Origin of the sequence: Moraxella oblonga NBRC 102422 (genome assembly GCF_001598275.1) — a bacterium.
GTDB classification, from domain to species: domain Bacteria; phylum Pseudomonadota; class Gammaproteobacteria; order Pseudomonadales; family Moraxellaceae; genus Moraxella; species Moraxella oblonga.
This window is the reverse complement of record NZ_BCYQ01000018.1, coordinates 1-50,981: the sequence shown is the minus strand read 5'-3', so window position 1 is coordinate 50,981 and position 50,981 is coordinate 1. Positions and strand designations below refer to the sequence as shown.

The following is a 50,981-nucleotide window of genomic DNA, read 5'->3' as shown; positions in this document are numbered from 1 at the left end:
GATTTTATCATAAATCAACTTAATAACGAACGAAACTTTTACCCATTGCCCCAAATATAAGCAAAGACTTTGTTATGGACTTGTGGGGGTAAATGTAATTTGCCCAATTATTTGTCTAATTTACCAAACCTTACTGCCTTTTGTTTAATAGCCAAACCCCCACCCCAGCACTAATCACAATCGGCAACAGTGCCATGATAAATGGCGAAAATCCCGTTGCTAACGACACAAATCCCACCAAATCTGTCAAATAACTAAACAAAAGTCCAGTTAAAAGTGCCATGACAATACGCAATCCCAAGCCCTGTGAACGCAAAGACCCAAACACAAACGATGATGCCAACAGCACAAGCGACAACACCGAAAAAGGCGATAAAAGTTTTTGCCAAAAAGCGAGTTCATGACGCAGTGAGCGCGCACCTTGATGCGTCATCAAACGTTTGTGAGCATACAAATCACTCACCGACAAATCATCAGCATCCGTCGTCAAAAGATGAACATCAGTCGGTGCAATCGGTAAAGCCAATAGCTGATTTTCAATATGTTTTTGGGTAACACCTTGCACGGAGATATCCACGTGGTTGGTGTCGCTAAGTCGCCATAGGTATTGTTTGTCTTTTTGGTGTTGGTAAATACCATCTTTGGCACTTAGGGCATGAATGAGATTGGCGTTATTATCCAACGTGTAGCGTTTGACATCACCTAGCTTGCCTTGATTGTCAGCATAGCTGATGTAAACAATCTCTTGCGATCCATTTTCTTTTTGATTTAAGGTCCAATACCCACGCACCGCAATCACATTACTTTTGGTGGTTTGACTAGTAATGGCAGAGGCTTTTTGGTTGGTAATGGGTAAAACAAATTGATTTACCCCCAAAGAAACAAACACAAACAACAAGGCAGGTATCATGGCATAGCCAATAATCCGATAAATGCTTACCCCAGAGGCACGCATGACCACAAGCTCGCTATGGTTGGCAAGCATACCAAGTCCCACCACCGCCCCAAGCAATATCCCTGTGGGTAAGAATTGCACCAAAAAATAAGGCGAACGATACAAAATAAACCACCAAGCCTCTTTAAAGGTATAAGTGTCGTTTAAATTTTCAAGCTCAGACAAATAAGCAAAAATCATCTGCAACAGCCAAAGTCCAACCACCGCCCCAAGCATACTCACAAAGGCAAATCGCATGACATAGCGAGGCAAAATATAGGCTTTCATGATAACACCTCTATTTTATTTTGCTTGCTTAGGCAAAGTTTGGCAAACAGACGCTCATGATAATTAAGATATAAAGCAAAACCCACAAATACCGCTACCGCCACAGGATAAATCCACACGCTGATTTTACCTTTGGCGATACTTTCTTTTAAAGAAATCAAAATCAACACATTTGCCACAAAAATAAAAATGGCAGGAATCAGTTTAAGCCACCGCCCCTGTCGTGGTCGCACGGTGGATAATGGCGTAGCAAGCATGATGGCAATAATCATCAAAAATGGCAAGGACAGCCGATAGCCAAACTCTGCCATACTTGCCACTTTACCAAAATGAGCATAGGGACTGTTTTGTTCATTGAGGATTGCCAAAATTTGTGAAGTTGGCACGCCCTCTATCTTTAAGGAGCGAGCCTGTTTGTCGCTTTTGGTGGCAATGCTGATACGATAACGCCCAAAACCCACTTGATTATAGGCCTGACTGTTTGTATCCACCGCATAACGCCGACCTTCATGCAAATCTAGCACCAACACACCGTCCGCACTGGGAGCTTGGGTGGCAGATTTGGCAAAAATAATGGTGTCTTGTTGGCTAATGACGGCTTGGGGGATTTTTGTTTCGTCAAATTTGGGCAAATCGTTTGTGGTGTTTTTGCTTTCAATGATAATCACGTCTTTTAAAAACTCACGATTTGCCCCCACTTCGCCCACATACAGATGATAATTGCCACTACTGATGAACTTTTTGGGTTGTATCAAATCAAAAATTTCAACCACAGATTGTTCTTGCCAAAGATTGGTGGCACGCTCCACCCCCCAAGGTTTTGCCACCAATGTGATGAAAAATTGCCCCAAAAACAGCACAAGCACCAACGGAGCAAGCAGGCGTGAAATCTGCCCACGACTGACACCACCTGCGGTTAATACCGCCATTTCATTATCAGTATACATACGTCCAAACACAAGCATAAGTCCGATAAAAAACGACAGTGGTAAAATCAGCTCCAAAAAATAAGGCAGATTATAACCTATCAAATCAAACAAAACACCCACGTCCAACCCCCCTTCGGCAGCAATGCCAAAGTAACGAATGAGTCGCCCGCCCAAGAGCATTACCACCAAAAACCCGAGTACAAGGGTGGTAGTCATGGCAACTTGACGTATCATATAACGGCGTAAAATCATGAATGAAAAACAGGTACAAAAATGATTAATTATAGCAAAAAATTGGGGTTAATGGTTGATTTTCGTGCGTAAAATTTTGTATGTTTAACAGTCAATTTTCCCACCCAAACACCTTGTAAAAGCCCATAAATATGCTACACTAAACACAACTATTTTTTAAATTTTAGACATAGGAAATCACATGGCAACTTTACCATTTAGCCTAAGCGTATCACCCACGCTCACCCTCAAAAAACCCACCAAAACCAACCCTTTGCCACACATTGTGGTTTTTGCTGACAAAAATGGCAATCTTTTGGGTAATCTTGACAACAATAACATCAGCGAACGTGCCACCACACTCATCAAGCACGCCAATTTTAAGGGTGGTTTGTGCGAGGTGGTGAGTGATTTTGCCCTAGCAGGAGAAGCACCTGTACTAAGCGTCGTTGGTGTGGGCGGTCTTGATAAATTAGCCAACCAAATGGCAAAACTTGGCAAAACCGTTTATCAAACCACCAAAAATAGCAAAACTGCCGTCATTGCATGGGGTGATGTGATTTGTCAAAAGCATTTTGGACAATTTACCCTTGCCGTACTCAACGCCAGTTATCGTTTTGACGAGCATAAATCCAACAAGGCAAATAAAGACGCCATTACTCACATCAGTTTTATCAACAACAAAGCAGACAATGACTACACATCAGCACTTGCTCGTGTTGAGACCACCTTTATCGGTCAAAGCCTCGCCCGTGATGTCGCCAACCAAGCTCCCAACATCATGACTCCAACCGCCCTCGCCAAAGTCGCCAAACAACTGGGTAAAGATTATGACGATTTGGTCAATGTAACTGTACTTGACGAAAAAGACATGAAAAAACTGGGCATGGGTTGCTTTTTGGCGGTATCGCAAGGCTCTGACAACGAAGGCAAACTGGCGGTGATTGAATATTTTGGCAAATCAGGCAAATCCAAAAAAGCCAAGCTAGACAACCCCATCGCTCTGGTTGGTAAAGGCATTACTTTTGATACAGGTGGCATTTCGCTCAAACCTGCACAGGGCATGGACGAGATGAAGTTTGACATGGGTGGGGCTGCCTCCATGCTTGGCACGATTAAGGCAATTTGTGAAGCTCGCCTGCCACTTGATATTGTGGTGGTGCTTGCTTGTGCCGAAAACATGCCCTCAGGCAAAGCCACTCGCCCCGGCGACATCGTTACCGCCATGAATGGCATGAGTGTTGAAATCCTAAACACCGATGCCGAAGGTCGCCTTGTACTGTGTGATGCTTTATGTTATGTTCAAGAAAATTATCACCCAAAAGTCATTATTGACACCGCCACACTCACAGGGGCGTGCGTGATTGCACTGGGTGGCGTGCGTTCTGGATTGTACACCAATGACGAAGACACCCTATTTGCCTTAGAACAAGCTGGTGAGCTGACAGGCGATCATGTTTGGCAAATGCCCTTAGATGACGACTACGATGCCCAGCTCAAATCTCCCTTTGCCGATGTCCAAAACATCGGTGGACGTGAAGGTGGCTCTATCACGGCAGCGTGTTTCTTAAAACGTTTCATCAAAGAGGGTCAAGCATGGGCTCATCTTGACATCGCAGGCACAGCGTGGCTTGGCGGTGAAAATAAAGGAGCAACAGGTCGTCCTGTACCGACTTTGGTATCTTATCTGTATTCACAAGTCAAATAAGATTTACAAAAAAGACATGAAAAAGACGTACTCATGGTGCGTCTTTTTTATTTTATAGTCAATTAAACCCAAAATGCACCACATTAGGTTTTTTTTCGTTCGTGGTGAGCTTATCGAACCATGGTGGAAAACCGTTTCACCCAAAGGCTTAGCTCAGGGTGAACGGTTTTGGTGGTTTTTGAAGCTAAATCACTATAACTTCATACCGAAATGTGCATCACTGCCCACAAAAACACCGCCAAATACAAAAAACCCACCAAGTTCATCATAAAAGTAAGCCCCATCAAAACCCTGCGTTTGACCGATTTTTCACGCATGGCATCATAAAGCCAATACGCTGTAAAAGGCAATGCCAACCCAAACGCAATCGCCATCATGATTAGAAAAAAGAACATTTGCCACTCCTCACCCCAGTTAGTTTGATAAATTTTAGGCATACTTCTTGTTTAAATCATCAAAACAAGGTAATATTTGCCAAAACAAAATAAGTATTTGCATTAGGGCATGCCCATTATAACGCTATTTATATTTATCAATAAGTGAGATAAATGGTATTGTTACATTAGACTTCCTGCAATACTAGGTTTTTTTCACCCTAAGCCTGCCTACAAATGGCAAAAAAATCAGGTTTCCCAAACTACCACGAACGGTTTTCCTTGATTTTAGGGTTTTGCAGGAAGTTTATTAACTGATTTTAAAAATGGGGCTACCCAACCACTTAATCTGATAAATTAAGATTGGTCTTGATGTTGTCAGATTAAGTGGCTGGGTGTTTTTTGTCAAAAACTTGTCTGATAGAAAACTTACAGCCTGTATTTTTTAGAAAAACATGCGATTTGTCTCAATTTTTAATTGTCATGTAAAAGGTGGGTATGCTCTATTATAACATCATTTTATCTGATTTTTGGAGTTGTCATGCGTAATCTTGTGGACGCTTATTTGCGTGTGGGTTTAGTACCCTTGATTATCATTGCCCTTGTACTTGGGGCATTGATTGGCGGTGTCATGCCGTCTGTTGGATTGAGTTTGGGCATTTTAGGCTCGATTTTTGTGGGGGCGTTAAAGGCGGTTGCCCCCATTTTAGTATTCATCCTTGTGATGTCCGCCATTACTTCTCGCCAAGCTGGTAAACAGGTGTATATAAAACCTGTGCTACTGTTGTATTTGGTTGGGACGTTTATGGCAGCATTGACGGCGGTGGTGGCAAGTTTTGTTTTCCCCACCGAAATCATAGGCTTGACCGCCCAAACTGCCGTTGAGCAATCCGCCCCCGAAACGCTGACCCAAGTGTTAAAAAATCTACTCATGAATTTGGTCGCCAACCCCGTCAACGCCCTAACCAACGCCAACTACATGGGTATTTTGACGTGGGCGATTTTGATTGGTTTTGCCCTACGTCAAGCATCCGACAGCACCAAACACATGATTAGCGATTTGTCGGTTGCCATTACCCATGTCGTCAAATGGATTATCTCGGTCGCCCCTTTTGGTATTTTGGGTTTGGTGGCAAGCACCGTTGCCGAGACAGGTTTTGATACCCTAAAAAGCTACTCGCAACTTTTGGCGGTACTGGTAGGCTGTATGGCGTTCATTGCACTCGTGGCAAACCCTTTGATTGTGTTTGCCATGACCAAGAAAAACCCCTACCCACTCGTCATTCAATGCCTAAGAGAATCAGGCGTAACGGCATTTTTCACCCGTTCATCTGCCGCCAACATTCCTGTGAACATGAACCTAGCTCGCAAATTGGGGCTCAACGAAGACACCTATTCGGTCAGTATCCCACTTGGAGCAACCATCAACATGGCAGGGGCTGCCATCACCATCAACGTCATGACACTCGCCGCCGCTCATACGCTTGGTATTGATGTCAGTTTTGGCTCGGCATTACTGCTTGCCATCATCGGCTCGGTGAGTGCTTGCGGTGCGTCAGGCGTGGCAGGTGGCTCGCTCCTACTGATTCCGCTGGCGTGTAGTTTGTTCAACATTCCCAACGATGTCGCCATGCAAGTCGTTGCTATTGGCTTTATCATTGGCGTTGTCCAAGACTCAGCCGAAACCGCCCTAAACTCATCAACGGACGTACTTTTCACCGCCGCCGCCGACCCCAAATATCGTGCATGAGTATACTCAATTTACATCAAAACCATACAACAAAACCGTTCGCCCTGAGCTTGTCGAAGGGTAACGGTTTTCCTAGTGGTTCGACAAGCTCACTTTGAGCGGAAAACCTTTGTCTAATTTTGAATAGAATTAACTATATCGTGGTTGATTGATTTAAAAAAATACCCAACCAAATGGTTGGGTATTTTTATATAAAATAACTCATTCTAACTCTTCAAGCCACGCCATTTGAATGGCTTCCAAAATTGCTTCATTGGACTTGTCGGGCTCGCCCACAAAATCCTCAAGCTCACAGACATAACGGTGCAAATCGGTAAAACGGATATATTGCACATCAACATCAGGGTGCTTTTCGGCAAGGGCAATGGCAATGTCTAGGCTGTCGTGCCAGTTAAGTTTCATATAAAACCTGCTTTTAACAAAAATTTGGCAAATTTTAACAAATTTTTTAAATGAGTGCTATAATAATCGCCATTTAAATTTATCATTATTTACTTTATTATGACTGTACAAACTCACACACCAAACAAACCCAAAAAAGGCAAGCAAATCGCCAAAGCCGACCCCACCAACCCACACCTAACGCCGATTGACCGTGAGATTTTAACCCCACCCAATGGGCATAAAAAGGTGCTACTGCATTCGTGCTGTGCCCCCTGCTCTGGCGAGGTAATGGAGGCAATGCTAGCAAGTGGGATTGAATTTACCATTTATTTTTATAATCCCAACATTCACCCCAAAAAAGAATACGAAATCCGCAAAAACGAAAATATTGCCTTTGCCCAAAAGCACGGTATTCCCTTTATTGATGCTGATTATGATATGGATAATTGGTTTGCTCGTGCCAAGGGTATGGAACAAGACCCAGAGCGTGGCAGACGTTGCACGATGTGTTTTGATATGCGATTTGAACGCACCGCTCTGTATGCACACGAACACGGTTTTCCTGTAATGACAAGTTCGCTTGGCATTAGTCGCTGGAAAAATATGGCACAAATCAATGATTGTGGACACCGTGCGGTTGCCCCCTATGAAGGGCTTGATTATTGGGATTTTAACTGGCGTAAAGGCGGTGGTAGCAGTCGTATGATTGAAATCAGCAAACGAGAGCATTTTTATCAACAAGAATACTGTGGCTGTGCCTACTCTTTGCGTGATACCAATAATTTTCGCCGTAGTCAAGGAAGAGAGCCAATTAAAATCGGCGTCAAATATTATGGCGATGATGAAGAATAAGTTTTAAGCAAACTTAGAACAACCATAAACAAGAGCCAACATAATGTTTGACATCTTGTTTTAAGACATACTTAATTCACATCAAAATCATAAAAAACCGTTCACCCCAAGCTAAGCCTTCGGGTGAGGCGGTTTTTTGTTAGGTTTGACAAACTCGCCACGAACAAAAAACCTTTGTTTATTTTGAACCATAACATTAATACCAAATACATCATGAAGTTACAAATCGCCCTACCATTAATCCTATTTACCATCATCAACCACGCCCATGCCAAACTAAGCGAAAATTATCAGCAAAACACAACGGTCATCTATCAGCCCCACACCATACCAACGCCCCAACCCCCTGTGGCAATCAGCATATTTGTGGATAGACCTAGCGATGATTGGCAAGTACAGATTTTGCAAGCCATTGACCGCACCAATGCTCTGCGTGCCGAAGGTGGTATGCCCGCCTTGCGATATGATGAAAATCTGTCCGCCTATGCCCAGTTTAGGGCATATGAAATAGAACAAAAATTCAGCCACGAACGCCCAAATGGTCAAATGTACCGCACCAGCATGAACGTTGGGCGAGCAGTTGGCGAAAATATCGCAGGTGGCAAGGCAACTGCTGACGATGCCATATTGCAATTCAAAAACAGCCCAAAACATTATGCCACGCTCATGCATGCCAACTATACCAAAATCGGCATGGGTGTGGCACATCTCCCAAACAGCAAACACAAATACTATTGGGTACAAATTTTTGGTGCGGATAACACCAGCTCACCTGCCACTTTTAGATAGGGCGTGTTATAATAGAAAAAAATTTTTAAGGAAAAACCATGCTTACTTTGTCAGAATTTAATACGCTTGCCAAACAAGGCTATACTCATATTCCTTTGGTCAAAAAACGCCTAATGGACGATGCCACGCCTGTGTCAGTATTTGCCAATTTGCGTAAATTTTTTGCGTCCGCTTATTTGTTTGAATCGGTGGTTGGCGGTGAACGCTTTGCTCGCTATTCTATGATTGGTCTAGGTTCGGATATTGTGATTGAATATCACGATGGGCAAGTGGTTTTTAAGGATACGCACAAGGACGAAATTAGCACGCACGCTATCAATCCTTTTGAATTTATCCGTACATTTATGGCGAATTACAAAACACCCACACAGGACGAATTGCCCAATTTACCTGCTTTTAGCGGTGGCTTGGTGGGATATTTTGGCTATGATATGATACGCGTGATTGAACCAAGTGTTGGCATTAGCAATGCACCAAATCCCCTAAATTTGCCTGATATGTGGCTAACACTTTCTAATCAGGTGGTGGTGTTTGATAATTTGGAGCATACATTATCTATTGTTGTGTATGCTGATGTTGGCATTAAAGATGGCTACAAAAAAGCCCTAAAACAGCTTGATGTTATTGAAAATTTACTGACACACAAGCCTGATTTGGCAGTCAAAAAACAGCCTCTACCGCATTTTGTATCACAAACGGGGCAAAATAAATTTTGTACCGATGTTAATCGTATTAAAGAATATATTAAAGCAGGCGATGTTATGCAAGTTGTGCCTGCCCAAAGATTGTCTGGTGAATTTGAAGGTGATGCTTTGGCGGTTTATCGGGCATTGCGATATTTAAACCCTTCACCTTATTTGTTTTTGATTCAAGGTGAGCTTGTGGACGATACGCCGTTTCATATCGTGGGGGCATCGCCTGAAATTTTGTCTCGTATTGAGACGGTGGCAGGCAAACGCAAAGTAACCGTGCGTCCTTTGGCAGGTACAAGAAGGCGTGGTGTGGATATGGCAGAAGATTTGGCACTGGAAGCTGAATTGCTTGCCGACCAAAAGGAGATTGCCGAGCATTTGATGCTGATTGATTTGGGGCGTAATGATATTGGTAAAGTGTGCGATATTGGCACTGTGCAAGTAACCGATAAGATGTTTATTGAACGCTACTCGCAGGTAATGCATATTGCCAGCAATGTAGAAGGGGTGGTCTTGCAAGACAAAGATGCCTTAGATGTTTTTTGTGCCACTTTCCCAGCGGGCACGCTCTCAGGAGCACCCAAGATTCGGGCAATGCAGATTATTGATGAGGTTGAGCCTGTTCGCCGTAGTGTATTTGGTGGGGCGGTGGGTTATTTGGGCTGGTCTGGCAATATGGATACAGCGATTGCCATTCGTACGGCGGTGTTAAAAGATGGTCAAGTTCATATTCAAGCAGGGGCAGGCGTGGTGGCAGACTCTGACCCTGTTGCCGAATGGGACGAGACCAATAAAAAAGCCCTTGCCATTGTCAAGGCGGTGGAATTGGCGTGTGGTGGGCTTGAGATTTAACACTATCAAGACAAATTAAAGACATGTTTGGATATGCTTTTAATTTTGTCAAAAATAGGAATTTATACCTAATAAACTTAAAATCTGCTACGAATTGTAGGGGTAAATTGCAACTCACCCCTACCGCCAAAATAAAGTTATGGCACTTTTAAGATTATTTTAGTACAGCAAATCATTAAATATGGTGATTTAACTACAACAATCACCCCAACTGTTCGCTCTAAGCCTAGTTGAAGGGTAAAACTGTTTTTTTGCTATGGTCTAACTTTTCTTACCACAAACGAAAAATATCATGTGGTATATTTTGAATTTAATTGACCATAATTGCTTGGTTATTGCCATTTTTATAGAAATTACAAAAAAAATACAATTATACAAAAAAAAGAAATCGTTTTTTTTTTTGAATTGATAAACTTAAGTAGGTTGTGAATTTTTGTTGAATTTTTTAAGTTGTTTTTGGGTGATGTGATGTCAAAGCAGATTGCAGTGATTTTAGCGGGTGGTGTAGGTAGTCGTATGGGGCTAAATTATCCTAAGCAGTTTTCCAAGATTGCGGGAGCAACCGTTTTTGAGCATACTGTACGCATTTTTCAAAAACACGAACAGATTGATGAAATTATCGTCGTTGCCGAACGCCAGTCCTATCATAAGCTTGAAAATTTGGTTGCCAAAAATCACTTTTCCAAAGTCAGCAAAATTGTCTTTGGGGGTACAGAGCGGACAGATTCTACCCTATCAGCACTCAAGGCACTAGAAGACGAATCGCCTGATACTAAACTCATCATTCATGATGCGGTGCGCCCACTGCTTGCCACACACATCATCAGTGATTGTATCGCAAAACTAGACAGTTACAACGCTGTTGATGTTGCCATTCCTGCCACAGACACCATTGTTCATGTGGACACCCACACCCAAGAAATCATCAACATTCCAAAGCGTGCTGAATATTATCAAGGACAGACACCGCAAGCCTTTCGACTAGGCACGCTAAGACAAGCTTATGATGTTTATTTGCAAGGTGAGGTGCAAGGAACCTGTGATTGTGGCATTGTACTTAAAACCTTGCCAGACGAAAAAATCGCCATCGTGCAGGGGTCTGAAACCAACATCAAATTGACTCGCCCCGTAGATTTATTTATTGCTGACAAGTTGTTTCAAGGTCGCAGTCATTTTTCATTGCGTAACACCCCATCGCTACAGCATCTCACTCACCTTGATGGTTATGTGATGGTGATTATCGGTGGTAGTTATGGGATTGGCAAAGACATCATCGATATTGCCAACAAAATTAACATCAAAACCTACAATCTTAGTCGTTCTAACGGTGTTAATGTTGCTGATATTGAGGCATTACGATTTGCTTTTGAACAAATCTACCAAGAAGCAGGTCGGATAGATTTTGTAGTCAATAGTGCAGCAATTTTAACACATAAGGCGTTGGCACTCATGACTTATGAGGAGGTGATGGAGAGTATCAATGTTAATTATGTAGGCATGGTTAATTCAGCAATTGTAGCTTATCCTTATCTTCGAGAAACCAAAGGGTCGTTTTTGAGCTTTACGTCTAGCTCCTACACTCGAGGTCGCCCCTTTTACAGTCTGTACTCGTCAACCAAATCTGCCATTGTCAATTTTACCCAAGCTCTGTCAGAAGAATGGTTGCCAGACGGTATCCAAATTAATTGCATCAATCCAGAACGCACCAAAACCCCCATGCGAACACGTGCGTTTGGTATTGAGCCAGATGGTACACTACTCAACTCAAAAACCGTAGCATTGGCATCAATATTGACACTTATCAGTGGCGAAACTGGTAATGTGGTCGATGTAACTTTGCAAGACGAATCCTATGTTCATGGTTTGTTTGATGAGTTGGGTCTGAATGACTAAATCATTGGCTTATTTTATTTATCTGGACACCAAAATCGTTGGGGCGATTTTACAGTTGTGTGCGTTTTTTGAGCGCGGGGTATTTGCTAAAGATAATACCATTGTCCTTGTCAAAAAATACAAACATAAGTCTACTAGGCTTATTGCCCAAATATTAACCAAGCAGGGCATTGTCTATCGCTTTGTTAAAGAGAATGACCTAGATGAACTCACGGACGGTGTAATGTTTTATCCATTTAACGCCCAGTCCAACTGCCGTGCGGTCGCCAATCGTCATTTGACGCACATTTTTATTACACATGGCGAGAGCAACAAAGTATCATCCATCAAGCCTATCATTCGTATCTATGATTATGTGATTACTGCAGGGCAGGCAGGGATAGAGCGTTATCTGGCAAGTGGTATATTTTCACAGCATGACGTGGATACAGGGCGCATCATCATGCTTGGTGATACATTTATTGGGCGAACTGGGCTTACAGACAAAGGCATGGGGCAAGAAGTAGTATTTTACGCACCGACTTGGGAAGGGGGTATTGAACGAGAGAATTATTCAAGTCTGTCTTATGTAGATAAGGTGGCAAAAATCCTAACAAACACAGCCAAAACCCATCAAGTTGACACCATCGTCATCAAACCCCACCCAAATACAGGACATCGTCTAAGACAATACATTGACCATGTTTATGAACTGGCAAAAATACTTAGGAACGGTCAACTTAATGTGGTTATCTTTAAACCATATTTGCGATTGATGTGGTTGCAGTCATTTAAATACGAGCGTTTAGGGGTGATATTTGTTGATGATTTGACAACATATCATGCAAAGATTGGGTTTTGCGATATTTCAGCGGTGGAAACCCAGTTTTTAAATGAGGGGATTTTTTATTATTTGTTTTTAAATAGCATCGAAAATAAAGCTATGATAAAAAACATATGCTGTAAAAACCCCCATATTGTGAATTTGATGTCTTCACATGAGTTACCAGATTCTATCCCCATGTCCTTTTACCAAGAATTGAAAAATTACGTTATTTTTCAAGAAATGTCCATGTTACCAATCAATGAACGTATTGATTGCTTATTACATAAAATCATAGATAAATAGCTTTTTTGGAATTGATATGTCTTCTTATAAAAATCATGTAGATAACTCTATTTTGACATATGGCAATTTCTCAATTACTCATTCCAATAATCAAGATGATGTTTGGGTAAGTGTTATTGTACCTATGTACAATGTAGAAAATTTAATTGCCGAAACCATTCAATCTTTAAAAAATAATTTTTCATCAATTGAATTTTTGTTGATTGATGATGGGTCTAAAGATAATACCGTACTAAAAGCCAAAGAAGCGATTGGCGATGATAAGCGTTTTTGTATTATTGAAAAAGAAAATTCTGGTGTATCGGATACTCGTAACTTAGGTATTAAGCTAGCAAAAGGGACTTATCTTTTATTTTGCGACTCTGATGATTTAATGACTGATAATGCGATTGATAAATTATTATTATCTGCTATTAGTGAGAAAGCAGATTTGGTTTTGGGGGGTATAAAAAGATTTAATTCAAAAAAAATATGGACTATTCCTGCTCATGACAAACATAATTTATTTTCAAGAGGGCGTAAGAGTATCGGGAAAAATCCTGAATTGTTTTTGTCAATGGCTCCTTATGCTAAATTAATACATAAAAATATAATAAAAGAAAATTTTTTCCCTAGTAACATCCATTGTTCAGAAGACCAAGTGGTTACTTTTAATATCTTTATAAGGGCAAAAAATATATACTGTATTGGAGATTATATTTATTTATATCGAGAGCGTGATTTGGTGGATAATGAGCAGTCTATTACACAACAACGAGACCTAAAAGCATATGATTTTTTACAAGATATTTTTTCTGTAATGAGAATCAATTACGATAATATTATGGATGATAGTGGATATACTTTAATCCAAAAAAATAAAATTATTGTAGGATATTATGAAAGAGCTTTAACGTTTGATGTTTATCCTTTATTCATTAGAGTTTTGAAACATCAACCATATAATTCTGGTAAGGCATTTTTATTAATTCAAGAATTCTTTCAGTCTTTTGATGATGAATTTTTTAATCAAGTGGCTGGTTTTAGATATTTCTTTTTAAGAAATTTAATTGATAAATTGTATTTGGTTAAAACAAGATATTTTTTAAACTACTATTCGTTAGTAAAGACCACATTTTCCAAATTATCTGATAAAACCAAACTGGCTTGTGAAAAACATTGGGGTAAAAAATGGTTTGAAAATTTGGCTTTTGTACAAAAAAATACAGTTTCTGCATTTTTTTATTTTTTATATTTAAGAAATAAGAAGCAGATTTTTCAGTATCTCAATGTAAATGGTGAGAATATCATCAAAAAATATATTTTTCCAATATATAGATTATTGCCAATTGATGATAAAAAAATTGTCTTTGCCACATCAACCAAAGGTAAAATGTCTACCAATTTTACCTTTTTATTAAACGAAATTAAAAAAAGTGGTAGCTCATATGAGATAAAGAAATTTTTGGGTTATTCTAATAGTTTTTTGAGAAATATGTCTCGTTATTATCATCTAGCAACGGCAAAAAATATTATTTTGGAAAGTTATTACCGTCCTTTATATGGATTGACTTTAAAAAATAATACAAATTGTATCCAAATATGGCATGCTTGTGGTGCCTTTAAGAAGTTTGGTTTTAGTGCAATTGGTGCTGGCGATTCTAATTCAGAAGAGTTTGAGAGACTGGCTCATAATTTTTATACGCATGTGGTGGTCAGCTCTGAGTTGACAGGGCAGATTTATCATGAGGCATTTAATGTGTCAAAAGATAAAATTTATCCATTGGGTGTTCCAAGAACTGATGTATTTTTTAATCAATCAAAAATAACAAAAATCAAAAAGAAAATACTGGCAGATTACCCAGATTTAACAAGCACAATCAATGTCTTGTATGCTCCCACTTTTCGTGGCAGTCCATCTGAAAGAAAAAATTTCAGATTGCCATTTTCTTTTGAAATATTTGATGATATGCCAGAAAATTATCGGTTCATCATTAAATTGCATCCAGTTGTTGATATTACTAATATTAAAATCCCTACCAAATATCAGAAAAAAGTTTTTATTCTACCAAGTTCGCAAGATGTGAATGAGTGGATGATATTTTGTGATATTTTGATTACAGATTATTCATCATTGATTTTTGAATATGCTTTGCTTAACAAACCTATCATATTTTATCCTTATGATATGGACCAATATTTTGATGAGCGTGGTTTTTATTTTGATTATTATACTTATGTTTATGGTCAGGTAATCAAAAACCAAAATGAAATTATTTCTTCTATATTAAATGCAAAATTAATTATGGGTGATTTTCAGGAGCTAAAAAAGCTGTTTATTGATAGATTTATGGCTAATTGCTATGGAAAATCATCAGAAAAAATCATTGAAAATATTATCAATCATAGATGAGGCTGTTATGAATATGCAATCAATTGTACAATCACTAATAGGTATTTATCAACCAGCGTATAGCACATACAGAATATATAAGGAGCAATCTATTTATTATGAATTTTACTTTGCAGTCAATAAAATATTTGTGGTCAGTCTAAACTTAATAGATAATAGAATCTATGTTTATTTTAGGGATAAGCAACCTATTAATAACTTATCAGAAATAATCCCTAGCATCTCTTTCATTTCTAAAAATGGTGCTTATTTTTATGACTTAAAGGATTTGTCTGATGTAGAAAAATACATTTTAATGGCGAAAACTATTAGGTTTGTTGAGTTATATATTAATAATTTTGGATATGATAAAATTAAAAATGATGTTGCTGATTATACCAATAGCAAAATACCAATCACTGGAAACTATATTGATAGCAAAAACAATAGGATTACCGCCCCAAGTAACTTACATGACTGTTTTGTTCAATTTATAGGAGGTAATAACGAAATTATTATTGATGAAAATTCTAATTTAAAGAATTGTACGTTTGAAATGCGTGAAAATGGTAAAATCCTTATTAAGGAAAATATAAAATTTCGTGGAAATTTACGACTGGGTTACAGTAGCTATATGGAAATTGGTAGTGGAACAACAAGCACTAGTCCAGTATATGTGACAGTTGCAGAGAGTACTAAACTGATTATCGGCGATGATTGTATGTTTGCCACTAACAATCAGATTAGAACTGATGATGCACACCCTATTTATGATATTAATACTGGAAAACGTTTAAATCACTCTAAAGATATCATAATAGGTCATCATGTATGGGTTGGTTATGGAGCTGTGCTGTTTGGCGGTGCAAAAATTGGCGATGGTTCGGTTATTGGAGCATTTTCGGTTGTTAAAAAAGAGTTTCCAAATAACTGTATTGTGGCTGGCGTACCAGCAAAACTAATTAGGAAAGACATTTTTTGGGAAAGACCCTTATTATTAAACCAAGACCAGATGGGAGATTTCGACATTTCAGAGGTTGAATTAAAAGTTTATGCTAAGAAAACAATAGAGAACTCTAATAACAAATGAGCTGCTTATTAATAAAATTAAAAACAATGAGTTTCTTTGACCAGTTAAAAAGAATTTTATCAAACAACCCTTTGCGAGAAAATGTTCAAGAAGTGATTGTGCAGTAATTTATCTGAAGGTTAGATTGGATCAATTCTCTTAAGTTTTATCGGACACAGCAAAAAAAAACGCAAGTTGCTTTTGAAACTTGCGTTTTTTTGTAAAAATCTCAACCCGTTTGGGTTGTTCTTAAAATAATCACGTCAAAATGACGTACGCCTGTCGTGTTCCCTTCGTTGCCCCACAATTTTTTTTAAAAAAATAAAATTATAAAAATCAATCATTTATAAACTTATTTTAACTTTTTCAAAAAAAGTGCTTGCACGATTTTAAATATGTGTTATTATACGCACCACTTAGGAAACACCGCCGGCTTAGCTCAGTAGGTAGAGCAACTGACTTGTAATCAGTAGGTCGCCAGTTCGATTCCGGCAGCCGGCACCACTCCTAAGAAACCTAATCAGGTAAGCCCGATATGGGGCTTAATCTTTTAACAGACCATTAAAAGAATGCCTGTCCTAGTTGGTGGGGTTGGGGAGCGGTCAAACCCAACAGACTGTAACTCTGTCGCGAAAGCTTCGAAGGTTCGAATCCTTCCCCCACCACCATTATTTCCTACCAGATTACCCTTGCGGGTGTAGTTTAGTGGTAGAACCTCAGCCTTCCAAGCTGATGGTGCGGGTTCGATTCCCGCCACCCGCTCCATTATTTGATAGCAAATTTATTTTGCTCTTGTAGCTCAGGGGTAGAGCACTTCCTTGGTAAGGAAGAGGTCGCGGGTTCAATTCCCGCCAAGAGCTCCATATAATAAACCTTTGAAAGATATTTTTCAAAGGTTTTTTGCTTTTTGTCATTTTTAACCTTTGTGATAAAATAACCCCAATAACAACCACTAGGAATCATGATGACTGATTTTTACAAAACCCCTACCCATATCCGCCAAACACGCCTGCAACAAGTAAGAGACACCTTAACTGCACACGGCTTGTCTGCGTTGATTATTCCTTCTGCCGACCCACATATGTCTGAATACTTGCCCAAGCATTACCAAGGAAGGGCTTGGCTGTCAGGCTTTACAGGGTCATTTGGTACATTAGTTATCACCGCCAATTTTGCAGGAGTGTGGACGGATAGTCGTTATTGGGTACAAGCCCCCATTGAACTTGAAGGCACAGGCATAGAATTACAAAAAATGATGCAAGGCTATCCTACCTATGCCCAATTTCTAGCCGACAACCTACCAGCAGGCTCAAAAGTCGCCATAGATGGTAATGTCTTGTCAGTGGCAGAATATGATGAATTGACCGCCTTGTTTGACAAACATGACATCGGATTGGTTACCAATTTTGATATTTTAGCCAGCATTTGGCAAGATCGCCCAAGCCTGCCCAATGCCACTATCTATGTACATGATGATGAATTTGTGGACACAAATACCGCCGCCAAACTTGCCCAAGTTCGTGAAAAAATGACCAACAAGGGTGCAAATACCCACCTAATTAGCAGTCTTGATGACATTGCATGGCTGACCAATCTGCGTGGGGCTGATGTGGACTTTAACCCTGTATTTTTGGCACATTTGCTCATCACCCACGATACCGCCACATTGTTTGTACATGATGATAAATTAAATGAGCAAGCCAAAAATCTGCTCAATCAAGCAGGTATTGACATCGCTCACTATGATGATGTAACAGGCAGTTTGATATCTACCAAAAATCTACTCATTGACCCGCATAGGGTTGCGGTTGGAACGATTGCCAAATTGCCCAAAGATGCCACCCTCATCAAAACAATGAACCCTAGCACCATTTTAAAAGCCATCAAATCACAAAATGACATCAATCACATTCGTGAAGCCATGAGACAAGACGGTGTGGCATTATGTGAATTTTTTGCAACGCTAGAAAACAAACTGGCAAAAGGTGAGAGCGTGTCCGAGCTTGATGTTGATGAAATGCTCATCACTGCCAGAAGTCGCCAACCTTATTATGTCAGCCCAAGTTTTGACACCATTGCAGGTTTTAAAGCAAATGGAGCCATTGTCCATTATAGGGCAACAGACACACGCTTTAAATACCTAGAAGAAAATGGATTGTTACTCATTGATTCTGGTGCTCAATACAAAAACGGCACAACCGACATCACACGTATGTTTGGGGTTGGTAATATCAGCGATGATGAGAAACGTGATGTTACTTATGTATTAAAAGCCCACATCGCCCTTGCCACCGCCCATTTTCCCAAAAACATCCCCTCCATGCAACTTGATGTGTTGGCTCGCAACCAACTTTGGCGGTATGGGCTAGATTATGGGCATGGTACAGGGCATGGCGTGGGTTATTTTTTAAATGTCCACGAAGCTCCTCAATCCATCTCACGAAACGCCCCCATTAGCCCAGAGCGGATTATTAGTGAAGGCATGATAACCAGCAATGAGCCTGGACTATATCGTGAAGGCAAATGGGGGGTACGTCTAGAAAACCTCGTGGTAGCAGTTAAAGCCTGTGATGGTGAATTTGGTGAATTCTTAAAATTTGAGGACTTGACACTATGTCCGTTTGACACTCGGTTGTTGCTTGTGGAGTTGTTAAATAATGATGAAAAATCATGGCTCAACGCCTACCACCAACACGTTCACGATGAACTCATCAGTCGTTTGAGTGGTTCTGCCAAAGATTGGCTTGTCGCACGCACCCAGCCAATTTAAAACTTTACAAATATCTGCTATCTTTTAAAGATGCTTTTTTGATATAATATAAAGTCATTATGTTATAAGCCCGCTTTTTGGCGGATCATCATTCTTGATGTTATCAAGAATAGATACAGCTTGGCTGTACTTTTTATAGGAAACATTCTATGACCGTTATCGCACAAGATACCGTTGCAACTTTTCATTATACCTTGACCAACGAACAAGGCGAAGTGTTAGACAAATCTAACACCGAACCTTTGGCATACCTACACGGTCATGGCAATATCATACCCGGTCTTGAAGCCGAGCTTTTGGGCAAAAAAGTTGGCGACAAATTCACCGCTACCATCGCCCCAGAAGATGCTTATGGCGAATACATGGCAGAAGCTGTCCAAGAAGTGCCAAGAGTGAACTTTCAAGGTGTGGACAACATTCAAGTGGGCATGCAATTTCAAACTCAAACCGAAGATGGTCATGTCATGCTTGTTACTGTTAAAGATGTAACAGATGATGTTGTCATTGTGGATGCTAACCACCCACTTGCTGGTGTAACCCTAACTTTTGACGTTGAAATTATGGACGTACGCCCTGCCACTGACGAAGAGTTGGCACATGGTCATGCTCATGGTGCTGGCGGTCATCATCACCATTAATCAAAAACCCAAGTTCGCTTGGGTTTTTTTATAAATAACTCATTTTATGATTGGTTTTATAAATTGTTAACTAGTTTTTTTAAAGTTTTTCTAATTTAAAAAACCAAACAAAACCATCAAAATATTCTAATTTACTCAGTAAAAAAAATACTCTATAATCCCTTGCAACAAGTAGGCATTTGCCTTATATTCACAAATTTTTAAAAGCACGCAACTTTTGCCAGCTTAATCACAACGGAGCTATTTATGAGCGAAATCAAAGCAGGCTGCCCATTTCACGGTAGCGTAACCTCAGATCAACAAGGTCCTATGGCTTGGTGGCCAAAAGCCCTAAATCTTGATATTTTGCACCAACACGACAAAAAAGTAAATCCAATGGGCGAAGAGTTCAACTACCACGAAGAACTCAAAAAGTTGGATGTTGATGCTTTGAAAAAAGACATTGAAGCACTACTTCGCAACAGCCAAGACTGGTGGCCTGCTGACCACGGTTATTATGGTGGCTTAATGGCTCGTATGGCGTGGCACCAAGCAGGTTCTTACCGTGCTGCGGACGGTCGTGGTGGCGGTAACACAGGTAACCAACGCTTTGCACCATTAAACAGCTGGCCTGATAACGCAAACCTTGACAAAGCACGCCGTCTGCTATACCCAATCAAACAAAAATACGGTAACAAAATCTCTTGGGCTGACCTTATCCTATTTGCAGGTACAATCGGCTATGAAGCCGCTGGTCTAAAAACTTACGGTTTTGCCTTTGGTCGTGAAGACATCTGGCACCCAGAAAAAGACACCTATTGGGGTAGCGAGACTGAATGGCTTGCACCAACTGGCTCAAAAGGCAACCGTTGGTCTGGCGATCGTGAACTAGAAAACCCACTAGCAGCCGTAATGATGGGCTTGATCTATGTAAACCCAGAAGGTGTGGACGGCAACCCTGACCCAATCAAAACTGCCCGTGATATGAAAATCACTTTCAAGGCAATGGGTATGAATGATGAAGAGACTGTTGCTTTGACTGCTGGTGGACACACCATTGGTAAAATGCACGGCAATGGCAATGCAGCAGAAGTTGGTGCTGACCCAGAAGCAGCCGACATCGCCGAACAAGGTTTGGGTTGGTCTTATAAAGAGCCTGGTAAAGTAACCTCAGGTCTTGAAGGTGCTTGGACCACTCACCCTGACCGTTGGGACAACGAATTCTTTAAATTGCTATTTAAATACGAAGACAAATTTGTCAATGTCAAATCGCCTGCTGGTGCAAAACAATGGGAACCGTCTGAAATGGACGATGAAGATATGCCTGTTGATCAAAATGACCCAAGCATCAAACGCAAAATTGCGATGAGCGATGCGGATATGGCATTGATTAAAGATCCAGATTATCGCAAAATCTCTGAAAAATTCCTAAATGACCAAGCGGCTTTGGACGATGCCTTTGCTCGTGCGTGGTTTAAACTAACTCACCGTGATATGGGACCAAAATCTCGCTACTTTGGACCACTTATTCCTAGCGAAGACTTGATTTGGCAAGACCCAATTCCAGCACCAAAATATGTACCAACCGATGCTGAAATTGCAAGCCTAAAAGAAAAAATCTTGGCAAGTGGTTTGACTGTGTCTGAACTTGTGGCAACTGCTTGGGATTCTGCACGCACTTATCGTGGTTCTGACTATCGTGGTGGTGCAAATGGTGCACGTATCCGCCTAGCCCCACAAAAAGATTGGATTGGTAACGAGCCTGAGCGTTTGGCAAAAGTATTGGCAGTCTATGAAAAATTATCTGCTGAAACCAATGTATCTATTGCCGACTTAATCGTACTTGGTGGTACTGCCGCCGTTGAAAAAGCAATTAAAGATGCAGGCTACAATGTTCCAGTACAATTTAACGCAGGTCGTGGTGATGCTGTTCAAGAAATGACTGATGTTGAAAGTTTTGAATACTTAAAACCAATTCACGATGGTTTTAGAAACTTCCAAGAAGCACACTACGAACCAACACCAGAAGAGTTGCTACTTGACCGTGCACAATTGATGGGCTTAACTGCCGTTGAAATGACTGTACTTGTTGGTGGTCTTCGCGTGCTAGGTGCTAACCACGGCGGTAGCAAACACGGTGTATTCACTGACCGTGTGGGCGTATTGACGACTGATTTCTTCCGTAATTTGGTAGATATGGGTAACAAGTGGGAACCAACTGGTCGCAACAGCTACAACATCGTTGATCGCAAATCTGGCGAAACCAAATTTACCGCCACTCGTGCTGACCTTGTGTTTGGCTCTAACTCTATCCTTCGTGCTTACTCTGAGCTATATGCCCAAGATGACGCAGGTGAGAAGTTTGCTAAAGACTTCGCTAAAGCGTGGACTAAGGTAATGAACAATGACCGCTATGACCTTAAAAAATAATTTTTAGGTTAGGTTAAAACGGCACTCTGTAAAGAGTGTCGTTTTTTATCTTTTAATTTGTTTTTTTTTGCGATAATGATATAATTAAGGGGTTTATATTTTTTATTTTAAGGCTTTTTATGAAAAAAGTAGCACTTTCTGCGATTGTCCTATTAATGGTTGGTTGTGCCAGTACAGGTACAACAAGTATTAATGGCACAACCAAGGGCGAATATGGTAATTATTCTGGCAAAGGCGGAATGACAGCTTATAACATTGATGGCAATGCTTATAAATATCATTATGATAATGGCTTTACTGGCGTTGATGCGATGGGGTGGGACAGTAATTTGCAATATGCATGGTCAAGAACAGCAGGAGCAAAAACTTGTGGCATGACTGTGGACAGTAAAAAAATCATTTCACTTCTTACCAAAAAGTATGGATATGATGAATTGATTCATGAAATGAATGGCGTGGATTTTCATCTTCTCCAACAATCTAAGATTAAAGATTTTTGTAATGAACAACGAGTGACCAAACTCAAACAAATCATTCCTCAAATGACAAATGGACAGTTTGCGAAAAAATTTTAAGTTTGTTTAATAAAAATAACAATACCTATTATGGTTAGTTTTACGGCTACCAAGGTTAAAAAACAACACATCTCACAAGGGGTGTGTTGTTTTTTGTGATAGAATAACAACATCAACAAATCAATTCACCATTTAAACAACCAATAAAAATTGCACCACCCACCCTTTATGATTATAATAAAGCTTAAATTCCGCACCCATTTCGCCATGAAAAAACTGCTTTTTACCGCCTTGCTTTCCTTATGTACACTCGCCCACGCCGAAAACTGGCAATGGGTTTATGACACGCTGGCTGGCAAAAGCTATTATGCGGACGAATACACGCACGTTGAGCATTTTGCCGACACAGGCAAGCCATTTGTAACAACTTGGGAGCGTGGCGTATTTCACGAGCTGGCAGACGGCGTGGCTGAAATGCGAATGTTTTACTATTTTGATTGTGCCAAAGAACGCCTCGCCAACACCGCCTACGTGCTGTACGACCAAAATAACAACATTCTTTATGAAGAAGTCGAAGAAGCGATTACCACTTCTACCGACCAACGGTGGGAAAAACTTGACAGAGAAACCATCATCACGCCCTATTTTGACCATGTCTGCAAGGCGGTTGCTAAAAGACAGCATTAAAGCCCCATTAAAAAATCCGCTTAATATCACATTAAGCGGATTTTATTTTATCAATGATTATTTAAACTCCCCAAAAAACTCATCAATACACCCCATGGGCATATCATCAAGCGTATGTCGCCATTTTGGATTTTTGTCTTTATCAATAAGCAGTGCTCTTACACCCTCTTTAAAATCACCATGATTGACGCAATTAGTGGCAACCACCGTTTCTAAATCAAATATTTGTTTTAAAGAAAAATTCTTTTTTGTGGTTTTTAAATCATGATAGATTTTAAAAGTAATGGCTTTTGTCATGTCCGAACCATTTTTATAAATGTCAATGGCAGATTTGATAAATTCACTGTCACCTTGATAATTAAGTAATGCCTGATTAATGCTTGGCAATTCTCCATTCATTAATTGGTTAATTTTATCAAAATCATACATGATTTGACCATTTGGTAATATAGATTTGTCATGAAACTGATTTAAACAAACAGACAACAAATGATGATTGACTATATTGTCCTGAAAGTCAATTTGACAAATCATATCCAACACCTCATCAAATCTATCATGACTTATCGCAAAATCCGCCACACCAATTTCATAAGCATCTGCTCCATTAAACCTCGCCCCTGTCAGACCCAAAAATAATCCAATTTTACCCGCCACACGATTTAAAAAATAAGATGCCCCAGCATCAGGAAACAGTCCGATAGATACCTCTGGCATTGCCATGAGTGTGCTTTGGGTAACTACTTTATGACTAGATGATGCAAACAATCCCATGCCACCGCCCATGACGATACCATGTCCCCACACCAATATCGGCTTTGGATAGGTGTGCATGGCGTACATCAGACCGTATTCATGACTAAAAAACTCATGGGCAGTCATGCCATCGGTGTCGCCATACAACGCCTTGATGTCACCTCCTGCACACAGCCCTTTATCGCCCACCCCATGCACCACAATCATCGCCACACGCTCATCGCTTGCCCACACATCAAGAAGCTGATGGGTGTGCTTGACCATGTCTAAGTTTTGGGCATTGAGGGCTTTGGGGTTGTTTAGGGTAATCACCCCAATGGATTTGCCGTGTTTGGTAGGAATAGTTTGAGATAAAATTTTATCAGTCATGATAAATCCTTTTAGTAAAAAAATCTAAGTCTAGAATAACAGATTTAATTGAACGAATCAATATGTTGGTATGATAATTTTTAATTGAAATTTATCCTATTTGGTTTTATAATAAAATTTTTATAATTAGGAAAAGATATGTATTTATTATTATCTCCTGCCAAAAACTTAGATGAAAAAACCACCATTCCTTTTGATTTGACCGCTCATTTGAGTGAGCCTGCCTTAATAGAAAACTCTATTAACATTATGCAAACACTCAAACAAAAAGACAGTATTGATTTGCAAGAACTCATGAGTGTATCTGACAAAATCGCCCAATTAAACGTCCAACGCAACCAAAACTGGATTTATCCATTTGGCGACAACAAAAAACCTTCGGTTTATTTATTTGATGGTGATGCTTATAAAGGATTGGACGCTTATTCATTAACCCATGATGAGATTTTATATTTAAATCGTCATTTGGGTATTTTATCAGGTTTATATGGCATTTTAAAACCATTAGATAATATATTACCTTATCGTCTAGAAATGGGCACAAAATTAAAAACCCCTCATGCCGATGATTTATATGAGTATTGGGATGATATGATTACTGATGTTATCAATACACGAATTGCTGAAAGCGGTTCGGATATTTTGATAAATTTAGCATCTAATGAATATTTTGGAGCGGTTAAACCAAATAAAATCAATGCCCAAATCATTACCCCCAAATTTTTAGATTATAAAAATGGACAATATAAAGTCATCAGCTTTTATGCCAAACGAGCAAGGGGCATGATGGCAAGATTTGCTTGTGTCAATAATATCCAAAACCCTAACGAATTAAAGGATTTTGACATGGAAGGCTATTATTTTGACGAAAAATCTAGCAATCATGACGAATGGGTGTTTAGACGAGATGAGATTTTTTAATAGGGAGACCGCCACGCACTCACCCATTGCAACTTGGTTGGTAATTTTGTAGTTTTATGGTTTTATTGTTAATTTAAAATTAACAATTATTTATTGTAACAAAGTAAATTTTCACCCAAAAAAGTGCTAAAATAGGCAAGAATTAATGTAGATGAGCGTGATTTGGATGCACAAATGTAACCAAATCACATGAAAATGACGTACACTTATTGTAATCAAAGTTGTTTAGTAAAAGGTAAAATTTCATGGCAAAAGCACCCAAGAAAGACGAAAATGAAAGCGTAGAAGTTAATAAAGAGAAAGCCCTGCAAGTCGCCCTTGCCCAGATTGAAAAGGCATTTGGCAAAAATACAATTATGAATCTGGGTGATGATTCTGTAAAAGTAGATGTAGACGTGATTTCTACAGGCTCGCTAGGGCTTGACATCGCTCTTGGCATTGGTGGTTTGCCAAAGGGTCGTATTATTGAGATTTTTGGTCCTGAGAGTTCGGGCAAAACCACACTTACTCTACAAGCGATTGCTGAATGCCAAAAGCAGGGTGGCAAATGCGCCTTTATTGACGCAGAACATGCCCTAGACCCCATTTATGCCAAAAAATTGGGCGTGAATCTCAATGACCTTATGGTGTCTCAACCTGACAACGGTGAGCAAGCTCTAGAAATCGTGGATATGCTTGTGCGTTCTGGGGCGGTAGACTTGATTGTGGTGGATTCGGTCGCTGCCCTAACCCCCAAAGCCGAAATTGAAGGCGAAATGGGCGACAGCCACATGGGTCTACAAGCCCGCCTAATGAGCCAAGCCCTACGCAAAATCACAGGCAACGCCAAACGCTCCAACTGCATGGTGATTTTCATCAACCAAATCCGCATGAAAATCGGCGTGATGTTTGGTTCTCCTGAAACCACCACAGGCGGCAACGCACTAAAATTCTATGCTTCTGTACGCCTTGACATTCGCCGTATCGGCTCGGTCAAGGACAAAGAAGAGGTTATCGGCTCCGAAACTCGTGTCAAGGTCATCAAAAACAAAATGGCTCCTCCTTTTCGCCAAACCGAATTTGACATCATGTATGGCGAAGGCATTAACCGTTTGGGCGAGATTGTGGACTTGGGAGCAAGCCTTGATATTGTGGGCAAATCAGGAGCATGGTACAGCTACGAAGGTTCAAAAATCGGTCAGGGCAAGGCCAACGCCTGTCAATTTTTGGCAGACAATCCAGCCATTGCCCAAGAGATTGAAGCCAAAATCCGTGAAGCCAAACTTTCAGGCATTACTGTTGCCCACTCGGACGATGATGCTGATGATGTGCCAGAATATGTTGAAGGTATGGACGACTAAGCCTTTATGGATAAATCCATAAAAATCAAAACCTTAGATGAAATTTTAGCAGACATGGGAGAGCCTGTGTCTGCCAAAACAGCTGACATGACCGATAAAAACAATCATTCAACTCACTTAAAAGATACCAACCCCCCTCTTGCCAACAATAAAACCATTACAAATCAACCCAATTATTCTATTAAAAAACCAAAAACTCATTCAAGCACCCATGATGTTTTATCTGATTTACCTCAAAAACAACCACCCAAAAAACAACCACCCAACAAAAAATCATCTTTAAATCATCAAAACACCAAAACATCATCGGTGGATTTGTTGTTAAATGATGACAATCAAACTGTGCTTGATGATAATTTATTAAAATTATTAAGCAAAGTAGAAATCCAAAAATTATCAATCCCTGATAAACAGACTCGTTATATGCGGTGGCTTGCTTTTTATTATTTGTCCAAAAAAGAATTATCACGCTTTGAGTTAAAAAACAAATTACTTGCCAAAGACTGCGACAGCGTGGCGGTTGATGACCTGCTGACTGAATTTGCCGAAAAAGGCTACCAATCGGACGAACGCTGTGCCACCATGCTCGTGCGTGAATCGGTACGAAAAGGACGTGGCGTACAGCACCTTGCCAAAATGCTCAAAAAAGCAGGATTAAACGCCAAAGATTTTGGAGGCATGGATACACTCATCGCCATGAGCGATATAGATAGCGTGGCGGACGGTACAATTTTAGAAAATGATGATAAAAGTGATGAAATAGACTGGCTCAAATTGGCGGTTGAGGCTCGCTGTAAAAAATATGGCGACACCCCACCCAAAGACCCCAAAGAAAAAGCTCGCCAATTACGATTTTTACAATATCGGGGTTTTGATATGGACGTGTGTTTTAGGGCGTTAAAGATGACGCTTGATGATGTTGAAACTTGACTTAATTTAACTCGATTTGGCACGTTTTAATTTCATCATCAGCCAGATAAATATCACCACCCCTATCACCGCCACCACGCCTGCGATGATAGGTGCAAAAATCGCCAATGCCGACAACCCAACCGCCGTGCCAGTTTCTGCCAGTCCGATGGCAGGATTGGCAACACCTGCGGTGGTTGCGGTTGAGACAGCTCTTGTGGTGGCGGACGTAGCTTTGATGGCGGTTGCCGTGCCACCACCTGCCACGATTGCCAACGCCCATGTCATGGCAGGACTTAGGTCGGTCAAACTACCTGCCATGACGACTGTCCCCGCCAGCCCTGCCATTGGTACAGCAATCGTATCTAGCAGATTATCCACAAAAGGCACAAGATAAGACAAGGATTCGGCAATGCTCGCCACCGCCAAAATAACAATGGCGGTCGTACTACCAAGCCATGCCCAATTTTCACTAAGTGGTAAAATGCCAAAATAGCTTGCCAAAGACATACCAAACAATGGCACAAATACCCGAAATCCTGAGCTTGCTGACAATCCAATCCCCAAACAAATGCTTAATATCATCTCTGTGGTCATGATATTTTCCAAAAATAACTCTGATGAGTCATTATAGCAAAACCAAATGACAGATTGTGCATTTTTGCAAATTTATAAAAATAAGGGCAACATCATCGCCCTTATTTTTTAATTACAATCATGTATCACACAATCAGTCTCTTAAATAGATTAAAAATGACTCATTAGTAATAACCAAGCATTTTCCACCACACAAGACCCACACCAATCCACACAATCATATTAACAACACTCATAATAAAGCCCACTTTCCACCATTGCCCCAAAGAGACATATCCTGACCCAAATATGACAGGTGCTGTACCTGTAGCATAGTGAGTGAGCGTCATCATCAAGCTACTGGTTGCCGCCAAGACAAGGGCGTAGAGCATCGGTGGTGCTCCAAGAGCAAGTCCCACCCCATAAAACGCACCAAACATCGCCGTAATGTGAGCGGTGGTACTGGCAAAAAAGTAATGAGCATACAGATAAATGAGTGTCAAAATTGCTACCGCACCAACCCAACCAAGTCCCATACTACTGATGGCACTTTCAATTTGTGATGAAAACCAACCAATAAGACCCAGCTTGTTTAGATAGGTTGCCATCATAATCAGCACGCCAAACCACACAAGGGTATCCCAAGCAGATTTCTCCTTTAAAATATCGTCCCAAGTCAAAACACCTGTAAGTATGACTACCGACAATCCCAAAAATGCTACCGCTGTTGCATCTACACCAAATGCCTCACCAAAAAGCATGGCAGGTACATTTGCCCATAAAAGAAGCATACCTGCAAATACACCAAGCATGATTTTTTCATCACGGCTGATTTTACCAAGCTCACGAAGTTTGGATTCTGTAAATGTCTTGACATCAGGAGTATTGGTGATTTGTGGTTTTGCAATAAAATAAATCACCAAAGGCATAAGAAAAATACACGCAAGACCCGGCAATAACATGGCGACCGCCCATGTCGTCCACGACAAGTGAATGTCGTTACCCGTAGCCTTAGCAACCAGCTCCACCACCAATGGATTGGGGGCTGTGGCAGTAATAAACATCGCTGAACTGATGGGGTTGGCTTGATAGTTTACAAGTGCCAAATACTCACCCATCTTTTTGGCGGTACCATCGTCAGACTTTGAACCAAAACTTTGGGCGATGGAATGAGTGATGGGGTAGATGATGGCTCCTCCACGAGCGGTGTTTGAGGGAGTAATGGGAGCAAGCAAAGTCTCAGCGATGGCAAGTGAATAACCTATCCCCAGCGTTTTTTTACCAAAAACACCAATAACGTTATAGGCGATTCTCGCCCCAAGCCCTGTTTTGACAAGCCCTCGTGAGATGATAACAGCAATGGCAATGAGCCAAATTAGAGGACTTGAAAAGCTAGACAACGCATCGTTCATCGCCTGCTTTGGCGTCTCTGCCGTAACCCCTGTCAAAGCCACCAATGTAATGGCAATCACAGAGATGGCACCAATGGGCAACGCCTTGCCAATAATAGCAACTATCGTTCCGACAAATAATGCCAACAAATGCCACGCATTAGGCGTTACACCCTCTGGCACAGGAATGACAAACCAAATAGCCAATGTAATGACAATGGCGATTAATGTTGGAATGGGTTTAAATGGCATACATTCACCTTTTATTTAAAATCAACCTCACCAATCTCCCTATTAAAACATACCACAAGAACCATAAAGATGACGCAAATTCACCATCATGCCATAGGAAAAATGGAGTTCACCTCCCATCAAATTGTATCAAATATGGTTCGGTCAGTATCAATATCCATATAAATTTTATGGATTATTATTATAACAAAAACTTATGAGTCAGTAGGCAAATTATTTAAGGAATGTTTTGATATATTAATAAGTTTAATTAATAAATAATAATCAATAAATATAAAAGATAAAATAATAAGCCAATGTTTATATAGCCAAACCCACCCACCATTTAATCATTATGTATATACAACATTACTTAAAACACACATAAGCATCAGTAATTGATTGTTAGTAAAGTAAATTATACACTTAATTCACATCAAAATCATACAAAAACCGTTCACCCTAAGTTTTATAAAGCAATTTATGGACATACTGTACAATGCATTGCGATTTAAGCTCTATACCTATTTAAAATTGTGGTAATTTTCAATTTTATAAATATGTGTTAAAATACCATCAAAGCACTTTACAAACACAACAATTTTTGTTTTTGGTGATTTTAACAGCAAACACAAAAGCTCCACACATTCTACTTATATCAATATTTTTTATACTTATCTAGGAACAATCATGCTATGCGACACGACACGACACGACACGACACGACACGACAAAAGATTATTGCGTTGTCGGCTGACTATCAATATGCAGAACACACTTTAACCACCATAAAATCCATCTGTTATCATAATAAAGATATTGATTTTTATCTATTTAATAACAGTTTTCCTAATGAATGGTTTGAGATTTTAAATAAACATATATCCCAATTAAATTGTCAAATTTATGATGTTAAAACACACCACAATAATCTAAAAAATTACCGTACTTTTTCTCACATTACAGAAGCAGCCTTTTATCGGTATTTTATCCCCCAGTTCATCTCTCATCATAAAGTTTTGTATTTGGATTGTGATTTGGTGGTAAATGGTTGTTTAGATGATTTGTTTGACACCAATTTACAAGATTATTTTGTGGCTGCTGTTACAGACCCCATCGCCAAATATCAGCACAACATTGATGAATTTAATTCAGGTGTCATGCTCATCAACAACCAGCTATGGCAACAATCAAACATCACCGAACAATGCCTATCATTATCAAATCAACTGGGTAATAAATTAAAAAATGGCGATCAAGAAGTTTTAAATATTTTATTAAAAGACAAATGCCTTTATTTAAATTGTAGTTATAATTATCAAGTTGGCATTGATTATATATTACACACTCTAAATCAATCACATTTGATTGAAAATATCGGTGATGTCATTCCATATATCGTCCATTACTCAACCATGGCAAAACCATGGCTACCAAAACAATATACTCGCTTTCGCCATTTATATTGGTTTTATTATCAACTAAGTTGGCAAGACATTATCAAAAATCATCAAAAATTCTCATAAATACCCCAATAAATAACCCAATAAAAATCGGATATAAATTATCCGATTTTTATTGGGTTAATACAAAAAACTTAAAATGCTTTTTTAAATTGTGATAAAATTTCATCAATTTCTTGGTTGGCTTGACTTTCATCTGCCTGCACATCACCATTTGGCGTCAAATCATTGACCACCTGTGGCAACAGCTCGGCAATGCCTTGACATACATCATCTTGGCTTGCCCCTGTTTGTTGGCAAGCATCATCAATAGTTTCTTGCCCAAACAGTCGCACCACATCCTGTGCATCAATACCGTCATTATCCACGTCAATATTTACCCAAGATTGGGCTTGATTGTTTAAACCGTTACCATTGAATTTGGCAAGTACGCCTGACAAACCACCATTGCTTTGGATATAGCCCAACACGATGGGCAACAAAGCAAGCAACAAGGTGGATTTGTTAAATCCGCCCTTTTGCTGACTGCCCAACACTTGCCCTAAAATATTACCCAAATCGGCAGGGTTTTGTTTTTGGGGTTGATTGCCAAGCAACCCACCCAACAATCCACCAAGACCGCCTTGCTGTTGATTATTTGTCATTTGACTGGCGACCACCTGACCCAAAATACCGCCAAGACCACCATTTGATTGACCTGTCAAACCGCCCAATAAACCACCAAGTCCACCATTTTGGGGCTGTGTAGGTTGGTTGTTTGTCAAGGCATTTTGGGCAACTTGTACGATGATATTTTGCAATAAACTCATGATATTCACTTAGGTTGGGATATAGATGAGTTCATTGTATCAAAAAATTAGGGTTATTTTTGCGTGTTTTTGTAACTGTTTGGAAAATACTTGCATTTTTTTGGCTTTTTTCTTATGATAACCAAACCAACCAATTTTTGAAAGGAATAGCATGAAACAAGTCATTCATACCGACAACGCCCCAAAAGCAGTCGGCACATACTCCCAAGCCATAAAAGTTGGCAATACCGTTTATATTTCAGGACAATTGGGATTAGACCCTATTACCATGACATTAAAAGACGGCTTTAAAGCCCAAGCCATTCAAGCCTTTGACAACCTAGAAGCCATCGCTCACGCCTCTGGCGGTTCGCTTGCTGACGTGGTCAAATTCAACGTATCTTTGACTGATTTGTCTGATTTTGGCACACTCAACGAAGTTTTTGAGTCTCGCCTATCTGCTCCCTATCCTGCTCGTGCTGCCGTGCAAGTGGCGGATTTGCCCAAAGGAGGTGTGGTGGAGATTGAGGCGATTTTGGTGATTGAGTAATTCATCAAACATCATACGAGGGCGAATTTCGCCCTTTTTCTATCACTTTTATGACAATCCATGTTTTTAATTCAAGTTGCCCTACCCGTTCCTATTTATGGTGTTTTTGATTATTATTGCCACGCCTTGCCTGTGATTGGTGGACGTGTGCGAGTACCATTTGGCAACAGAGAGCTGGTTGGTATCACAACCGCTCATCTTGATAAAAGCGACATCAATCCAACACTCATCAAATCAGTCATTGAGGTCATTGATGATGCACCCATTTTTGATGAAAAGCTGTTAAATTTTGCCAAATGGCTATCATCTTATTATGTTTATCCTTTGGGTGAGACTTTTGCTGTCATGCTCCCTAGCCTACTAAAACAAGGAGAGCCCGCACTCACGCCTGCACGACTGTGGCAAACCTGTACAGACGAAGATACCGCCAAATCCACCCTAAAAACCACCAAAGCCCAACTTCATGCCTTTGCCACCTTATATGCCACAGACGGCATGACTGACAATGAGTTAAAAACGGCTGGGATTAGCCCAAGAACCCTACACGCCTTAGCCGATAAAGGTCTTATTTGTAGCACCAACGCCGTACCAGCTCCCAAAACCATAAGCCTAAACAGTCCCCATCTGCCCTTGACAGATGAGCAGACTGTTGCCAAAACAGCCATTGATAATGCCATCACCACAGGCATTTATCAAGGCATACTCTTGTATGGCATTACAGGCTCTGGCAAAACCGAAGTCTACCTACAAGCCATACATACTGCCCTAGATATGGGCAAACAAGTGCTACTCCTCGTCCCCGAGATAGGACTCACCCCCCAAAGCCGTGAGCGGTTTGCCAAACGATTTTGTGCCAACATCATCGTCCTACATTCAGGCTTGAACGACCGTGAACGCTTAGATGGCTGGAAAGCCTGCCAATCTGGCTCTGCCCAAATCATCATCGCTACTCGCTCGGCACTGTTTTATCCCTTTGCCAATTTGGGACTTATCATCATTGACGAAGCTCATGACAACTCCTATAAACAGCAAGACCATCTGCGTTATCACGCCTGCGATGTGGCGTTGTATTTGGCATCTCGTACCCACACCCCTGTCGTGCTTGGCACTGCCACACCCAGCCTAGAACAATTAAAACTTGTGGCAGATGGCAAATTATCTTGTTACCGCCTAAATATCCGTGCCACTGGACAAACCACCCCCTTTTATCTTGTTGATACACGGCTTGGTACAACATGGCACACCAACCAAGCAGGCGACACAGTGGATTCACGCCTAGCCCCTTTAACTATTGAGCGTATTCGCCATACACTACAAAAAGGCGAACAGGTACTGATTTTTTTGAACAGGCGTGGATTTGCCCCCATTTTATTGTGTGAGGCGTGCGGACACCAAGCCGACTGCGTACGTTGTAGTAGTCATCTGACCGTCCACAAACCCAAAACACGCCCACCTTATCTAAAATGCCATCATTGTAGCTATCAAATGAGTATGCCTAACGCCTGCCCAAACTGCCATAGCCTAAACATCATCACACTTGGGCAAGGCACGTCTGCTTTGCATGAGCATTTACACGCCCTATTTGCCAATCCCCAAAACAGCTCACAAACCTACCCAATTTTACAAATAGACCGAGATACTGTCCAGACCAAAGGTGCATGGGAAAAAATCTACGCCACCATCAACACAGGAGAACCGATGATTTTGGTAGGCACACAAATGCTTGCCAAGGGACATCACTTTGATAATGTAACGCTCGTTGTGGTGGTTGATGCTGATACTGGGTTTTTGTCACCAAATTTTCGCTCACCCGAACACACTGCCCAAACCATCATGCAAGTGGCAGGGCGAGCAGGACGAGCAGACAAGGCGGGACAAGTTTTGATACAGACATACACACCAGACCATCCACTACTCAACATATTAGTCAAGCATGGCTATGATATGCTTGCCCAAAAACTTCTGCAAGAAAGACAAGGGTTAGGTCTACCTCCATATAGCCACGCTGTACTGGTGCAAGCCAGCAGTCATCGAGCGGACGTGGCAAAGGGGGCAATCATGCAGGCAAAAACGCTCCTTACCCAGCCACCTTTTGCTCCTCACCCATTTGCAATACTTGCTCCGATTGAGGCACCATTATTTAAAAAAAACAACCACTATCATTATCAAATGCTGATACTTGCCAAAGAGCGAAAAAGTTTACACACCATACTGCCTACATTTTGGGAACGAGTGCTAACTTTACCTAATTTACAGGGGGCAAAAATGGTGATTGAGATTGACCCGATGGGTTGGTAAAAATATATGGTAAATTCTATTCAAAAACAAACAAAGGCTTTTTGTTTGTGGTGAGCAAACCATCATAAACAACCGCTTTTCAACTTGGCTTAGGGTGAACGGTTTTTGTATGATTTTGATGTGAATTAAGTATAAAAAAAGCACCCCAAACGGCGTGCTTTTTTATGGCGTGGCGGATTATTTTACCATGTCCTGAGCGTCTGATACGGTCAAGGCAGTCATGTTGACGATACGGCGAGCGGTCGCTGACGAAGTCAAGATGTGAGCAGGTTTGTCCGCACCAAGCAGGATAGGCCCTAAAGCTGCCGAACCTGTGGCAGTTTTTAGCAGATTAAAGGCAATGTTGGCAGAGTCTACATTTGGCATGATAAGAAGATTTGCCGAACCTTTGAGTGTGCTAAATGAGTAGTTATGCTCACGCAGACGTTCGTCTAGGGCAATGTCGCCATGCATTTCACCATCAAACTCAAAATCCACGTTCATCTGTGTCAAAATATCATGTACTTGACGCATTTTCACCGCAGATTCACGGTCAGATGTACCAAAGTTAGAATGTGAAAGCAAAGCAACTCGTGGCGTGATACCAAAACGACGCACCGCATTGGCTGCCAAAACGGTCAATTCAGCCAACTCTTGGGCAGTTGGGTCTTCATTGATGTAGGTATCAGCGATAAACAAGTTGCGGTTTTGCATCAGTACCACGCTCATGGCATAGAAGTTTGATACATCTTCACGTTTACCAATCACTTGACTTAGGTATTTTAGGTGCAACTGATAGAAGCCAAATGTACCGCAAATCAGACCATCAGCATCGCCAAGCTCTACCATGAGTGAGGCATGTAGCGTGGTCTTACGGCGAACATCACGGCGAGCAAGCTCTGGACTCACGCCATCACGCTGAGTGGCTTTGTAGTAATGAGCATAATACTCTTCGTTGCGTGGGTTGGTACTTGGGTCAATGATGGTGATGTTTTCGCCATCAACCAAACGCAAGCCCAATGCATTAATCTCTTTGTTGATGACCTCAGGGCGACCAAGCAAGATGGGCTGGGCAATTTTTTCATCAACCACCACTTGCACCGCACGCAATACGTTAATGTCTTCGCCTTCGGCATAAACAATGCGTTTGGGGTCTTTTTTCGCCTTGTTAAAGACAGGTTTCATCGCAAGGGCGGTATTATAGACAAACTCGGATAACTTTTGACGGTAAGCATCAAAATCCTCAATCGGCAGTGTCGCTACACCTGTTTCCATCGCCGCCTTAGCAACAGCTGGAGCAATTTCTAGGATAAGGTTTGGCTCCAATGGACCAGGGATTAGATACTCACGTCCAAACTGCTTGGCAGAACCGTCCGAATCAATATCTGATGATTCAGAATGTGCCATCTTGGCAATGGCATACACACAAGCAAGTTTCATCTCTTCATTGACGACAGTTGCCCCCACGTCCAATGCCCCACGGAAAATATAAGGGAAACATAGAGCGTTATTGACTTGGTTGGGGTAGTCAGAGCGACCTGTCGCCATAATCACATCAGAACGCACCGCATGAGCAAGCTCAGGCATAATCTCTGGGGTTGGGTTGGCTAGGGCAAAGATAATAGGGTCTTTTGCCATGCTACGCACCATGTCTTGTGTTACCACGCCCGGCCCTGACAGACCCAAGAATACATCTGCACCCACCATCACTTCTGCCAACGTGGTCTTGTCGGTATCACGAGCAAAACGAGCTTTGGATTCGTCTAGGTTCTCACGTTTGGTGGTAATTACCCCTTTGGAATCTAGCACATAGATGTTTTCTTTTTTAACACCAAGTGCCACCGCCAAATCAAGGCAACTAATCGCCGCCGCCCCTGCACCTGAACAAACCAAGGTAATCTCTTCTATTTTTTTACCGTTTAGTTGCAAGGCATTTAACAACGCTGCTGCTGAAATAATCGCCGTACCATGTTGGTCATCATGGAATACAGGGATATTCATACGTTTACGAAGTTCACGTTCAATATAAAAGCATTCAGGAGCTTTAATGTCTTCTAGGTTGATACCGCCAAAGGTTGGTTCTAGGCTTGCAACCGTATCAATAAATTTGTCTGGGTCAAGCTCATTAATCTCAATATCAAATACATCAATGCCAGCAAACTTTTTGAAAAGTACACCTTTACCTTCCATGACAGGCTTAGATGCCAACGCACCGATATTACCCAAACCAAGCACGGCTGTACCGTTGGTAATCACGCCCACAAGGTTAGAACGAGCGGTGTATTTGGAAGCCAATTTAGGGTCTTTTTCAATCTCCAAACAAGGTACTGCCACACCAGGAGAATAAGCAAGTGCCAAATCACGTTGGTTGGCGATTTGCTTGGTAGGGGTAACAGAAATCTTGCCGGGGCGAGGATGTTCGTGGTAATGCAGTGCGTTTTGTTCAAACTGCTGTTGTTCTGGGGTTTTTTGAGTCATGATAAATCCTATTTAGGGAGTTTTAAAAATAGTAGGTTATTCTAACATGATTTATAAAGGCTTGCTAGAATTTGTTAATGGGTGTTTTGTTTGTTTAGCTATTTGGACATTTAGCGGTCAACACATCACTATGTAAGTAAATCCAATTCATACCATGAGGAAACATCTTCACCATCTCGTCATTACCAAAACTTTGATTGGCAAGCAAAAATGTCTTGGGTGAAATGGCAGAAAAATTCATGTAAGAGGCAAAATCAGACTGATTATTAAACTGTAAATTAAAGCCTTTTTTGGCGGTAGGGGTCAACTGAAAGGTATCTTGTTCTATCAACGTCTTGTCAGAACAGTCAAACGAGTGATGTTCGCCTTGCACCTTGCCATTTTCTAGATAAAAACGCATGGCATAGGAGACGTGATTGTCCGTGTCATAAGTTACCCACCAGCCATCATACAACTCTTTGGGCAGATGAGACACGGTTTGTTTTTTGATGATGATGGGTTCTGGCACATCACTCACATCACCAGCAAAAGCCACATAAGGCAAGGCACAAAGTGCCAAAGCGATTAACTTTTTCATAAAAACTCCTACATCTCATTCATCATACGGCTTGCTTTTAGGGCAAAATAACTCAAAATCCCATCGCACCCTGCCCGTCTAAACCCTAGCAAACTCTCCAAAATCACATTTTCGGTGAGCCAGCCATTTTGTATGGCAGACATATGCATGGCATATTCGCCAGAGACTTGGTAGGCAAAGGTTGGCACGCCAAAATTATCCTTGACTTCACGCACCACATCCAAATAAGGCTGACCCGGTTTTACCATCACCATATCTGCCCCTTCGGCAATATCAAGAGCAACTTCGTGCAAAGCTTCTGCACGGTTGGCAGGATTCATCTGATAACCTTTCTTATGCCCTTTTAAGTTGCCAGACGACCCCACCGCATCACGAAAAGGTCCATAGTAGGCGGAGGCATATTTGGCAGAATATGCCATGATAGATGTATTGACAAAACCTTCGCTTTCAAGTGCTTCACGCATGGCACGAATACGTCCATCCATCATGTCTGATGGTGACACCACGTCCACGCCTGCACGAGCATGAGCAAGTGTCTGTTTAACCAAAGCTTCGGTGGTGATGTCATTTAACACATAACCTGATTCGTCAATAATCCCATCTTGACCATGTGTGGTATAAGGATCAAGAGCAATGTCGGTCATCACCATCATCTCGGGGCAGGCATCTTTGATGGCTTTGACAGCACGCACCGCCAGCGTCTCTGGATGATAAGCGTCATTACCATTGGGTGTTTTTAGGGCAGGGTCAATCACAGGAAAAATATCCACCATACGTACGCCCTCACGGTACAGCTCTTTGACATAATCAATAGTCAAATCAATAGACAAACGCTCAATCTCTGGCATACTTTTAATGCTTTGGCGAGCATTTTTCCCTTCAATGACAAAAAGCGGTGCAATCAAGTGGCAAGGAAGCAAATGACTCTCTGCCACCATTTCACGAATGCCGTCAGAGACACGCATACGGCGTAAGCGTGTATGCGGAAAAGTGCGATTAAAGATATAATTTGACATAATTTTCTCTTTTAAATCAACCAGCTAACAAAAACTCATGAAAAAAAGCCGACTACAAGCCGACTTTTGTGTGATTAAAATAAGCCTTTAACCCAATCCATCAAACGCTCCCATGCACGGCTTACAAAACCTGCTTGGGCGACATCAGTTGTTGCCACGATGGGTACACTTGCGACAGTTTGACCCTCAACCACAGCAAGCATTTGCCCAAGTTCCTGACCTTTTTTAATGGGGGCGACAATGTTATCATTGTATTTACTAATGCTAGAAATGCTAGACTTTTGAGATTTGGCAATCAGCACTTTGAGTGTGTCAGCCGTTTGGACTTGTACGGTTTGGTGTTGTCCAAATTTTACAGGAACATTGCCTGCCACTTGGTCTTTGGGGGCGACAACAGCATGCTCAAAATTGTCAAACCCAAATTTTAAGAGTTCTCCTGTTTGGTCAGCTCGTGCTTTTTCATTCTTTGCTCCTAGCACCACCGTAATCAGACGCATATCACCACGTTTGCTAGATGCCGTCATAGAGTAGCCAGATTCGGACGTATAGCCTGTTTTTAGACCATCTACCGTTGCATCTGTAAATAACAAACTGTTGCGGTTGGTTTGTTTGATGTTGTTATAAGCAAACTCTTTTTCGGCGTAAATGGTGTAATATTTGTCGCTATTTTTGATGATGGTGCGAGCCAAAATCGCCAAATCTTTGGCACTGGCACGATGGTTGGTGGCGGGCAATCCTGTGGAGTTTGCAAAGTTGGTGTTGGTCATACCAATTTTGACCGCTTCGTCATTCATGAGTGAGACAAAGGCTTTTTCTGAACCTGAAATATGCTCTGCTACTGCCCGTGATGCGTCATTACCCGATTGAATGATAATACCCCTAAGCAAATCAATCGCAGTAGCACTTTGCCCGACAGGAACAAACATACATGACTCACTACTTGAACCACGACACCACGCCGATTCGCTCATTTTTATTTTTGTGTCTTCGGATAACTCGCCAGAGAGTAATTTTTGTTCCAAAAGATAACTGGTCATCATTTTGGTGAGCGAAGCAGGAGGTAAGGGCTTGTCTGCGTTGTTTTGGGCCAGTACCGCCCCTGTATCATAATCCATCAGCACATAAGCGGTATTATCAAGCACAGGCGGGGTAATATTAGCAAAACTTGTGCCAGCGTAAAACCCCATCATCAGACAAGCAAAGCGTGTTTTTTTTGTAAAAATCGTCATAGTTATGCCATAAAAAATAAATAGGCACACTATACCAAAATTTGTGATATTTTGAAATGGCTTTTGGATAATTTTAGCAAATTTTAAAATGAATGCGTTTTTTGAGCCAGCTCTTGACATAGGGCACGATTTTCACTATCAGGATAAGTTGCCGTCCAGCTTCTGACATTTTGTAGTGTCAAACGATATTCTTGTTGTCCGCTTAATCTTCTTAAAATCTCACTAGGATTATCCACTCTGGGGATAAACTTTTGCAGTTGCCTATGATAAGCTTCGTTAAACTGCTCACGCTCTTCTTTGGTAAGCATGGCAGGGCAAATCTCTGACAACACCTGCACCAGTGCCAATTCATATTGGCTGACCGTTACCGTAACTGCCGAGTCTTGACCCACGATATACAAAGGTTTGGGGTTGCCTCGACCACCATGAGCATGGGTTTCAAAACTTAACAAAAACAATCCAGCTGTCATGCTGATTGTTAGGCATTTTTTAAAAAATGGAACGTACGACATCAATGCAAAAGGTATTTTTTTCATACACAAAATCACTGTGATAAAAGTGTACATATCATACCTTATAAATCTCAAAAGACTTTGTCAAAAATGTAGCATTATGTTTTTGAAAATATCTAATAGTAACAAGCGTGTAATTTTAGACAAATTTTTTAAAATTCTTTATAATAACCACATTTATTTTAAATGCCCAAGTATTATGAATGACCGCTTAATTGATGCCAACATCAAAAAAGATGACACCTTAGACCGTGCCATTCGCCCAACCTTGCTTGATGAATATATTGGACAACCCAAAGTCCGTGAGCAGATGGAAGTTTTTATCAGTGCCGCCAGAGGACGCAAAGAAGCCCTAGACCACACGCTCATCTTTGGTCCGCCAGGTCTTGGTAAAACCACCCTTGCCAACATCATCGCTCGTGAGATGAATGGCAATCTACGCTCCACAAGCGGTCCTGTTCTAGAACGTGCAGGGGATTTGGCTGCCATACTCACCAACCTAGAAGCAGGCGATGTGCTATTTATTGATGAAATCCATCGTCTAAGCCCTGTCATAGAAGAAATCCTTTATCCTGCCATGGAGGATTATCAGCTTGATATTATGATTGGCGAAGGCCCTGCCGCTCGCTCCATCAAGCTAGATTTACCACCATTTACATTGGTTGCCGCCACCACCAGAGCTGGACTATTGTCAGCCCCTCTCCTAGACAGGTTTGGCATTGTTCAGCGATTAGAATTTTATAATGTTGCTGATTTGACCACCATCGTCAAACGCTCGGCACGTCTCATGGGCATTCATATGCAAGAAGAGGGGGCTATTGAAGTGGCGAGGCGTTCTCGTGGCACACCTCGTATCGCCAATCGCCTACTTCGCCGTGTGCGTGATTATGCCGAAGTCAAAGGAGATGGCATCGTAACAGGTAACATCGCAAGTCTTGCCCTTGATATGTTATCGGTGGACAAACAAGGGCTTGACCATCTAGATAGGCGTTATTTGACCATGCTCAAAGAGCGTTTTGATGGCAAGCCTGCTGGTGTAGAAGCCATCGCCGCTTCTATGGCAGAAGATAGAGGCACACTAGAAGATGTGATTGAACCCTACCTCATCCAACAAGGCTATATCCAACGCACTCCCAAAGGGCGGATTTTGCTAGATAAAGGGTGGGTGGTCAGCGACATCTAGGCGTACGATAATCACACCCCATCACGTGGTCATTGACCATACCTACCGCCTGCATGAAGGCATAACAAGTGGTTGCCCCCACAAATTTAAATCCATCTTTTTTAAGCTGTTTGGCAAGGGCGACACTGGCAGGCGTTTTGGTGGGAATGTCTTGCAAAACATTTGGGTGATTGTCTTTTGGAAAATCGCCATGAGCATTTAAAATTGTATACAGATATTTACAAAATGACTGATGCTGTGTAACTTTTAGGTAAGCTTTGGCATTGTCAATAATGGCCAAAATTTTAGCACGGTGGCGAATAATGCTTGTATTTTGCATTAATTTTTCCACTTTATCATCATCGTATTGGGCAATCTTGGCAGGGTCAAAATCATCAAAAGCTTGATAATAACACTCTCGCCTTTTTAAAATCGTAATCCAACTTAAACCTGCCTGCATACCTTCAAGGCACAAACAAGCAAACAACTGCCTATCATCACAAACAACCCTACCCCATTCATTATCATGATAGTGGACATATAAAGGGTCAGATAAGCACCATGCACAGCGTTGTGTATTTGTCATTGTTTTTATTCATTACAAAATTGCCATCATACACGATTTTTGCTAAACTTGCTTGATTTTTACACCACAAGGAAATACCGATGATTAAAACCTTAGACATCGCCAACTTCACCCCCAACGCTGATTTGACCATTTGGGACGTGCGAGTACCCGAAAATTACAACAGCGAACACATCGCCCATGCCCAAAATGTCCCCATTGAAAACATCTCTCCCGAACGACTCGCCCAAACCACAGGCGACATCTATATTTTGTGTGGTGGTGGCACAAAAGCAGAAAAAGCCTGTCAGCTTTTAGAAAGCATTGACCCAAACCGCACCTACATTCATCTGACAGGTGGCACTCGTGGAGCAAAGGCTCTGGGCTGGACGCTCATCACCGAAAATTAATTTTATAAAATTCAATAAGTTGTAAATATTTTTGGTTTTTTTTAAAATAAGTGATTGACATCTTGGTAGATTACGCTATAATACGCACCACTAACAGCAACTAACAAAAGTTAGTAAATGTTAAAAAAATCGGGGCGTAGCGCAGCTTGGTAGCGCATCTGCTTTGGGAGCAGAGGGTCGGGGGTTCAAATCCCTCCGCCCCGACCATTTAAAGCCTAATAAGGCTTTTTTTGTTAGTAAGCAAGACGTTGTTAAGCGCTTGTAGCTCAGCTGGATAGAGCATCCGCCTTCTAAGCGGGTGGTCGCAGGTTCGAATCCTGCCAGGCGCGCCATTAGCCTATAATAAATGGTTACACATTATGGTGGGTATAGCTCAGTTGGTAGAGCCCCGGATTGTGATTCCGGTTGTCGTGGGTTCAAGTCCCATTACTCACCCCATATTTGAAAATCCTCCAATTATTAAAATTGGAGGATTTTTATTTGACGTACATTTGTTATAATCACGATTACTCTCATCAGATTTTGGAGTTGTTATCATGGATTATGTCAAACTTGCCATTGTTGGTGCGACAGTAAGCCTGTTATCTGGTTGCCTTGCCACCAGTGCCTTACAGTCTCAATATTCAGAAGAAAAGTATGATTTTGGTAAAGCAATGTTTGAAGACAAAATATACGCCTTAGGCACGCCCAAACAACCCATTAAAAACTATCCCCTAGCACTTGTGGCGGTCGGAGACAAATACGACTACATACTACAAGGGGACTACCAAGAAGAAAGCAAACCATACCAAATTTTCACCAGTCTTGACACCAATCATCTCTTTTTTAGCAACGATGATACCAATCCCTTTGACAACCTAAACAAAGACAAAACGTCACTCATCAAAGCAGGAATGGCAAGAAGTGCTTACAGCGACCGCTCCGCCATCAATCAAGCCAAAAAATACGGTCTAGATACTAAGGGCACGATACATTTTATCAAGCCAAAACAGCAAGTTACTAGCCAAGAACTTGCCAAACTCAGCACGCTCTCATTTACCTGCAACGACAAAACTGTCCAAAACATGACATACACACATTGTCATTATAAAACTGGTTTAACATTTACCCCCATTAACAAGACCATCGATGTAAACACCCTAGAACATCGTTTCCCCACACCCTACGGCTTGCGATATGGTTAAGTGAATTTACCATACATCTTTGGCAAATGACAAAAACTCATTTACCCAAATCCCCCATAAATTCACCAACCAATTGACGCAGTCGCCCCCACTCAAAAAACTCACCGGGGTCAGTTTTGCGGTTGGGGGCGATGTCGCTATGCCCCATAAGATGACGATGTGTGGCAGGATATGCGTGATGAATAGCAGTAATGACTTGTGCCAATACGTCATACTGTACATCTGTAAACTCACTAAAATCATCACCCTCCAACTCTATGCCAATGGTAAAATCATTACAATTGGCTCGCCCCAAATAACTTGATTGCCCTGCATGCCAAGCCCTATCATCAAAATTTACAAACTGAGTTACTTGCCCATTTCTCTCAATAAACAAATGTGCTGATACTTGCAAATTGGCAATGGTCTTAAAATATTCATGGTCATCAGGATTGAGCTGGTTTTGAAAAAAACTTTTGACAAAATGCGTGCCAGTTTTATCAGTTTTCCCAAACTGGCTGGGGGGCAAACTGATGTTGTGAATGACGATGCCTGTAATGGTAGGTTTGCCTTGTATGGTGGGGCGAGCGTTGAAATTGGGCGAAGGAATAAAATTCGCCCCCTGTAAAAGACCGTCTTTGATGAGAAAGTTTTGCATATTTTGGTAAAATAGGTAAAATATTGTTATTTTATCATTTTTGGGTTGGTATTAAAATGTTTAAAAAAACCGCTCTTTGTCTTATGCTTGCCCTGTCGCTCCCCACATGGGCAGACACCACTGCCACGCCTCTACCCACCGCAAGCCACGCCACTGCTGACACGCTCGCCGACGACATCATGTGGCACAGACTGCTCATGTTCAATGGCAAAAAAACCACCATGAACGACCCTACTTTTTTTGTTACAAAAACGGGAGCAACAGACCCTAAGGCGGAGCTTGTTGCCAATTTGGACATCTTGCTTGGCAATGATGATAAAAAGCGACAAGATTTTGTTTGTCAATTTCCTGCCAGAAGTCATTGGCTTGGCGATAAATTGGGCTTAGATTTACCAAAATGCCCCGAGGTTGAGTCATGGCTTGCTGATAAAAATGTCAAAAAAATGTCGCTCGTACACGCCGAAGAACACATCAACCGAGTCGGCTCGTCCTTTGCTCACACCTTGATACGCCTAGACACGCCAGAGAGCTTACAAGGCGACAAATCCAAAGCATATAGCCTAAATTTTGCCAGTCTTGAACACCCTGCCAAAGGCGAAAACACCCTTGCCCACTCGGTCATGGGCAAATCCAAAGCCGAACTGACCATGGAAAATTATCAAGAAAAAAGTGATAAATATCTGGTGCGAGACGGACGAGATTTGTGGGAGTACGCCATTGATTTAAATCAAGATGAGATAGACCAAATCATGCGTCATGTTTGGGAGGTCAAAAACAAAACCCGCTATTATAGTTTTTTAAACAACAACTGTGCCACCGAAGTGCTACGTTTTGTGGATTTGGTGCGGGCAGATAGCCAGCTTTGGCAAACATCAGGCAAAATCACCCCACCCCAAGAAGCCACACAGGTCATGAGTAAAGCAGGCATTTTAACAGACAAAACTTTTGTCCCTGCCCAAAAAACCCTTGCCCAATTCATCATCAACCACCCCAATCAAGCGGTGAATTTGATACAGCCTAGCCAAAACGACCCCACACAAAACGGTACAAAATCCCACCGTGTCATGGTGTATGGCGGTCATGGTGATGGTGATTTTGGGGGAGTGTCCGTGCGTGGGGCGTATCAAGATTTGCTTGACCGCCCCAAAGGCAAACGTGATTATCTAAGCGTGCAAATCATGGGGCTTGATGTGCGTCATGATGAACATAATGACAAAACCAAACTACACGAGGCGACACTGGTAGATATTTTGGCACTAAACCCCATTGGCAGTAGTTATGCTGGCAAATCGTGGGGGTTTCACGCCAAAGCCAAACAAGCCACCGACATTACAGGTGAGAGCCATTTGGTGCTAAGTACAGGTGGCGAATATGGTTTTGCATACAGTTTTGGCAAAACTCGCCCAAATACAGGTGAAATGCCAAACACCGTCTGCTATCTGACTGGCATGGTGGACGTAGAAGTTGGCAAACTCCAAAAAGGCGGACGGATTGGGACTGGTATACATACAGGGTGCGTACATCACCTGTCAGATAAATGGCGAGTACAAGCGGACGCAAAACTGCCCTATCATCACAATGGCAATCAAGGCTACTGGCAACCTACCACACACACCGCCATGCAATATGATTTAAGTCAAAATAATGCTGTGCGGTTTGGGCATGCTTGGCAAAAAAACAAAAACGACACCCAAAATGGTTGGCAAGTGGCTTATCTACATTACTTTTAAGGCAAAATCATGCAAAAAATCCTCATCATCGGACAAGGCACGATTGGCAAGCCCATTGCCCAATGTCTTGCCAATCAAGGTCATCACATCACCGCCGTTGCACGCTCGCCCAAAAGCTATGACACCGACGACATCACTTTTTGGCAAAAAGATGCCACCATGCTTACTGCCAAAGAATTGGCAGATTTTGAACAAATTGTCATTATTGTCGCCCCCAACCAACCCAGACCAGACCAACGCACCTTCGCCTACCAACAAACCTATTTGACAATCTGTCAGCACATGGCAAGTTTTGCTTTGCCAAATCTTAAACGCATCATATTTATCTCATCTACCTCTGTCTATGGCGAAAATGATGGAGAAAGTATTGACATCACCACGCCTGCCAATCCCAATACAGACACTGCTCATATTTTGCTAAATGCCGAGCGAACTTTACAAGATAAATTTAGTGATAAATGCGTCATCGTAAGACCTTCTGGCATATATGGTCTAAGCAAACGTATGTTAAACGTTGCTAAAAATGCTCACATTGACGGCACGCCAAGCCATCATTATACCAACCGCATTCACGCCAATGATTTGATTGATATATTATGCCAAATCATCAAGTTAGACCATGCAGAGCCTTTGTATGTTGCTACCGACAACCACCCCACCACAAGCCTAGAAGTGCTAAATTTTATCTGTCAAACAATGCACTACCCGCCACCAAAAATCATACCAAGCCCACCCACAGGTAAAAAAATCATGGGCAATGTCGGTCAATGGTTAAATTATCATGATTATCAAATGGAATATGGGGAGATATTGGGTAAATAAAACCCACCATCACAATCACGATATGACTAAAAATGAAAGCAAAAATGGCATGTATTAAACATGCCATTTTTGGTAGTTAAGTAATTGGTGCTGTTCTGTCCAAGAGTTTTCTTAACAACTCAATCTCTTTGTCTTTTTGAGCCAATAATTCTTTTTGATAATCAATGATAAGTTGTAATTTTATATTTCTTGTGTTTGGTTATAATAGTGATTTTGAAAATTTGAATAATTATCTCCCAACAATAAATTAAAATCCCCATTTTCTTTTAATAATTCTCTCACATCAATATTAAAAATATTGGCAATTTGTTCCAATCTTTCTATTTTTAATTGTGTTTCTCCCCGTTCCATTTTTGCATAACCGTTTTTTGTCATTCCAATTTTTTCTGCCATTTGTTCTTGGGTTAGGCGATGCTCTTTTCTCAGATTGACAAGATTTTATTCATATCCAAAGCTACCTTTTGTAGTCAAAGTTGTAAAAAGTGGGTTTAAAATGTCATATTTGTTGGTAGATTATCCATACCATATGTTGTAACATAAAGAAAAATCACATTACCAATTTTAAGGTATTTATATAAAAAAATCAATCAAATTTGATATTTTTATACACAATTCAGTCATTGGTGTTATCTAGCAAACCATTATATTAGGGAGAGTTTTCAGATGATTAAGCAATCTTTTTCGTTAATTTTTTCATGCTTTGCACTAAATTCTGCTTATGCTGCAACGTGCAGTAGCTATCAACAAGATAAAGCCACACATTATGCTAACATTCAAGGGAATGAAGTTGTCAATAAATATGATGGCGGTAGAAACATAAGAACTTATGTCAGTAACTGCGATTATAACAATTATTCCAATAAATACAATGTTGATATTGATGTTTATTGGGATGGTGTCATGTCTGGAAAAAGCTATAATTCTAGTGGCAAAATGATAATGAATCCAGATGGCGGTCGCAGAGAATATCAAGAGACATATCGCAATCAAAATTTAAAGGACTATGCATTGTTTAAAGGTATGGCTATGCTTGCATTGGTTACTGGTAGCTCATCCAGCCCCAATAGTCAGTCAGGCACCAATCAGGTTGGATATCGTGTCTGGGTTAAAAATAAATGCGGTTGGACAAGAGAACTTGTAATTGAGTATAAAGATGCAAAAGATGGTCAATGGAAAAAAGATGGTTGGTGGTCTTTTGCACCTGAAGAAGCAGGATATTTATCAAATATCAGAACCAACAAATCAACTTTGTACTACGCCCTCAAAGACAATTCTATCACACAAAATTATAACATCTCATATGGTGGCAATACCTACCCTGCCGATAAAGTGACAGACAATGAAGGTGATACCGAAATTTATTTATGTGCTCAAATTTAACACCCTACAATCACAATTAAATTAAGCAGGTTGTTGAACACGCATTCAGCAACTCTTATTGGGGGCAAGTGGGCAAAATCACTTGCCCCTGTTTTGCATATCAAATAAATTCAATTTTTGTTACAGTCTTATACCGCAACTCACCCACCCCGATGATAGGGGTGGTTGTGAATGATACTCATCGCACGGTACAACTGCTCAATCAAAATCACCTTGACCAGCGGATGTGGCAAGGTCAAATTCGACAGCGACCATTGAAAATCCGCACTTGCCAGCACATCAGCTGACACCCCGTCCGCCCCACCAATGACAATCGCTACGTCTTGACCGTCCGTCATGGCGTGTTTTAATCTGTCTGCCAATGCTTCTGTTGAGAGCATTTTACCTTTGACATCAAGCACCCACAGCTTCTCTTTGGGTTGGCGAGTGGATAAAATGGCTTGTCCTTCTTGGGTTTTGTATTTATCAATCTCGGCAGACGAAGGGTTTTTGGAGCGTTTGGCAGGGGCAAGCTCCACCGCTTGGGTACTTATCATCGGCTGAATGCGTTTGGCATAATCATCATAGCCTGTTTGGAGCCATGTAGGAGCTTTGTGTCCCACACTAAGAATGCGTAATTTCATATACTCTCCACACTCAAAAAGTGCTACAAATTCACCCAATATCAAATCAATTGACAATGAGATAACCTATTGATAAAATTGGCAAAATAAGAAAATTTATTCATCTTATTTGGTCTAATAACTGTACTTGATTTCTATTATTGTAGACATAATGTCAAGGCAAAAAGTATATTTTAACAAAAATACTCATAAAAACACCATACACAAACCCCCAAAAATTTGTTATAGTACATCTGTTTTCAAAATCAAGGAAAAATCATGACCCACAACCCTTACCAATCTCCCCAAGCCTATGATTTATCACCAGAAGATGACATTGATTATGAATATGCAGGATTTTGGATACGAGCTGGGGCAAGTATCATTGACAACCTTTTATATGCCTTAGTTACCATACCAATTTTTGTCATTATGGGCAGTGTTGGCATCATTGATGTAGAATCCACATCAATAGGAATGGTAGACTATCTAAGCTCTATCATCATGGCTAGCATTGTGATTTTTTGTTGGATCAAATACGCAGGCACGCCTGGCAAACGCCTCCTAAAACTAAAAGTATTGGATGCTAACACAGGCGAAAACATCAGTGTAGGACAAGCCATCTTACGCTACATCGGCTACATTCCATCAATATTTGTGCTATTTTTAGGGCTGATTTGGGTGGCTTTTGACAAGAACAAACAAGGCTGGCACGACAAAATCGCCAAAACGGTGGTCGTACGTGAACTCTAACGATACAGGGCGATATTTTGAAGAACAAGCAGGTGAGTATTTGAGCAAACAAGGCTTAACACTCATCGCCACCAATTACACCGCCCCCTTACTTGGTGAAATTGACATCATTGCCAAAGATGATAAAACGCTTGTTTTTGTAGAAGTGAAAGCCCGTAAACGCAGTCAATTTGGCTCATCAATTGAGACCATAACACCAAGCAAACAACGCAAAATCATACGCACCGCCGAGTATTTTTTACAACAAAACAACCAGTATCACCACTTAGATTGTCGCTTTGATGTGATTGGTTTTGATATTTTTGAAAAAACTGTAGAAATTCACTGGATACAGCACGCTTTTTTAGTAGCATAATCTTGGGTTTTGGTTTACAATATTTCCTATTTAATCATTTTTTTGAGTTATATAATGAACAAGTTTGTCGTTTTCGCCATCACCACACTTAGCTCAACGTTAATGGCTTGCTCATCTGCCCCCACCAGCAACCACATCAACTACGGCGTACCTTTTGTCAATCGTACGTTACCTGAACGTATGATTGATGAGGGAATTGAGCATACTGTCCTTAGAAATCTGCCCAATGTCGCTGGTATGGAAAATATCCAAAACCACCAAATGCGTATGGCGGTAGATAGCTTTCGCCGTGAGGTTCTGTTGACTGGTGAAGTGCCAAATCCTGCCATTTCTCAAAACATCAATACCATGATTGCGTCCATGAAGGACGTTACCAAGATTTACAATTATCTAAACATCGGCACACCCAGAACCCAAGCCAACACCCTACAAGACAACTTTTTAAAATCAAAAATTTTAGCCAAATTAGCCACCGACCGCTCTGTCAAGTCCTCTCAATACAAATTGGTTGTACGTGACAACACCGTTTATGTCATGGGCTATCTTACCCAAACACAACAAAACCGCATTGTGGAAGCCATTCGCCAAACACAAGGGGTAGAGCGTGTGGTATTACTTTCCAACTTGGTTACTTATTTGGACAGCAACCCACCGTTCAGCAACAATTCGTTTAATAACAATTCGTTTAATAACAATTCGTTTAATAACAATTCGTTTAATAACAATTCGTTTAATAACAATTCGTTTAATAACAA

General features: G+C 41.0%; 46 protein-coding genes and 7 tRNA genes. 36 read left to right on the top strand and 17 right to left on the bottom strand.

The window, feature by feature from the left end:
• Nucleotides 1-130: 130 nt before the first annotated feature.
• Both lptG and lptF read right to left on the bottom strand, forming a co-directional pair.
• Nucleotides 131-1,222 (bottom strand): LPS export ABC transporter permease LptG, encoded by a 1,092-nt coding sequence (gene lptG / locus MOB01S_RS06720; protein WP_066802894.1) that lies wholly within the window; start codon nucleotides 1,220-1,222, stop codon nucleotides 131-133.
• Entirely contained in the window at nucleotides 1,219-2,403 is a 1,185-nt protein-coding gene (gene lptF / locus MOB01S_RS06715) for an LPS export ABC transporter permease LptF (RefSeq protein ID WP_066802893.1), read from the bottom strand. Before lptF ends, lptG begins: the two co-directional genes overlap by 4 nt.
• Before the next feature lie 181 nt (nucleotides 2,404-2,584).
• Between lptF and MOB01S_RS06710 the strand changes: the two genes are divergently transcribed.
• Nucleotides 2,585-4,090 carry a leucyl aminopeptidase gene (locus MOB01S_RS06710; RefSeq protein ID WP_066802892.1) on the top strand — a complete coding sequence of 502 codons (1,506 nt, stop codon included), beginning with the start codon at nucleotides 2,585-2,587 and terminating at the stop codon, nucleotides 4,088-4,090.
• A 200-nt stretch (nucleotides 4,091-4,290) separates the two neighbouring features.
• Here MOB01S_RS06710 and MOB01S_RS06705 read toward each other — a convergent pair whose 3' ends face one another.
• A complete protein-coding gene (locus tag MOB01S_RS06705; protein WP_066802890.1) occupies nucleotides 4,291-4,485 on the bottom strand; it encodes a hypothetical protein in 195 nt (64 codons plus the stop codon).
• 520 nt (nucleotides 4,486-5,005) lie between these two features.
• Between MOB01S_RS06705 and sstT the strand changes: the two genes are divergently transcribed.
• Nucleotides 5,006-6,214, top strand: a complete 1,209-nt coding sequence (sstT, locus tag MOB01S_RS06700; protein ID WP_066802888.1) for a serine/threonine transporter SstT — start codon at nucleotides 5,006-5,008, stop codon at nucleotides 6,212-6,214.
• Nucleotides 6,215-6,415: 201 nt separating this feature from the next.
• On the opposite strand, the gene iscX is transcribed toward sstT, so the two are convergent.
• Nucleotides 6,416-6,616: a Fe-S cluster assembly protein IscX gene (gene iscX / locus MOB01S_RS06695; protein ID WP_066802883.1), complete on the bottom strand. Its 201-nt coding sequence runs from the start codon at nucleotides 6,614-6,616 to the stop codon at nucleotides 6,416-6,418.
• Between the two features lie 99 nt (nucleotides 6,617-6,715).
• Between iscX and MOB01S_RS06690 the strand changes: the two genes are divergently transcribed.
• From MOB01S_RS06690 to MOB01S_RS06615, 16 genes are all read left to right on the top strand, one after another.
• Nucleotides 6,716-7,450, top strand: a complete 735-nt coding sequence (locus MOB01S_RS06690) for an epoxyqueuosine reductase QueH (protein WP_245640013.1) — start codon at nucleotides 6,716-6,718, stop codon at nucleotides 7,448-7,450.
• A 213-nt stretch (nucleotides 7,451-7,663) separates the two neighbouring features.
• The gene (locus MOB01S_RS06685; RefSeq protein WP_157073918.1) at nucleotides 7,664-8,239 is read left to right on the top strand and encodes a CAP domain-containing protein; all 576 of its coding nucleotides are present in this window, start codon (nucleotides 7,664-7,666) and stop codon (nucleotides 8,237-8,239) included.
• Nucleotides 8,240-8,277: 38 nt separating this feature from the next.
• Nucleotides 8,278-9,783: an anthranilate synthase component I family protein gene (locus MOB01S_RS06680; RefSeq protein WP_066802879.1), complete on the top strand. Its 1,506-nt coding sequence runs from the start codon at nucleotides 8,278-8,280 to the stop codon at nucleotides 9,781-9,783.
• 468 nt (nucleotides 9,784-10,251) lie between these two features.
• Nucleotides 10,252-11,676 (top strand): bifunctional cytidylyltransferase/SDR family oxidoreductase, encoded by a 1,425-nt coding sequence (locus tag MOB01S_RS06675; RefSeq protein WP_066802877.1) that lies wholly within the window; start codon nucleotides 10,252-10,254, stop codon nucleotides 11,674-11,676.
• Complete coding sequence (locus MOB01S_RS06670; RefSeq protein ID WP_066802875.1) at nucleotides 11,669-12,784, top strand: CDP-glycerol glycerophosphotransferase; 1,116 nt, start codon at nucleotides 11,669-11,671, stop codon at nucleotides 12,782-12,784. The genes MOB01S_RS06675 and MOB01S_RS06670 overlap by 8 nt, the downstream gene beginning before the upstream one ends.
• A 16-nt stretch (nucleotides 12,785-12,800) precedes the next feature.
• Nucleotides 12,801-15,176: a bifunctional glycosyltransferase/CDP-glycerol:glycerophosphate glycerophosphotransferase gene (locus tag MOB01S_RS06665; RefSeq protein ID WP_066802873.1), complete on the top strand. Its 2,376-nt coding sequence runs from the start codon at nucleotides 12,801-12,803 to the stop codon at nucleotides 15,174-15,176.
• Entirely contained in the window at nucleotides 15,127-16,245 is a 1,119-nt protein-coding gene (locus tag MOB01S_RS06660) for an acyltransferase (protein WP_066802871.1), read from the top strand. The genes MOB01S_RS06665 and MOB01S_RS06660 overlap by 50 nt, the downstream gene beginning before the upstream one ends.
• A 407-nt stretch (nucleotides 16,246-16,652) precedes the next feature.
• Nucleotides 16,653-16,728, top strand: a tRNA-Thr gene (locus MOB01S_RS06655).
• 80 nt (nucleotides 16,729-16,808) lie between these two features.
• Nucleotides 16,809-16,892: transfer RNA gene (locus MOB01S_RS06650), tRNA-Tyr, on the top strand.
• A gap of 23 nt (nucleotides 16,893-16,915) precedes the next feature.
• Nucleotides 16,916-16,989: transfer RNA gene (locus MOB01S_RS06645), tRNA-Gly, on the top strand.
• Between the two features lie 23 nt (nucleotides 16,990-17,012).
• A tRNA-Thr gene (locus tag MOB01S_RS06640) sits at nucleotides 17,013-17,087 on the top strand.
• Nucleotides 17,088-17,188: 101 nt separating this feature from the next.
• On the top strand, nucleotides 17,189-18,994 hold the full coding sequence (locus tag MOB01S_RS06635; protein WP_066802866.1) for an aminopeptidase P family protein: 1,806 nt from the start codon (nucleotides 17,189-17,191) through the stop codon (nucleotides 18,992-18,994).
• Nucleotides 18,995-19,143: 149 nt separating this feature from the next.
• On the top strand, nucleotides 19,144-19,632 hold the full coding sequence (locus MOB01S_RS06630; RefSeq protein ID WP_066802864.1) for an FKBP-type peptidyl-prolyl cis-trans isomerase: 489 nt from the start codon (nucleotides 19,144-19,146) through the stop codon (nucleotides 19,630-19,632).
• A 246-nt stretch (nucleotides 19,633-19,878) separates the two neighbouring features.
• On the top strand, nucleotides 19,879-22,041 hold the full coding sequence (katG, locus tag MOB01S_RS06625) for a catalase/peroxidase HPI (RefSeq protein ID WP_066802862.1): 2,163 nt from the start codon (nucleotides 19,879-19,881) through the stop codon (nucleotides 22,039-22,041).
• A 119-nt stretch (nucleotides 22,042-22,160) separates the two neighbouring features.
• Nucleotides 22,161-22,616, top strand: a complete 456-nt coding sequence (locus MOB01S_RS06620; RefSeq protein ID WP_066802860.1) for a hypothetical protein — start codon at nucleotides 22,161-22,163, stop codon at nucleotides 22,614-22,616.
• A 207-nt stretch (nucleotides 22,617-22,823) separates the two neighbouring features.
• Nucleotides 22,824-23,243 (top strand): hypothetical protein, encoded by a 420-nt coding sequence (locus MOB01S_RS06615; protein WP_066802858.1) that lies wholly within the window; start codon nucleotides 22,824-22,826, stop codon nucleotides 23,241-23,243.
• Between the two features lie 57 nt (nucleotides 23,244-23,300).
• On the opposite strand, the gene MOB01S_RS06610 is transcribed toward MOB01S_RS06615, so the two are convergent.
• Entirely contained in the window at nucleotides 23,301-24,368 is a 1,068-nt protein-coding gene (locus tag MOB01S_RS06610) for an enoyl-CoA hydratase/isomerase family protein (protein ID WP_066802857.1), read from the bottom strand.
• Between the two features lie 138 nt (nucleotides 24,369-24,506).
• Between MOB01S_RS06610 and yaaA the strand changes: the two genes are divergently transcribed.
• The 3 genes from yaaA (at nucleotide 24,507) to MOB01S_RS06595 (ending at nucleotide 27,559) form a co-directional block, all read left to right on the top strand.
• Nucleotides 24,507-25,289: a peroxide stress protein YaaA gene (yaaA, locus tag MOB01S_RS06605; protein WP_066802856.1), complete on the top strand. Its 783-nt coding sequence runs from the start codon at nucleotides 24,507-24,509 to the stop codon at nucleotides 25,287-25,289.
• A gap of 245 nt (nucleotides 25,290-25,534) precedes the next feature.
• Nucleotides 25,535-26,629 (top strand): recombinase RecA, encoded by a 1,095-nt coding sequence (gene recA / locus MOB01S_RS06600; RefSeq protein ID WP_066802855.1) that lies wholly within the window; start codon nucleotides 25,535-25,537, stop codon nucleotides 26,627-26,629.
• Nucleotides 26,630-26,635: 6 nt separating this feature from the next.
• On the top strand, nucleotides 26,636-27,559 hold the full coding sequence (locus MOB01S_RS06595; protein ID WP_066802849.1) for a regulatory protein RecX: 924 nt from the start codon (nucleotides 26,636-26,638) through the stop codon (nucleotides 27,557-27,559).
• 6 nt (nucleotides 27,560-27,565) lie between these two features.
• Here MOB01S_RS06595 and MOB01S_RS06590 read toward each other — a convergent pair whose 3' ends face one another.
• Both MOB01S_RS06590 and MOB01S_RS06585 read right to left on the bottom strand, forming a co-directional pair.
• Complete coding sequence (locus tag MOB01S_RS06590; RefSeq protein ID WP_066802848.1) at nucleotides 27,566-28,135, bottom strand: DUF4126 domain-containing protein; 570 nt, start codon at nucleotides 28,133-28,135, stop codon at nucleotides 27,566-27,568.
• A gap of 164 nt (nucleotides 28,136-28,299) precedes the next feature.
• The gene (locus MOB01S_RS06585) at nucleotides 28,300-29,757 is read right to left on the bottom strand and encodes an anion permease (protein ID WP_066802847.1); all 1,458 of its coding nucleotides are present in this window, start codon (nucleotides 29,755-29,757) and stop codon (nucleotides 28,300-28,302) included.
• Between the two features lie 674 nt (nucleotides 29,758-30,431).
• On the opposite strand from MOB01S_RS06585, the gene MOB01S_RS06580 reads away from it, so the two are divergent.
• The gene (locus MOB01S_RS06580) at nucleotides 30,432-31,262 is read left to right on the top strand and encodes a glycosyltransferase family 8 protein (RefSeq protein WP_066802846.1); all 831 of its coding nucleotides are present in this window, start codon (nucleotides 30,432-30,434) and stop codon (nucleotides 31,260-31,262) included.
• Nucleotides 31,263-31,333: 71 nt separating this feature from the next.
• On the opposite strand, the gene MOB01S_RS06575 is transcribed toward MOB01S_RS06580, so the two are convergent.
• The gene (locus tag MOB01S_RS06575) at nucleotides 31,334-32,008 is read right to left on the bottom strand and encodes a YidB family protein (RefSeq protein WP_066802845.1); all 675 of its coding nucleotides are present in this window, start codon (nucleotides 32,006-32,008) and stop codon (nucleotides 31,334-31,336) included.
• Between the two features lie 151 nt (nucleotides 32,009-32,159).
• Here MOB01S_RS06575 and MOB01S_RS06570 point away from each other — a divergent pair, with 151 nt between their 5' ends.
• Both MOB01S_RS06570 and priA read left to right on the top strand, forming a co-directional pair.
• A complete protein-coding gene (locus tag MOB01S_RS06570; RefSeq protein ID WP_066802844.1) occupies nucleotides 32,160-32,537 on the top strand; it encodes a RidA family protein in 378 nt (125 codons plus the stop codon).
• A gap of 60 nt (nucleotides 32,538-32,597) precedes the next feature.
• On the top strand, nucleotides 32,598-34,835 hold the full coding sequence (gene priA / locus MOB01S_RS06565; RefSeq protein WP_066802842.1) for a replication restart helicase PriA: 2,238 nt from the start codon (nucleotides 32,598-32,600) through the stop codon (nucleotides 34,833-34,835).
• Nucleotides 34,836-35,012: 177 nt separating this feature from the next.
• On the opposite strand, the gene MOB01S_RS06560 is transcribed toward priA, so the two are convergent.
• From MOB01S_RS06560 to MOB01S_RS06540, 5 genes are all read right to left on the bottom strand, one after another.
• Nucleotides 35,013-37,292 carry an NADP-dependent malic enzyme gene (locus MOB01S_RS06560; protein WP_066802840.1) on the bottom strand — a complete coding sequence of 760 codons (2,280 nt, stop codon included), beginning with the start codon at nucleotides 37,290-37,292 and terminating at the stop codon, nucleotides 35,013-35,015.
• A 94-nt stretch (nucleotides 37,293-37,386) separates the two neighbouring features.
• A complete protein-coding gene (locus tag MOB01S_RS06555; protein ID WP_066802838.1) occupies nucleotides 37,387-37,869 on the bottom strand; it encodes a hypothetical protein in 483 nt (160 codons plus the stop codon).
• An 8-nt stretch (nucleotides 37,870-37,877) separates the two neighbouring features.
• Nucleotides 37,878-38,885 carry a porphobilinogen synthase gene (hemB, locus tag MOB01S_RS06550; protein WP_066802836.1) on the bottom strand — a complete coding sequence of 336 codons (1,008 nt, stop codon included), beginning with the start codon at nucleotides 38,883-38,885 and terminating at the stop codon, nucleotides 37,878-37,880.
• Between the two features lie 74 nt (nucleotides 38,886-38,959).
• Nucleotides 38,960-40,114, bottom strand: coding sequence for a D-alanyl-D-alanine carboxypeptidase family protein (locus MOB01S_RS06545; RefSeq protein ID WP_066802905.1), 1,155 nt, complete (start codon nucleotides 40,112-40,114; stop codon nucleotides 38,960-38,962).
• An 83-nt stretch (nucleotides 40,115-40,197) separates the two neighbouring features.
• Nucleotides 40,198-40,680 carry an MCR_0457 family protein gene (locus MOB01S_RS06540; protein ID WP_066802834.1) on the bottom strand — a complete coding sequence of 161 codons (483 nt, stop codon included), beginning with the start codon at nucleotides 40,678-40,680 and terminating at the stop codon, nucleotides 40,198-40,200.
• Between the two features lie 145 nt (nucleotides 40,681-40,825).
• Between MOB01S_RS06540 and ruvB the strand changes: the two genes are divergently transcribed.
• The gene (gene ruvB, locus MOB01S_RS06535) at nucleotides 40,826-41,809 is read left to right on the top strand and encodes a Holliday junction branch migration DNA helicase RuvB (RefSeq protein WP_066802900.1); all 984 of its coding nucleotides are present in this window, start codon (nucleotides 40,826-40,828) and stop codon (nucleotides 41,807-41,809) included.
• Here the strand turns inward: ruvB and MOB01S_RS06530 are convergent.
• Nucleotides 41,796-42,374: a DNA-3-methyladenine glycosylase I gene (locus tag MOB01S_RS06530; protein ID WP_066802832.1), complete on the bottom strand. Its 579-nt coding sequence runs from the start codon at nucleotides 42,372-42,374 to the stop codon at nucleotides 41,796-41,798. The genes ruvB and MOB01S_RS06530 overlap by 14 nt on opposite strands.
• A gap of 80 nt (nucleotides 42,375-42,454) precedes the next feature.
• On the opposite strand from MOB01S_RS06530, the gene MOB01S_RS06525 reads away from it, so the two are divergent.
• From MOB01S_RS06525 to MOB01S_RS06505, 5 genes are all read left to right on the top strand, one after another.
• Entirely contained in the window at nucleotides 42,455-42,763 is a 309-nt protein-coding gene (locus MOB01S_RS06525; protein ID WP_066802829.1) for a rhodanese-like domain-containing protein, read from the top strand.
• A 130-nt stretch (nucleotides 42,764-42,893) separates the two neighbouring features.
• Nucleotides 42,894-42,970 (top strand) — tRNA-Pro (locus MOB01S_RS06520).
• A gap of 48 nt (nucleotides 42,971-43,018) precedes the next feature.
• Nucleotides 43,019-43,095 (top strand) — tRNA-Arg (locus MOB01S_RS06515).
• Between the two features lie 30 nt (nucleotides 43,096-43,125).
• Nucleotides 43,126-43,201, top strand: a tRNA-His gene (locus MOB01S_RS06510).
• A gap of 98 nt (nucleotides 43,202-43,299) precedes the next feature.
• Nucleotides 43,300-43,947 (top strand): hypothetical protein, encoded by a 648-nt coding sequence (locus MOB01S_RS06505; RefSeq protein WP_066802827.1) that lies wholly within the window; start codon nucleotides 43,300-43,302, stop codon nucleotides 43,945-43,947.
• Nucleotides 43,948-43,984: 37 nt separating this feature from the next.
• On the opposite strand, the gene ampD is transcribed toward MOB01S_RS06505, so the two are convergent.
• On the bottom strand, nucleotides 43,985-44,584 hold the full coding sequence (ampD, locus tag MOB01S_RS06500; protein ID WP_066802825.1) for a 1,6-anhydro-N-acetylmuramyl-L-alanine amidase AmpD: 600 nt from the start codon (nucleotides 44,582-44,584) through the stop codon (nucleotides 43,985-43,987).
• 56 nt (nucleotides 44,585-44,640) lie between these two features.
• Between ampD and MOB01S_RS06495 the strand changes: the two genes are divergently transcribed.
• Nucleotides 44,641-46,314 carry a DUF7840 domain-containing protein gene (locus MOB01S_RS06495; protein ID WP_157073917.1) on the top strand — a complete coding sequence of 558 codons (1,674 nt, stop codon included), beginning with the start codon at nucleotides 44,641-44,643 and terminating at the stop codon, nucleotides 46,312-46,314.
• A 9-nt stretch (nucleotides 46,315-46,323) separates the two neighbouring features.
• Entirely contained in the window at nucleotides 46,324-47,136 is an 813-nt protein-coding gene (locus tag MOB01S_RS06490) for an NAD-dependent epimerase/dehydratase family protein (RefSeq protein WP_066802821.1), read from the top strand.
• 180 nt (nucleotides 47,137-47,316) lie between these two features.
• Here MOB01S_RS06490 and MOB01S_RS06485 read toward each other — a convergent pair whose 3' ends face one another.
• On the bottom strand, nucleotides 47,317-47,562 hold the full coding sequence (locus MOB01S_RS06485; RefSeq protein ID WP_281177230.1) for a helix-turn-helix domain-containing protein: 246 nt from the start codon (nucleotides 47,560-47,562) through the stop codon (nucleotides 47,317-47,319).
• 237 nt (nucleotides 47,563-47,799) lie between these two features.
• Here MOB01S_RS06485 and MOB01S_RS06480 point away from each other — a divergent pair, with 237 nt between their 5' ends.
• The gene (locus MOB01S_RS06480) at nucleotides 47,800-48,516 is read left to right on the top strand and encodes a hypothetical protein (RefSeq protein ID WP_066802817.1); all 717 of its coding nucleotides are present in this window, start codon (nucleotides 47,800-47,802) and stop codon (nucleotides 48,514-48,516) included.
• Between the two features lie 140 nt (nucleotides 48,517-48,656).
• Here MOB01S_RS06480 and rlmH read toward each other — a convergent pair whose 3' ends face one another.
• Complete coding sequence (gene rlmH / locus MOB01S_RS06475) at nucleotides 48,657-49,139, bottom strand: 23S rRNA (pseudouridine(1915)-N(3))-methyltransferase RlmH (RefSeq protein ID WP_066802816.1); 483 nt, start codon at nucleotides 49,137-49,139, stop codon at nucleotides 48,657-48,659.
• 258 nt (nucleotides 49,140-49,397) lie between these two features.
• On the opposite strand from rlmH, the gene MOB01S_RS06470 reads away from it, so the two are divergent.
• The 3 genes from MOB01S_RS06470 to MOB01S_RS12320 form a co-directional block, all read left to right on the top strand.
• Nucleotides 49,398-49,871 carry an RDD family protein gene (locus MOB01S_RS06470; RefSeq protein WP_084349643.1) on the top strand — a complete coding sequence of 158 codons (474 nt, stop codon included), beginning with the start codon at nucleotides 49,398-49,400 and terminating at the stop codon, nucleotides 49,869-49,871.
• Nucleotides 49,861-50,226 carry a YraN family protein gene (locus MOB01S_RS06465; protein WP_084349642.1) on the top strand — a complete coding sequence of 122 codons (366 nt, stop codon included), beginning with the start codon at nucleotides 49,861-49,863 and terminating at the stop codon, nucleotides 50,224-50,226. The genes MOB01S_RS06470 and MOB01S_RS06465 overlap by 11 nt, the downstream gene beginning before the upstream one ends.
• A gap of 54 nt (nucleotides 50,227-50,280) precedes the next feature.
• Nucleotides 50,281-50,981 (top strand): BON domain-containing protein (locus tag MOB01S_RS12320; RefSeq protein ID WP_066802815.1); only part of this gene is annotated, 701 nt, incomplete at its 3' end.

Excerpts from the sequence above, each read along its gene's own strand:
- MOB01S_RS06685 (WP_157073918.1), top strand. The coding sequence starts at position 7,664 with ATGAAGTTACAAATCGCCCTACCATTAATCCTATTTACCATCATCAAC.
- MOB01S_RS06495 (WP_157073917.1), top strand. The coding sequence starts at position 44,641 with ATGTTTAAAAAAACCGCTCTTTGTCTTATGCTTGCCCTGTCGCTCCCC.
- MOB01S_RS06570 (WP_066802844.1), top strand. The coding sequence starts at position 32,160 with ATGAAACAAGTCATTCATACCGACAACGCCCCAAAAGCAGTCGGCACA.
- MOB01S_RS06490 (WP_066802821.1), top strand. The coding sequence starts at position 46,324 with ATGCAAAAAATCCTCATCATCGGACAAGGCACGATTGGCAAGCCCATT.
- MOB01S_RS06540 (WP_066802834.1), bottom strand. The coding sequence starts at position 40,680 with ATGTACACTTTTATCACAGTGATTTTGTGTATGAAAAAAATACCTTTT.
- MOB01S_RS06665 (WP_066802873.1), top strand. The coding sequence starts at position 12,801 with ATGTCTTCTTATAAAAATCATGTAGATAACTCTATTTTGACATATGGC.
- rlmH (WP_066802816.1), bottom strand. The coding sequence starts at position 49,139 with ATGAAATTACGCATTCTTAGTGTGGGACACAAAGCTCCTACATGGCTC.
- MOB01S_RS06670 (WP_066802875.1), top strand. The coding sequence starts at position 11,669 with ATGACTAAATCATTGGCTTATTTTATTTATCTGGACACCAAAATCGTT.
- MOB01S_RS06580 (WP_066802846.1), top strand. The coding sequence starts at position 30,432 with ATGCGACACGACACGACACGACACGACACGACACGACAAAAGATTATT.
- MOB01S_RS06590 (WP_066802848.1), bottom strand. The coding sequence starts at position 28,135 with ATGACCACAGAGATGATATTAAGCATTTGTTTGGGGATTGGATTGTCA.
- yaaA (WP_066802856.1), top strand. The coding sequence starts at position 24,507 with ATGTATTTATTATTATCTCCTGCCAAAAACTTAGATGAAAAAACCACC.
- MOB01S_RS06555 (WP_066802838.1), bottom strand. The coding sequence starts at position 37,869 with ATGAAAAAGTTAATCGCTTTGGCACTTTGTGCCTTGCCTTATGTGGCT.
- recA (WP_066802855.1), top strand. The coding sequence starts at position 25,535 with ATGGCAAAAGCACCCAAGAAAGACGAAAATGAAAGCGTAGAAGTTAAT.
- MOB01S_RS06530 (WP_066802832.1), bottom strand. The coding sequence starts at position 42,374 with ATGACAAATACACAACGCTGTGCATGGTGCTTATCTGACCCTTTATAT.
- MOB01S_RS06505 (WP_066802827.1), top strand. The coding sequence starts at position 43,300 with ATGGATTATGTCAAACTTGCCATTGTTGGTGCGACAGTAAGCCTGTTA.
- MOB01S_RS06635 (WP_066802866.1), top strand. The coding sequence starts at position 17,189 with ATGACTGATTTTTACAAAACCCCTACCCATATCCGCCAAACACGCCTG.
- priA (WP_066802842.1), top strand. The coding sequence starts at position 32,598 with ATGTTTTTAATTCAAGTTGCCCTACCCGTTCCTATTTATGGTGTTTTT.
- MOB01S_RS06675 (WP_066802877.1), top strand. The coding sequence starts at position 10,252 with ATGTCAAAGCAGATTGCAGTGATTTTAGCGGGTGGTGTAGGTAGTCGT.
- MOB01S_RS06480 (WP_066802817.1), top strand. The coding sequence starts at position 47,800 with ATGATTAAGCAATCTTTTTCGTTAATTTTTTCATGCTTTGCACTAAAT.
- lptG (WP_066802894.1), bottom strand. The coding sequence starts at position 1,222 with ATGAAAGCCTATATTTTGCCTCGCTATGTCATGCGATTTGCCTTTGTG.
- MOB01S_RS06560 (WP_066802840.1), bottom strand. The coding sequence starts at position 37,292 with ATGACTCAAAAAACCCCAGAACAACAGCAGTTTGAACAAAACGCACTG.
- MOB01S_RS06680 (WP_066802879.1), top strand. The coding sequence starts at position 8,278 with ATGCTTACTTTGTCAGAATTTAATACGCTTGCCAAACAAGGCTATACT.
- MOB01S_RS06705 (WP_066802890.1), bottom strand. The coding sequence starts at position 4,485 with ATGTTCTTTTTTCTAATCATGATGGCGATTGCGTTTGGGTTGGCATTG.
- MOB01S_RS06610 (WP_066802857.1), bottom strand. The coding sequence starts at position 24,368 with ATGACTGATAAAATTTTATCTCAAACTATTCCTACCAAACACGGCAAA.
- hemB (WP_066802836.1), bottom strand. The coding sequence starts at position 38,885 with ATGTCAAATTATATCTTTAATCGCACTTTTCCGCATACACGCTTACGC.
- MOB01S_RS06690 (WP_245640013.1), top strand. The coding sequence starts at position 6,716 with ATGACTGTACAAACTCACACACCAAACAAACCCAAAAAAGGCAAGCAA.
- MOB01S_RS06545 (WP_066802905.1), bottom strand. The coding sequence starts at position 40,114 with ATGACGATTTTTACAAAAAAAACACGCTTTGCTTGTCTGATGATGGGG.
- lptF (WP_066802893.1), bottom strand. The coding sequence starts at position 2,403 with ATGATTTTACGCCGTTATATGATACGTCAAGTTGCCATGACTACCACC.
- MOB01S_RS06575 (WP_066802845.1), bottom strand. The coding sequence starts at position 32,008 with ATGAGTTTATTGCAAAATATCATCGTACAAGTTGCCCAAAATGCCTTG.
- MOB01S_RS06595 (WP_066802849.1), top strand. The coding sequence starts at position 26,636 with ATGGATAAATCCATAAAAATCAAAACCTTAGATGAAATTTTAGCAGAC.
- ampD (WP_066802825.1), bottom strand. The coding sequence starts at position 44,584 with ATGCAAAACTTTCTCATCAAAGACGGTCTTTTACAGGGGGCGAATTTT.
- MOB01S_RS06615 (WP_066802858.1), top strand. The coding sequence starts at position 22,824 with ATGAAAAAACTGCTTTTTACCGCCTTGCTTTCCTTATGTACACTCGCC.
- MOB01S_RS06660 (WP_066802871.1), top strand. The coding sequence starts at position 15,127 with ATGGAAAATCATCAGAAAAAATCATTGAAAATATTATCAATCATAGAT.
- katG (WP_066802862.1), top strand. The coding sequence starts at position 19,879 with ATGAGCGAAATCAAAGCAGGCTGCCCATTTCACGGTAGCGTAACCTCA.
- MOB01S_RS06525 (WP_066802829.1), top strand. The coding sequence starts at position 42,455 with ATGATTAAAACCTTAGACATCGCCAACTTCACCCCCAACGCTGATTTG.
- iscX (WP_066802883.1), bottom strand. The coding sequence starts at position 6,616 with ATGAAACTTAACTGGCACGACAGCCTAGACATTGCCATTGCCCTTGCC.
- sstT (WP_066802888.1), top strand. The coding sequence starts at position 5,006 with ATGCGTAATCTTGTGGACGCTTATTTGCGTGTGGGTTTAGTACCCTTG.
- MOB01S_RS06585 (WP_066802847.1), bottom strand. The coding sequence starts at position 29,757 with ATGCCATTTAAACCCATTCCAACATTAATCGCCATTGTCATTACATTG.
- ruvB (WP_066802900.1), top strand. The coding sequence starts at position 40,826 with ATGAATGACCGCTTAATTGATGCCAACATCAAAAAAGATGACACCTTA.
- MOB01S_RS06630 (WP_066802864.1), top strand. The coding sequence starts at position 19,144 with ATGACCGTTATCGCACAAGATACCGTTGCAACTTTTCATTATACCTTG.
- MOB01S_RS06620 (WP_066802860.1), top strand. The coding sequence starts at position 22,161 with ATGAAAAAAGTAGCACTTTCTGCGATTGTCCTATTAATGGTTGGTTGT.
- MOB01S_RS06710 (WP_066802892.1), top strand. The coding sequence starts at position 2,585 with ATGGCAACTTTACCATTTAGCCTAAGCGTATCACCCACGCTCACCCTC.
- MOB01S_RS06470 (WP_084349643.1), top strand. The coding sequence starts at position 49,398 with ATGACCCACAACCCTTACCAATCTCCCCAAGCCTATGATTTATCACCA.